The 56,162-nt window shown below is 72.6% G+C and carries 51 protein-coding genes and 1 tRNA gene (2 of these 52 cut by a window edge); 28 read left to right on the top strand and 24 right to left on the bottom strand.

All coding sequences use genetic code 11. The features are described from left to right. The 3 genes from OHA81_RS07585 to OHA81_RS07575 form a co-directional block, all read left to right on the top strand. A protein-coding gene (locus OHA81_RS07585) for a CitMHS family transporter (protein WP_329193977.1) crosses the window boundary here: on the top strand, window positions 1-1,220 show its 3' portion. 265 nt of this gene lie to the left of the window's left edge; only the last 1,220 of its 1,485 coding nucleotides appear in the window; its start codon lies off the left edge, out of view; the stop codon is at window positions 1,218-1,220. Window positions 1,221-1,320: 100 nt separating this feature from the next. Then, window positions 1,321-2,733, top strand: coding sequence for an aldehyde dehydrogenase family protein (locus tag OHA81_RS07580; RefSeq protein WP_329193976.1), 1,413 nt, complete (start codon window positions 1,321-1,323; stop codon window positions 2,731-2,733). 132 nt (window positions 2,734-2,865) lie between these two features. Beyond that, window positions 2,866-3,945, top strand: coding sequence for a Zn-dependent alcohol dehydrogenase (locus OHA81_RS07575; RefSeq protein WP_329193974.1), 1,080 nt, complete (start codon window positions 2,866-2,868; stop codon window positions 3,943-3,945). Between the two features lie 181 nt (window positions 3,946-4,126). On the opposite strand, the gene OHA81_RS07570 is transcribed toward OHA81_RS07575, so the two are convergent. After that, window positions 4,127-4,777, bottom strand: a complete 651-nt coding sequence (locus tag OHA81_RS07570; RefSeq protein ID WP_329193973.1) for a TetR/AcrR family transcriptional regulator — start codon at window positions 4,775-4,777, stop codon at window positions 4,127-4,129. A gap of 89 nt (window positions 4,778-4,866) precedes the next feature. On the opposite strand from OHA81_RS07570, the gene OHA81_RS07565 reads away from it, so the two are divergent. From OHA81_RS07565 to OHA81_RS07555, 3 genes are all read left to right on the top strand, one after another. Beyond that, window positions 4,867-6,018 (top strand): acyl-CoA dehydrogenase family protein, encoded by a 1,152-nt coding sequence (locus OHA81_RS07565; RefSeq protein ID WP_329193972.1) that lies wholly within the window; start codon window positions 4,867-4,869, stop codon window positions 6,016-6,018. Between the two features lie 92 nt (window positions 6,019-6,110). After that, window positions 6,111-6,422, top strand: a complete 312-nt coding sequence (locus tag OHA81_RS07560; RefSeq protein ID WP_329193971.1) for a YiaA/YiaB family inner membrane protein — start codon at window positions 6,111-6,113, stop codon at window positions 6,420-6,422. 161 nt (window positions 6,423-6,583) lie between these two features. Next, window positions 6,584-7,210: a TetR/AcrR family transcriptional regulator gene (locus OHA81_RS07555; protein WP_329193969.1), complete on the top strand. Its 627-nt coding sequence runs from the start codon at window positions 6,584-6,586 to the stop codon at window positions 7,208-7,210. Window positions 7,211-7,265: 55 nt separating this feature from the next. Here OHA81_RS07555 and OHA81_RS07550 read toward each other — a convergent pair whose 3' ends face one another. After that, on the bottom strand, window positions 7,266-7,727 hold the full coding sequence (locus tag OHA81_RS07550) for a MaoC family dehydratase (protein WP_329193967.1): 462 nt from the start codon (window positions 7,725-7,727) through the stop codon (window positions 7,266-7,268). Window positions 7,728-7,890: 163 nt separating this feature from the next. On the opposite strand from OHA81_RS07550, the gene soxR reads away from it, so the two are divergent. Further along, the gene (soxR, locus tag OHA81_RS07545; protein WP_329193965.1) at window positions 7,891-8,340 is read left to right on the top strand and encodes a redox-sensitive transcriptional activator SoxR; all 450 of its coding nucleotides are present in this window, start codon (window positions 7,891-7,893) and stop codon (window positions 8,338-8,340) included. On the opposite strand, the gene OHA81_RS07540 is transcribed toward soxR, so the two are convergent. From OHA81_RS07540 to OHA81_RS07525, 4 genes are all read right to left on the bottom strand, one after another. Further along, window positions 8,315-9,136: a 3-keto-5-aminohexanoate cleavage protein gene (locus OHA81_RS07540; protein WP_329193963.1), complete on the bottom strand. Its 822-nt coding sequence runs from the start codon at window positions 9,134-9,136 to the stop codon at window positions 8,315-8,317. The genes soxR and OHA81_RS07540 overlap by 26 nt on opposite strands. 11 nt (window positions 9,137-9,147) lie before the next feature. After that, window positions 9,148-9,735: a hypothetical protein gene (locus OHA81_RS07535; RefSeq protein ID WP_329193961.1), complete on the bottom strand. Its 588-nt coding sequence runs from the start codon at window positions 9,733-9,735 to the stop codon at window positions 9,148-9,150. A gap of 153 nt (window positions 9,736-9,888) precedes the next feature. Next, a complete protein-coding gene (locus OHA81_RS07530) occupies window positions 9,889-11,220 on the bottom strand; it encodes a serine-threonine protein kinase (protein WP_329193959.1) in 1,332 nt (443 codons plus the stop codon). 122 nt (window positions 11,221-11,342) lie between these two features. After that, window positions 11,343-12,587 carry an exo-beta-N-acetylmuramidase NamZ family protein gene (locus OHA81_RS07525; protein WP_329193957.1) on the bottom strand — a complete coding sequence of 415 codons (1,245 nt, stop codon included), beginning with the start codon at window positions 12,585-12,587 and terminating at the stop codon, window positions 11,343-11,345. Window positions 12,588-12,884: 297 nt separating this feature from the next. Here OHA81_RS07525 and OHA81_RS07520 point away from each other — a divergent pair, with 297 nt between their 5' ends. From OHA81_RS07520 to OHA81_RS07510, 3 genes are all read left to right on the top strand, one after another. Beyond that, entirely contained in the window at window positions 12,885-13,649 is a 765-nt protein-coding gene (locus OHA81_RS07520; RefSeq protein WP_443056465.1) for an SDR family oxidoreductase, read from the top strand. Further along, window positions 13,634-15,451 (top strand): class I adenylate-forming enzyme family protein, encoded by a 1,818-nt coding sequence (locus OHA81_RS07515; RefSeq protein ID WP_443056464.1) that lies wholly within the window; start codon window positions 13,634-13,636, stop codon window positions 15,449-15,451. The genes OHA81_RS07520 and OHA81_RS07515 overlap by 16 nt, the downstream gene beginning before the upstream one ends. A gap of 62 nt (window positions 15,452-15,513) precedes the next feature. Continuing rightward, window positions 15,514-16,125: a TetR/AcrR family transcriptional regulator gene (locus tag OHA81_RS07510; protein ID WP_329193954.1), complete on the top strand. Its 612-nt coding sequence runs from the start codon at window positions 15,514-15,516 to the stop codon at window positions 16,123-16,125. A 21-nt stretch (window positions 16,126-16,146) separates the two neighbouring features. Here OHA81_RS07510 and OHA81_RS07505 read toward each other — a convergent pair whose 3' ends face one another. Then, window positions 16,147-17,283, bottom strand: coding sequence for an oxidoreductase (locus OHA81_RS07505; RefSeq protein WP_329193953.1), 1,137 nt, complete (start codon window positions 17,281-17,283; stop codon window positions 16,147-16,149). Window positions 17,284-17,345: 62 nt separating this feature from the next. Here OHA81_RS07505 and OHA81_RS07500 point away from each other — a divergent pair, with 62 nt between their 5' ends. Then, window positions 17,346-17,753: a MerR family transcriptional regulator gene (locus tag OHA81_RS07500; protein WP_329193951.1), complete on the top strand. Its 408-nt coding sequence runs from the start codon at window positions 17,346-17,348 to the stop codon at window positions 17,751-17,753. A 234-nt stretch (window positions 17,754-17,987) separates the two neighbouring features. Here the strand turns inward: OHA81_RS07500 and OHA81_RS07495 are convergent, their stop codons facing one another. The 7 genes from OHA81_RS07495 to OHA81_RS07465 form a co-directional block, all read right to left on the bottom strand. Next, window positions 17,988-19,208, bottom strand: a complete 1,221-nt coding sequence (locus tag OHA81_RS07495) for an acyl-CoA dehydrogenase family protein (RefSeq protein ID WP_329193949.1) — start codon at window positions 19,206-19,208, stop codon at window positions 17,988-17,990. A gap of 7 nt (window positions 19,209-19,215) precedes the next feature. Then, window positions 19,216-20,259 carry a phosphotransferase family protein gene (locus OHA81_RS07490; RefSeq protein WP_329193948.1) on the bottom strand — a complete coding sequence of 348 codons (1,044 nt, stop codon included), beginning with the start codon at window positions 20,257-20,259 and terminating at the stop codon, window positions 19,216-19,218. Between the two features lie 159 nt (window positions 20,260-20,418). Next, window positions 20,419-21,330, bottom strand: coding sequence for an MBL fold metallo-hydrolase (locus OHA81_RS07485; protein WP_329193946.1), 912 nt, complete (start codon window positions 21,328-21,330; stop codon window positions 20,419-20,421). An 85-nt stretch (window positions 21,331-21,415) separates the two neighbouring features. After that, window positions 21,416-21,712, bottom strand: a complete 297-nt coding sequence (locus tag OHA81_RS07480; RefSeq protein WP_329193944.1) for a hypothetical protein — start codon at window positions 21,710-21,712, stop codon at window positions 21,416-21,418. Between the two features lie 83 nt (window positions 21,713-21,795). Further along, window positions 21,796-22,122 carry a DUF202 domain-containing protein gene (locus tag OHA81_RS07475; protein ID WP_329193942.1) on the bottom strand — a complete coding sequence of 109 codons (327 nt, stop codon included), beginning with the start codon at window positions 22,120-22,122 and terminating at the stop codon, window positions 21,796-21,798. Then, entirely contained in the window at window positions 22,119-22,517 is a 399-nt protein-coding gene (locus tag OHA81_RS07470; protein WP_329193940.1) for a YidH family protein, read from the bottom strand. The genes OHA81_RS07475 and OHA81_RS07470 overlap by 4 nt, the downstream gene beginning before the upstream one ends. Before the next feature lie 4 nt (window positions 22,518-22,521). After that, window positions 22,522-23,055, bottom strand: coding sequence for an NUDIX hydrolase (locus OHA81_RS07465; protein ID WP_329193938.1), 534 nt, complete (start codon window positions 23,053-23,055; stop codon window positions 22,522-22,524). A gap of 73 nt (window positions 23,056-23,128) precedes the next feature. Between OHA81_RS07465 and OHA81_RS07460 the strand changes: the two genes are divergently transcribed. The 4 genes from OHA81_RS07460 (at window position 23,129) to OHA81_RS07445 (ending at window position 29,639) form a co-directional block, all read left to right on the top strand. Beyond that, window positions 23,129-24,784, top strand: a complete 1,656-nt coding sequence (locus OHA81_RS07460) for an FAD-binding dehydrogenase (RefSeq protein WP_329193935.1) — start codon at window positions 23,129-23,131, stop codon at window positions 24,782-24,784. A gap of 627 nt (window positions 24,785-25,411) precedes the next feature. Continuing rightward, the gene (locus OHA81_RS07455) at window positions 25,412-26,359 is read left to right on the top strand and encodes a hypothetical protein (protein WP_329193933.1); all 948 of its coding nucleotides are present in this window, start codon (window positions 25,412-25,414) and stop codon (window positions 26,357-26,359) included. 75 nt (window positions 26,360-26,434) lie between these two features. Next, window positions 26,435-27,979: an APC family permease gene (locus OHA81_RS07450; protein ID WP_329193931.1), complete on the top strand. Its 1,545-nt coding sequence runs from the start codon at window positions 26,435-26,437 to the stop codon at window positions 27,977-27,979. Window positions 27,980-28,199: 220 nt separating this feature from the next. Further along, complete coding sequence (locus OHA81_RS07445) at window positions 28,200-29,639, top strand: amino acid permease (protein ID WP_329193929.1); 1,440 nt, start codon at window positions 28,200-28,202, stop codon at window positions 29,637-29,639. A gap of 133 nt (window positions 29,640-29,772) precedes the next feature. On the opposite strand, the gene OHA81_RS07440 is transcribed toward OHA81_RS07445, so the two are convergent. After that, window positions 29,773-29,860 (bottom strand) — tRNA-Leu (locus OHA81_RS07440). Between the two features lie 190 nt (window positions 29,861-30,050). Here OHA81_RS07440 and OHA81_RS07435 point away from each other — a divergent pair. The 3 genes from OHA81_RS07435 (at window position 30,051) to OHA81_RS07425 (ending at window position 32,724) form a co-directional block, all read left to right on the top strand. Further along, complete coding sequence (locus OHA81_RS07435) at window positions 30,051-31,376, top strand: M20/M25/M40 family metallo-hydrolase (RefSeq protein ID WP_329193927.1); 1,326 nt, start codon at window positions 30,051-30,053, stop codon at window positions 31,374-31,376. 137 nt (window positions 31,377-31,513) lie between these two features. After that, a complete protein-coding gene (gene chpH / locus OHA81_RS07430; RefSeq protein WP_136215000.1) occupies window positions 31,514-31,747 on the top strand; it encodes a chaplin ChpH in 234 nt (77 codons plus the stop codon). A gap of 152 nt (window positions 31,748-31,899) precedes the next feature. Then, window positions 31,900-32,724: a chaplin gene (locus tag OHA81_RS07425; RefSeq protein ID WP_329193924.1), complete on the top strand. Its 825-nt coding sequence runs from the start codon at window positions 31,900-31,902 to the stop codon at window positions 32,722-32,724. Window positions 32,725-32,783: 59 nt separating this feature from the next. Here OHA81_RS07425 and OHA81_RS07420 read toward each other — a convergent pair whose 3' ends face one another. Further along, on the bottom strand, window positions 32,784-32,972 hold the full coding sequence (locus tag OHA81_RS07420; protein ID WP_190185296.1) for a DUF5703 family protein: 189 nt from the start codon (window positions 32,970-32,972) through the stop codon (window positions 32,784-32,786). Window positions 32,973-33,019: 47 nt separating this feature from the next. Here OHA81_RS07420 and OHA81_RS07415 point away from each other — a divergent pair, with 47 nt between their 5' ends. Beyond that, window positions 33,020-33,682: a hypothetical protein gene (locus OHA81_RS07415; protein WP_329193921.1), complete on the top strand. Its 663-nt coding sequence runs from the start codon at window positions 33,020-33,022 to the stop codon at window positions 33,680-33,682. 67 nt (window positions 33,683-33,749) lie between these two features. Here the strand turns inward: OHA81_RS07415 and OHA81_RS07410 are convergent, their stop codons facing one another. Continuing rightward, entirely contained in the window at window positions 33,750-36,008 is a 2,259-nt protein-coding gene (locus tag OHA81_RS07410; protein ID WP_329193920.1) for a helix-hairpin-helix domain-containing protein, read from the bottom strand. Next, window positions 36,005-36,997, bottom strand: a complete 993-nt coding sequence (locus OHA81_RS07405; protein WP_329193918.1) for an aldo/keto reductase — start codon at window positions 36,995-36,997, stop codon at window positions 36,005-36,007. The genes OHA81_RS07410 and OHA81_RS07405 overlap by 4 nt, the downstream gene beginning before the upstream one ends. Window positions 36,998-37,097: 100 nt before the next feature. Between OHA81_RS07405 and OHA81_RS07400 the strand changes: the two genes are divergently transcribed. Together OHA81_RS07400 and OHA81_RS07395 are read left to right on the top strand one after the other, a co-directional pair. After that, the gene (locus OHA81_RS07400) at window positions 37,098-38,147 is read left to right on the top strand and encodes an LLM class F420-dependent oxidoreductase (RefSeq protein ID WP_329193916.1); all 1,050 of its coding nucleotides are present in this window, start codon (window positions 37,098-37,100) and stop codon (window positions 38,145-38,147) included. A 203-nt stretch (window positions 38,148-38,350) separates the two neighbouring features. Beyond that, window positions 38,351-39,139: a ferritin-like domain-containing protein gene (locus OHA81_RS07395; RefSeq protein WP_329193915.1), complete on the top strand. Its 789-nt coding sequence runs from the start codon at window positions 38,351-38,353 to the stop codon at window positions 39,137-39,139. 5 nt (window positions 39,140-39,144) lie between these two features. Here the strand turns inward: OHA81_RS07395 and corA are convergent, their stop codons facing one another. Continuing rightward, the gene (corA, locus tag OHA81_RS07390) at window positions 39,145-40,146 is read right to left on the bottom strand and encodes a magnesium/cobalt transporter CorA (protein WP_329193913.1); all 1,002 of its coding nucleotides are present in this window, start codon (window positions 40,144-40,146) and stop codon (window positions 39,145-39,147) included. A 55-nt stretch (window positions 40,147-40,201) separates the two neighbouring features. On the opposite strand from corA, the gene OHA81_RS07385 reads away from it, so the two are divergent. The 4 genes from OHA81_RS07385 to mshC all read left to right on the top strand — a co-directional run bounded on the left by OHA81_RS07385 (window position 40,202) and on the right by mshC (window position 43,716). After that, window positions 40,202-40,891 carry a histidine phosphatase family protein gene (locus OHA81_RS07385; protein ID WP_329193912.1) on the top strand — a complete coding sequence of 230 codons (690 nt, stop codon included), beginning with the start codon at window positions 40,202-40,204 and terminating at the stop codon, window positions 40,889-40,891. A gap of 83 nt (window positions 40,892-40,974) precedes the next feature. Next, complete coding sequence (locus OHA81_RS07380) at window positions 40,975-41,565, top strand: DUF3090 domain-containing protein (RefSeq protein ID WP_329193911.1); 591 nt, start codon at window positions 40,975-40,977, stop codon at window positions 41,563-41,565. Then, entirely contained in the window at window positions 41,529-42,365 is an 837-nt protein-coding gene (locus OHA81_RS07375; RefSeq protein ID WP_443056463.1) for an SCO1664 family protein, read from the top strand. The genes OHA81_RS07380 and OHA81_RS07375 overlap by 37 nt, the downstream gene beginning before the upstream one ends. A gap of 121 nt (window positions 42,366-42,486) precedes the next feature. Continuing rightward, the gene (gene mshC, locus OHA81_RS07370; RefSeq protein WP_329193910.1) at window positions 42,487-43,716 is read left to right on the top strand and encodes a cysteine--1-D-myo-inosityl 2-amino-2-deoxy-alpha-D-glucopyranoside ligase; all 1,230 of its coding nucleotides are present in this window, start codon (window positions 42,487-42,489) and stop codon (window positions 43,714-43,716) included. Window positions 43,717-43,873: 157 nt separating this feature from the next. Here the strand turns inward: mshC and OHA81_RS07365 are convergent, their stop codons facing one another. The 5 genes from OHA81_RS07365 to OHA81_RS07345 all read right to left on the bottom strand — a co-directional run bounded on the left by OHA81_RS07365 (window position 43,874) and on the right by OHA81_RS07345 (window position 50,098). Continuing rightward, window positions 43,874-44,857 (bottom strand): PAC2 family protein, encoded by a 984-nt coding sequence (locus OHA81_RS07365; RefSeq protein ID WP_329193908.1) that lies wholly within the window; start codon window positions 44,855-44,857, stop codon window positions 43,874-43,876. Between the two features lie 127 nt (window positions 44,858-44,984). Continuing rightward, window positions 44,985-46,592, bottom strand: a complete 1,608-nt coding sequence (locus OHA81_RS07360; protein WP_329193906.1) for a glycerol-3-phosphate dehydrogenase/oxidase — start codon at window positions 46,590-46,592, stop codon at window positions 44,985-44,987. 39 nt (window positions 46,593-46,631) lie between these two features. Further along, window positions 46,632-48,158 (bottom strand): glycerol kinase GlpK, encoded by a 1,527-nt coding sequence (glpK, locus tag OHA81_RS07355; protein ID WP_329193904.1) that lies wholly within the window; start codon window positions 48,156-48,158, stop codon window positions 46,632-46,634. 74 nt (window positions 48,159-48,232) lie between these two features. After that, complete coding sequence (locus OHA81_RS07350; protein WP_329193902.1) at window positions 48,233-49,015, bottom strand: MIP/aquaporin family protein; 783 nt, start codon at window positions 49,013-49,015, stop codon at window positions 48,233-48,235. A 315-nt stretch (window positions 49,016-49,330) separates the two neighbouring features. Further along, complete coding sequence (locus tag OHA81_RS07345) at window positions 49,331-50,098, bottom strand: IclR family transcriptional regulator (RefSeq protein WP_329193901.1); 768 nt, start codon at window positions 50,096-50,098, stop codon at window positions 49,331-49,333. A gap of 261 nt (window positions 50,099-50,359) precedes the next feature. Here OHA81_RS07345 and metH point away from each other — a divergent pair, with 261 nt between their 5' ends. The 3 genes from metH to OHA81_RS07330 form a co-directional block, all read left to right on the top strand. Next, window positions 50,360-53,872, top strand: a complete 3,513-nt coding sequence (gene metH / locus OHA81_RS07340; RefSeq protein ID WP_329193899.1) for a methionine synthase — start codon at window positions 50,360-50,362, stop codon at window positions 53,870-53,872. Between the two features lie 112 nt (window positions 53,873-53,984). Then, window positions 53,985-54,686 (top strand): HAD family hydrolase, encoded by a 702-nt coding sequence (locus OHA81_RS07335; RefSeq protein ID WP_329193898.1) that lies wholly within the window; start codon window positions 53,985-53,987, stop codon window positions 54,684-54,686. A gap of 481 nt (window positions 54,687-55,167) precedes the next feature. Continuing rightward, on the top strand, window positions 55,168-56,162 hold the 5' portion of the coding sequence (locus OHA81_RS07330) for an ABC transporter substrate-binding protein (RefSeq protein ID WP_329193897.1). The gene runs 610 nt beyond the window's last position; 995 of the gene's 1,605 nt are visible here — the first part of the coding sequence; the start codon lies at window positions 55,168-55,170; its stop codon lies off the right edge, out of view.

Raw genomic sequence — 56,162 nt, 5'->3', positions numbered from 1 at the left:
TCTGCAAGGCCGACCCGATGCGGGTCGTGGTCGGCACCGCGGTGCTCGCCGCGGTCGTCTCGCTCGACGGCGACGGCTCGACCACCTTCATGATCACCGTTTCGGCCATGTATCCGCTCTACAAGCGGCTCGGGCTGAGCCTGGTGGTCATGACCGGCGTCGCGGCCACCGCCAACGGCGTCATGAACACGCTGCCCTGGGGCGGCCCCACCGCCCGTGCGGCCACCGCGCTCAAGCTCGACGCCGCGGACATCTTCGTGCCCATGATCCCGGCCCTCGCCATGGGGCTGGTGTGCGTGCTCGTCCTCGCCTACGTGCTCGGCGTGAAGGAACGCCGCCGCGTCGGCACCCTCGCGCTTCCCGGCGAAGGGGCGCACGAGGCCGTGCTCGTGGCGGAGCCCGCCGAGGCGCAACCCGCCACGGTCGCAGCCGGAGCCGGAGCCGGAGCCGGAGCCGGAGCCGGAGCCGCAGCCGGGGTCGGCTCCACCCCGGCCGCTCGCACCGGCACGGGCGAGCTCGCGTCCCCCCGCCCCATGCCCGCCGCGGCCCCGCCCGGCGGGGAGGGGAACGCAGACGGGATGCAGGGCCTGGACCCGAACCGGCCGACCCTGCGCCCCCGCCTCTACTGGTTCAACGCCGCCCTGACCGTCGCCCTCCTCGCCGCGATGATCATGGAGCTGCTCCCGATCCCGGTGCTGTTCCTGCTCGGCGCCGCCCTCGCCCTTACCGTCAACTTCCCCCACATGCCCGACCAGAAGGCCCGCGTCGCCGCCCACGCCGACAACGTCCTGAACGTCGCCGGGATGGTCTTCGCGGCAGCCGTCTTCACGGGAGTCCTCACCGGCACCGGCATGGTCAAGCACATGGCCGACTGGCTGGTCGGCGCGATCCCCGACGGCATGGGCCCGCACATGGCCCTCGTCACCGGACTGCTCAGCCTGCCCCTGACGTACTTCATGTCGAACGACGGCTTCTACTTCGGCGTCCTGCCGGTGCTGGCCGAAGCCGGCGCCGCCCACGGCGTCTCACCGCTGGAGATCGCGCGCGCCTCGCTCGTCGGGCAGGCCCTGCACATGTCCAGCCCTCTGGTTCCGGCCGTCTACGTACTCGTCGGCATGGCCAAGGTCGAATTCGGCGACCACACCCGCTTCACCGTGAAATGGGCGGCCCTGACCTCTCTCGTCGTCCTCGCGGCAGGGATGGTTTTCGGCATCATCTGATCCCGGTGGACCCTGGCGCCGGTAAAACTACCGTTGCTAGTTTGTAGGCTGTCCGCGAGGTCAAGCGTCTACACGCTCGTGCGTGCTCGGGAGGAAAGCCATGAAGGCCCACGACGGGATGTACATCGGCGGCGCGTGGCGGCCGGCCGCGGGACGCGACCGGATCGAGGTCGTCAACCCGGCCGACGAGCAGGTCATCGGCGGGGTCCCGGCCGGTACCGCCGACGACGTGGACGCCGCCGTACGAGCGGCCCGCGCGGCCCTGCCCGGCTGGGCGTCGACGGCCCCGGCCGAACGGGCCGCCCTGATCGGCGCCCTGCGCGACGTACTGGCCGCCCGCAAGAGCGAGTTCGCCGAGACGATCACAGCCGAGCTCGGTACGACGCTCGGCTTCGCGGAGGCCGTCCACGTCGGCGCTCCGATCGGGGTCGCCGCCTCCTACGCCGAACTCGCCTCCTCCTACGCCTTCGAGGAGCGCCTGGGCAACTCCACGGTGCTGATGGAACCGGTCGGTGTGGTCGGGGCCATCACGCCTTGGAACTACCCGCTGCACCAGATCGTTGCAAAGGTGGCACCCGCTCTCGCCGCCGGCTGCACCCTCGTCCTCAAGCCGGCGGAGGACACCCCGCTGACCGCACAGCTCTTCGCCGAAGCCGTGCACGAGGCGGGTATCCCGGCCGGGGTCTTCAACCTGGTGACCGGTACCGGCCCGGTCGCCGGGCAGGCGCTGGCCGCGCACGAGGGAGTCGACCTCGTCTCCTTCACCGGCTCGACCGCCGTCGGCCGGCAGATCGGCGCCACCGCCGGCGCCGCGATCAAGCGCGTCGCCCTCGAACTGGGCGGCAAGTCGGCCAACGTCATCCTGCCCGGAGCCGACCTCGCCAAGGCCGTCTCCACCGGCGTGGCCGACGTCATGCGCAACACCGGCCAGAGCTGCAACGCCCTCACCCGCATGCTCGTCCACCGGGACCAGTACGAGGAGGCCGTCGCCCTCGCGGCGGCCGCCGTCGCCAAGTACGCCACGGGCGACCCCACCCAGCCCGGCACCAGGGTCGGCCCGGTCGTCAACGCCAAGCAGCGCGACCGCGTCCGCGCGTACATCGTCAAGGGCGTCGAGGAGGGCGCGCGCCTGGTCGCGGGCGGCCCCGAGGCGCCGCACGAGCACGGGTACTTCGTCGCCCCGACCGTGTTCGCCGACGTCACGCCGGAGATGACCATCGCCCAGGAGGAGATCTTCGGCCCCGTGCTGTCCATCCTGCGCTACGAGGACGAGGAGGACGCCCTCCGCATCGCCAACGGCACCGTGTACGGGCTCAGTGGAGCCGTCTGGGCCGCGGACGAGGAGACCGCGGTCGCCTTCGCCCGCCGGATGGACACCGGCCAGGTGGACATCAACGGCGGCCGCTTCAACGTGCTCGCCCCCTTCGGCGGCTACAAGCAGTCCGGGGTCGGCCGCGAGCTGGGCCCGCACGGTCTGGCCGAGTACCTCCAGACCAAGTCCCTGCAGTTCTGAGCCCCGCCGAACCCCGACCCGAACCCCCACCCGGCCCCCACTCGGGCTCCCACCCGAACCCCGGGGCCGGGCCCCGCCGCTCCGCCCGATACCCCGCCCCGCTCGACACCGCCCCGAGAGACGGAAACGACCATGGTCCGCGCCGCCATCCTGCCCGCCGTCGGAGCCCCGCTGGAGATCCGGGACATCGTGCTGCCCGAACCCGGCCCCGGCCAGGTCCGGGTGCGGCTCGCCGCCGCCGGTGTCTGCCACTCAGACCTCTCCCTCACCAACGGCACCATGCGGGTCCCCGTCCCCGCCGTCCTCGGCCACGAGGGCGCCGGGACCGTACTCGCGGTGGGGGAGGGGGTCACCCACGTCGCACCGGGAGACGGAGTGGTGCTCGACTGGGCGCCGTCCTGCGGTGAGTGCCACCACTGCCGGATCGGCGAGGTGTGGCTCTGCGCCAATGCCCTCACCGGAGTCGGGGCCGTGTACGCCCACGATGCCGACGGCACCGAGCTGCACCCCGGGCTCAATGTCGCCGCCTTCGCCGAGGAGACGGTGGTCGCGGCGAACTGCGTGCTGCCCGCGCCCGAGGGGATCCCGCTCACCGAAGCCGCCCTGCTCGGCTGCGCCGTCCTCACCGGCTACGGCGCCGTCCACCACAGCGCCCAGGTCCGGCCCGGAGAGTCGGTCGCCGTCTTCGGCGTCGGCGGGGTCGGGCTGGCCGCCGTCCAGGCCGCGAGGATCGCGCAGGCGGGCCCGATCGTCGCCGTCGACGTCTCCCCGGCCAAGGAGGAGCTGGCGCGGGCGGCCGGAGCCACCGACTTCGTGCTCGCGTCCGACACCACGGCCAAGCAGATCCGCGCCCTCACGAGCGGTCAGGGGGCGGACGTCGCCATCGAATGCGTCGGCCGGGCGGAGACCATCCGGGGTGCCTGGGAATCCACGCGTCGCGGGGGCCGCACCACCGTCGTCGGCATCGGCGGCAAGGACCAGCAGGTCGCCTTCCACGCCCTGGAGATCTTCCACTTCGCCCGCACCCTCACCGGCTGCGTCTACGGCAACAGCGACCCCGCCCGCGACCTGCCGGTGATCGCCGACCACATCAGGGCCGGCCGCCTCGTCCTCAAGGACCTCGTCACCGACCACATCACCCTCGACGGCATCCCGGGGGCCTTCGACGACATGCTGGCCGGCAAGGGCGGCCGCTCCCTGGTCGTCTTCTAGCGCCCGGCGCGCGCGTCCCGGCCCGCCGGCCGGGGCGCACGCCCGGGTCCGCCGCCCGGGTCCGCCGCCCGGAGCCGATCGCCCGGGGTCGGTCCCCCTCGCCCCGGTCATCCCCGGTCGCCCTCCTGGACCGGGCACCCGGCGGGCGTCAGGACGTCCGGGTGTCAGGACGTCCGGCGTGTCAGGACGACTGCCGCAGCGTCTCGTACTGGAGTGCCAGACCGTCCAGCAGGGCCGACAGGCCCGTCTCGAACGCGCCCTCGTCCACCTCCTGCTGCCGCTCCGCCAGCAGGTGGGCCTGGCCCAGGTGCGGATAGTCGCCCGGGTCGTATGCCGTCCGGTCGTCCACGAAACCCCGGGCGAAGGAAGCGACCGCCGAGCCCAGGATGAAGTACCGCATCAGCGCGCCGATCCTGGTCGCCTGGGCCGGCGGCCACCCGGCCTGCGTCATCGCGCCGAACACGGCGTCCGCGACCCGCAGCCCCGCCGGGCGACGGCCGGGACCCCGCGCCAGCACCGGCACGATGTTCGGATGGTCGGCCAGGGCGGCCCGGTAGGAGTGCGCCCAGTCGTGCAGGGCCTCCCGCCACTCACGGCCGCCGTCGAACATCGACAAGTCGACCCGGCCGCTCACCGAGTCGGCCACCGCCTCCAGGATCTCGTCCTTCGTGCGGAAGTGGTTGTACAGCGAAGGCCCGCTGACCCCGAGCGCCGCCGCCAGCCGCCGGGTGGACACCGCCTCCAGCCCCTCCGCGTCCACGAGCGCGCCCGCCGCCTCGACGATGAGGTCTCTGCTCAGGAGGGGCTTGCGCGGTCTGGCCATGCGGCACATAGTAAGACCCGGCGCGTTAAACTAGCAGTGCTAATTAACGCCCCGGCCGTCCGAGACCAACCCACCCCCACCACGTCCGGAGGTCCCCGGTGAATCTGGAGCTCAGCGAGGAACAGACCGCCGTACGCCGGCTCGCCCGCGAGTTCACCGAGCGGGAGATCACCCCGTACGCCGCCGAATGGGACCGTGCCGAGAGCGTCGACCGGTCCATCGTCAAGAAGCTCGGCGACCTCGGCTTCCTCGGCCTGACCGTCCCGGAGCAGTACGGCGGCTCGGGCGGTGACCACCTCGCCTACGCGCTCGTCACCGAGGAACTCGGCCGCGGGGACTCCGCCGTCCGCGGCATCGTCTCGGTCTCCCTCGGCCTCGTCGCCAAGACCATCACCGCCTGGGGCACCGAGGAGCAGAAGCGGGCCTGGCTGCCCCGCCTGTGCTCCGGCGACGCGCTCGGCTGCTTCGGCCTGACCGAGCCCGGCACCGGCTCCGACGCGGGCAACCTCACCACCCGCGCCACGCGCGAGGGGGACGCGTACGTCATCGACGGAAGCAAGATGTTCATCACCAACGGCACCTGGGCCGACGTGGTGCTCCTCTTCGCCCGCACCAACGACCAGCCGGGCCACCGCGGTGTCTCCGCCTTCCTCGTCCCGGCCGACAGCCCGGGCCTGACCCGCCGCGAGATCCACGGCAAGCTCGGCCTGCGCGGCCAGGCCACCGCCGAACTCGCCCTCGACGGCGTCCGCGTGCCCGCCTCCGCCATGCTCGGCCCCGAGGGCAAGGGCTTCTCCGTCGCCATGTCGGCGCTGGCCAAGGGCCGGATGTCCGTCGCCGCCGGCTGCGTCGGCATCGCCCAGGCGGCGCTCGACGCCGCCGTCGGGTACGCGGCCCAGCGCGAGCAGTTCGGCAAGCCCATCGCCCAGCACCAGCTGGTCCAGGAGCTCATCGCCGACATCTCCGTCGACGTGGACGCGGCCCGCCTGCTCACCTGGCGGGCCGCCGACCTGATCGACCGGGGGCAGCCCTTCGCCACCGAGGCCTCCACCGCCAAGCTCTTCGCCTCCGAGGCCGCCGTGCGCGCCGCGAGCAACGCCCTCCAAGTGCACGGCGGCTACGGGTACGTCGACGAGTACCCCGCCGGGAAACTGCTGCGCGACGCCCGCGTCATGACCCTGTACGAGGGCACCAGCCAGATCCAGAAGCTCCTCATCGGCCGTGCCCGCACGGGGGTTTCCGCCTTCTAGCAGGCGGCGAGAGCGTCGGCGCGCCCGTCTGAGTACGTACGTGAGTACGCGCGCGGATGCGTGGCCGGCCGCCCCGCCGCGAAGCTGGAGCCATGAACGAGACACCGGTCAAGCAGCAGAACACGGGGGCGTACTACGGCCAGGCCGTCGCCTCCTTCGCCACCGCCCTCGCCGCTGTCGGGCTGGGCATCTACAACATGGACGCCGACGGCTGGGTCCGCGCCTTCCTGGGCATCGCGGTCCTCTACCTCACCACCTCCGCCTTCACCCTCGCCAAGGTCATCCGCGACCGCCAGGAGGTCACGCAGATCGTCAGCCGGGTCGACCAGGCCCGGATGGAGAAGATCATGACGGAGTACGATCCCTTCTCCCCGAAGCAGCCCCCGGGACGCCCGGCCGCCTAGCGGCCGCAGCGCCCGACCGCCGCAGCGCCCCGTAGCCGCTCTGTCCGGCCGCCGCACGCACCCCGACGCTCCGCGCCGAGCGCCGGCGCGCAAAGCCCTAAGCGCTTGCTCACCCTCCGGTAAGGTGTTGGTTCCTACAAGCCGAAGAGGGTGAGCGAGCGATGGACAGTGCCGGCGCGGTCGAGACCGGCGGCTACCAGCCGTGGTCGGAGGTCACCCCCGACGCCGCCCGGCGGCTGCTGGTCGCCGCCGTCGAGACGTTCGCGGCGCGCGGCTACCACGCCACCACCACCCGCGACATCGCCGCCCGCGCCGGGATGAGCCCGGCCGCGCTCTACATCCACTACAAGACCAAGGAGGAGCTCCTCCACCGGATCAGCCGCATCGGCCACGACAAGGCGCTGGAGATCCTGGAAACGGCCGCCGACGGTCCGGGCACCCCGGCCGAGCGGCTCGACGAGGCCGTGCGTTCCTTCGTACGGTGGCACGCCGCGCACCACACCACGGCGCGGGTGGTCCAGTACGAACTCGACGCCCTCGCCCCGGAGCACCGCTCCGACATCGTGGCGCTGCGCCGGCAGAGCGACGCCGCCGTGCGCCGCATCCTCGCCGACGGCGTGCGGTCGGGGGAGTTCGACGTCCCCGACGTCCCGGGCACCACGCTCGCCGTGCTGTCCCTGTGCATCGACGTGGCCCGCTGGTTCAACGTCGCCGGACAGCGCACGCCCGACGAGGTCGGCGCGCTCTACGCCGACCTCGTGCTGCGCATGGTGGCGGCGCAGCCCTGACCATGAGGGCTGCCCTGGCCGTGAGGGCTGCCCTGACCATGAGGGCCGCCGCGCCTCAGAAGTAGTACCGGGACACCGACTCCGCCACGCACACCGGCTTGTCGCCGCCCTCCCGCTCCACGGTCACGGTCGCGGTGACCTGCACGCCGCCGCCCGCCTCCGTGACGTCGGTGATCACCGCGGTGGCGTGCAGCCGGGACCCGACCGGCACCGGAGCCGGGAACCGCACCTTGTTCGTCCCGTAGTTGATGCCCATCCGCATGCCTTCGACGCGCATGATCTGCGGCACCAGGCTCGGCAGCAGCGACAGCGTGAGGTAGCCGTGCGCGATGGTGGAGCCGAAGGGTCCGGCGGTCGCCCGCTCCGGGTCCACGTGGATCCACTGGTGGTCGCCCGTGGCGTCGGCGAAGAGGTCGATCCGCTTCTGGTCCACCTCCAGCCACCCGCTCGGGCCCAGCTGTTCGCCGATCCCGGCGCGCAGTTCCTCGGCGGACGTGAAGATCCTCGGTTCGGCCATGCCTGCCCCTGCCTCTCGCTGATCAAGCTAATAAGCGCTTGCTCAGCATGCGTGGACCGCCCGCCCCTGTCAACGCACCCCCGCCGCCCCTGTCCCCGCACACCCGTCCCCGTCAACGCACCCCCACCCCGGTTCCCCGCCCGGGCCGACTACCCTCGGTCAGGTGCCGCAGATTCCCGGAAAAGTCCACGAACTCACGGTCGGCCAGCTGTCCGCGCGCAGCGGCGCGGCCGTCTCCGCGCTCCATTTCTACGAGGCCAAGGGCCTGATCAGCAGCCGCCGCACCTCCGGCAACCAGCGCCGCTTCACCCGTGACGCGCTGCGCCGGGTGGCCTTCGTGCGCGCCGCGCAGCGGGTCGGCATCCCGCTCGCCAGCATCCGCGAGGCACTGGCCCGGCTCCCCGAGGAACGCACGCCCACCCGCGAGGACTGGGCGGCCCTGTCCGAAGCCTGGCGCAGCGAACTGGACGAGCGGATCAAGCAACTGACCCGGTTGCGCGAGAACCTCTCCGACTGCATCGGCTGCGGCTGCCTCTCGCTCAAGACCTGCGCGCTGTCCAATCCGGACGACGTCTTCGGTGAACGCCTCACCGGCTCCCGGCTGTCGCTGTAGCGGCGCGCGCCCACTCCCGGACGGCGGCCGCCACCAACTCGGCGTTCGAACGCGCAGGCCGCCCGTCCGGCAGCGACAGCACCTCTCCCACGCCGATGCGCGCGCCCGCACCGCACCGCGCGGCCAGACGCAGCGCGGGCCAGGCGGCGGCCTCCCGCCCGAACAGCACCCAGGGCACCGACGCCGGCCCGCCCGGCCCCGACACCAGCCCCAACCCCAGCCCCACCAGTCGCTCCGACACCAGCCCGGACGCCAGCGCGGACACCAGCCCCGACGCCAGCGCCGGATCCGCCTCCGCCAGCTCACCGACCAGCCGAACCCGCCCCGCCCGCCCCGCCACCCAGGCCCCCACACCCTCGGCCCGCCCCGCAGCGCCCAGCGGCACCACCACATCCACCGCCACCCCGCGCGCCAGCAGCGCCGACGCCGTCGCCCGCGCCCCCGGCTCCGCCCAGCGCACCACCGCCCGCTCCGGCAGCACCACCCAAGACCGCACCCGCTCCAGCCGCCCCGCCGGATCCGGCTCGGCCGCCGCGCCCACCGGCACGCCCAGCGGTACGGAGACCCCCGCGCCCCGCAACGCCTCCAGCACCGGCCCCACTACCCGGGGCGAAAGGCTCTCGCGCCCGCACGGGGTCCTCGGGTGGACCAGTACCTCCCGGGCCCCCGCGGCGACCGCCCCCAGCGCGGACTCCGCCAGCGCCTGCGGGGACATCGGCACGGCGGCCCCCTCCGCCGCACCCCGCGCGCCGTTCAGCGCGACCTGGATCCACGCCCCCGGGGCCTTCGGCCCCACCCGCCCACCGCTCACGCCGCCGACGGATACGTCAGCGCGTCCGCCAACGCAGGTCTGGGCACCACGATCCCGCAGCCCCCGCACACCGGCCCGTCCCACGCCCACGCCCCGGCCCACGCCCCGTGACCCGCGCCCACCGGAGGCCAGCGCAGCTCCTGCTCCCCGCAGACCGGGCACGACGTCCCCGGCTCCGACTCCAGCGCCCGCACCAGCCGCCGCAGCACCTCGCCCAGCGTCCCGTCCGGCCGCACCCCCGGGTCCGCGCACCGCACCACCGCGTCCCCGCTGCCGCCCCACGCCCACTCGGGCCGGCGCAGCCCATGGTGCTTCTCGCGCCTTCTGCGCTCCGCGAACTGGCGCTCGTACTCCAGCCAGACCGCCCGCGCCTCCTCCAACTCCTCCAACGCCGCGACCAACCGCCGCGGATCGGCCGCCCGGTCCTCCGGGGCGATCCCGTGCCGGTCGCACAGGTGCCACCACGTCGCACGGTGCCCGTACGGGGCGAACCGCTCCAGACAGCGGCGCAGCGAATGGCGCCGCAACGCCCGGTCGTTGCGCCCGTCCCGCACCTGGTAGGCCAGACTCCGGAATCCCGCCATGACACCCTCACCTCCGCCGCGCCCACGCCCACACCGACGTCGAGACGCCGTACGAGGTGAACGTCGTCCTACGTTCCGACGTGCCCAACATGCCCGGAGGTGCGTGGGCGCATGCGGGGCGGTCGAGGCGTGCGGGTGGCACATGGCCGGAAGTCAGCGCCCCATGCGCCCCGCAGCCACCACGATCCGGGCCAGTTCCTCGTGGCAGATGTCGCTGTGCGCCCCCGTCGGGGCCCCGCCCCTGCGGACCACGGCGCCCGCGTCCACGCTGACGCAACCGGCCGTCGGCAGCCCGTCGCGCAGCGCCGCGGCCAGTGTCATCCGGGGGGCGCCCGCCACCGCCTGCACGCCGTCGTGTCCCAGCGCGCCCCACCGTTCGTCCAGTCCCAGCACACCGGCCGAATCCCCTGCCATCCGCGAGGCCAGCGGGTAGAACACCTTGAGGGCGGTGTCGTAAGGGGAGTGGCAGGCGACCACCGGGCCGTCCACGGCGCGCTGGAGCCCGTGCAGGGTGCCGCCGCGGCTCTTGTCGTGCGGCAGGCGGTCGGTGAAGGCGTAGTGGGAGAAGGCCCCTTGGAGCAGGGTCAGCGATTTCACGTACCGGGCGCCCGCGGGTACCGCGCGCAGGGAGAAGGACACCACCCGGCCGCCGAAGCTGTGCCCGATCAGGTGGATGCGCAGGGCCGGCCTGTGGGCGGCCAGCCGGGCCAGTAGCGGTCCCAGCCCCCGCTCGCCGATCACTCCGGCACGTTTCTTCATCTCGTAGTACGTGGCCTGGCGCAGCACTTCCTTGGCGCCGCTCCACAAGGCGCGCAGCCCGCCGCCGATCGACAGCTCCGCCCCGCCCGTCGGGGGCTCCGCCCCGCCCACGTGCCCACCCGCGTGCCCGCCCGCTTCGACGACGGCCTCGGTGAAGCGGCGGCACACCTCCAGGACGTCCTCGGTGAACATCGCCGGCACGTCCTCGCCGGTGGCGCCGGGTACCGCCGCCACCCCGGCCAGCTCCCGCACCAGCGCCCCGAACTCCACGAACGCGGCCTGCGACGGCGGCCGTTCCTCCAGCAGCTCGGCGACCCGGTCGAGCTCCGCCTCCCGCCCCGGCCAGAACTCCCCGAGCGCCCGTCTGGTGTCCGGGTCCAGCGCCGTCCCGAACCCCGGCTCGGCGAGCGCGCCCGCGAGGCCCCGGGGGTCGAAGTCGGGTATCGGCTCGTCCGCGAAGCGGATCGACGGCCACAGGACCCCCGCGTACCCCAGTCGCACCGCCGGCCCCACCAGGTCCGGGAACGGCTCGAAGAACCGGTCGTAGAGCAGCGTCGAGGTGTGCGGTTCGCTGTTCCAGCCGTGGGCGAAGACCAGCAGGTCGGTGGCGTCCATCCCGTCGAGCGCGGTCCCGGTGCCCGGGGCCGGATCCCCGTCGGCGTCGAAGACCAGCTCCGCGTACGGAGCCACCCCGACGCCCGTTCCCCACGCCGCCCCACCCGACATGACGCCCCCCTCCGGGTCCTGTCACCGCCGCGTCCAGCATCCTGCGGCCGGCGCCGCCCGGCCAGCCCCTCGACGGCTCCCGCTCCGCGAAGACCCCGCCCGGCATCGGATCCAGTACCGCATCACCGGTACAGCAGGTACCCCTCCCGCACCGCCGCGAACCCGGCGAGCCCCGCCGCCCAGTCGCCGGCGATCTCCTCCACCCCCGCCCCCGCGTCCACCATGGTCCGCACCCGGTCGGAACCGGTCAGCCGGTCGATCCAGTGGTCGGGCCGCCAGGCGAACCCGCTCCACGTGCGGCGGGCGGTGACCAGCAGCCCGATCCCCGCCAGCACCGGGTCGAAGGCCGCGCGGTCGTGCACGAGCAGCCTGACCCCGCCGCACACCTTCCCGGCGTGCTTGGAGAAGACCGGCGTGAAATAGGCCTCCCGGAACCACACCCCGGGCAGGCCGAGGGCGTTCGCGGCCTCCGCCCACCGCCGGTCGACGCCCTCGGCGCCCACCACCTCGAACGGCGTCGTCGTACCCCGCCCCTCGGACAGGTTGGTCCCCTCGAACAGGCACGTCCCCGGGTAGACCAGGGCCGTGTCCGGGGTCGGCATGTTCGGGCTCGGCGGCACCCAGGGGAGCCCCGTCTCGCCGAAGAACGCACCCCGGCGCCACCGGGACATCCGTACGGTGCTCAGCGCGAGGGGGCGTTCGGCCGGGAACTCCCCTTGGAACAGCAGTGCCAGTTCGGCCACCGTCATGCCGTGCGCGAGCGCGATCGGCTCGCGTCCCACGCCGCTGGCGTACGGCCGCCGCAGCACCGGCCCGGCCGCCCGCAGGCCGCCGATCGGGTTGGGGCGGTCCAGCACGACCACCGCCTTGCCGGCCAGTGCGGCCGCCCGCATGCAGTCGTACAGGGTCCAGATGTAGGTGTAGAAGCGGGCGCCCACGTCCTGGACGTCGAAGACGACCGTGTCGACTCCGGCCGCCGTGAAGACGTCCGCGAGCTGCCGGCCGCTCTTGCCGTACGTGTCGTACACCGGCAGTGCGGTGGCCGGGTCCCGGGCCGAGCCTTCGGAGCCGCCCGCCTGGGCCGTCCCGCGGAAGCCGTGCTCGGGTCCGAACACCGCGACCAGGTCGACGCGTTCGTCGGCGTGCAGGACGTCCACCAGGTGACGGGCGTCCGCGGTGAGGCCCGTCGGGTTGGTGACCACCCCGATCCGCTGTCCGGCGAGCAGCCCGTACCCGTCCGCGGCGAGCCGCTCGAACCCGGTGCGCACCCTTCCCGGCGCGGCGGCCGCGCCCCCCGGGGCCGCCACGGCCCCCGCCGCCCCCACGGCCCCCGCCAGTCCCAGCACCCCGCGTCGCGACAGCGTCATCCGCACACGCTAGGCCGTCCCTTCCGGATCCTGCCCGACCCGCGCCGTCCGACACCGCACCTCTCCCCCAGCTACCGCTGGGAGGTGCCCCCACGGTCGTCGGGGCGCCGGAGTACGTCCGGTACGCCGGCGCCCCTCCGCCTTGCGAGGCACGGCGCCGGACGACGCGGGCTCGACCGGCAGGCTCCGAAAGAGGCGCCCAGGCGGCCGCCCCCTTCCGATGTGACATACCGACTGGTTAGTCTGCCCCCGGATACCGCCTTCCGGATCCGTCCGTCAGCGTCGAAAGGCATCCCTGTGAGCGCGTACCAGGACCAGCGAGTCGTCGTCACCGGCGCGGGCGGCGGCATCGGCGCGGCCCTCGCCCGCCGCTTCGCCGCCGAGGGGGCCACCGTCGTGGTCAACGACCTCGACCCGGTCAAGGCCGCCTCCGTGGCGGACGGGATCGGCGCCCGGGCCCTCGCGGTGCCCGGAGACGCATCGGCCGTCATCGAGCAGGCCCGCGAGGCCCTCGGCGGGAGCGTCGACGTGTACTGCGCCAACGCCGGACTCGCCTCGGGCGGCGACGCCTTCGCCGACGAGGGCATCTGGGAGGCCGCCTGGGATGTCAACGTCATGGCGCACGTCCGCGCCGCCCGCGCCCTGCTGCCGCACTGGCTGGAGCGCGGGAGCGGCCGCTTCGTGTCCACCGTCTCCGCCGCCGGGCTGCTGACCATGATCGGGGCGGCCCCGTACAGTGTCACCAAGCACGGCGCCCTCGCCTTCGCGGAATGGCTCTCGCTGACCTACCGCCACCGTGGCGTCGAGGTCCACGCGATCTGCCCGCAGGGGGTGCGCACGGACATGCTGACCGCCTCGGGAACGGCGGGCGAGCTCGTCCTCGCGCCGACCGCGATCGAGCCGGAAGCGGTCGCGGACGCCCTGTTCGACGGCATGGAGAAGGGCCGGTTCTTGATCCTCCCGCACCCGGAGGTGGCCGACTACTACGCGGCCCGCGCCACCGGACCCGACCGCTGGCTGACCGGCATGAACCACCTCCAGCAGAAATGGGAGGCACGGTGACCCCGAATCCCCGCTACGCCGACCGGCCCTGGCTGGGCCGTCTCACCGCCGCCCAGCGGGCCCCCGTCACGCCCCCGCCCAGCGTGCTGCACGCCTTCCGGGCGGCCGTCGCCCGCGCCCCACGCCACCCGGCGATCGCCTACTTCGACGGCCGGCTCTCCTACGCCGAGACCGACGCCCTCTCCGACGCGGTCGCCGGACACCTGGCCGCGCGGGGAGTCCGCCGCGGGGACCGCGTCGCGGTCATGCTCCAGAACACCCCGCACTTCGTGCTCGCCGTGCTGGCCGCCTGGAAGGCCGGGGCGGTCGTCGTCCCCCTCAACCCCATGTACAAGTCGGGGGAGGTCGGGCACATCCTGCGCGACTCCGGGGCCAGCGCTCTGGTCTGCGACGCCCGCGCCTGGCCGGCGTACCTGCGCGGGGCCGCCCGGGACAGCGCCGTACACACCGTCCTGACCGCGCACGACACCGACTTCCAGACCCGCGACGACGTACGGGTCCTCACGCCCGGCCGGGACCCGCGGCCGGCCGCCGAGGCGGCGGGCCCGTCCGCCGCCCTCCCCGCGATCCCGCGCCAGAGCCACCCGGACCGCCCCGACCGGGCCGGCGCCGCCCACGGACCCGGCGCCGCCCACGGACCCGGGGCCACCGCGCCCGACGCCGCCGACGACCCCGCCACCGTCGCCGACCTCGTCACCGTCGCCCGCCAGGGCCACCCCGCGCCGCCGGACCCCGGCCCCGCCGCCGCCGACACCGCCCTCATCAGCTACACCTCCGGGACCTCCGGCACCCCCAAGGGCGCCATGAACCCGCACGGCGCCCTCAGCTACAACGCCGTCCGCCAGGTCACCGGCCACCCCGTCCCCGAAGGCGCCGTCTACTTCGCGCTGGCCCCGCTCTTCCACATCACCGGCCTCGTCTGCGAGCTCGCCGCCTGCTTCACCAACGCCGGCACCCTCGCCCTCGCCCACCGCTTCGACGCGGGCGCCGTCCTCGACGCCTTCCTCGAACACCGCCCCGCCTACACCGTCGGCCCGGCCACCGCCTTCATGGCCCTCGCCGCCCACCCCGACGCCACCCCGGACCACTTCGCGTCCTTCCGGGTGATCTCCTCCGGCGGCGCCCCGCTCCCGCCCGCCCTCGTCGAACGCCTGCGCGCCGACTTCGGTTTCTACCTGCGCAACGGCTACGGGCTCACCGAGTGCACCGCCCCCTGCGCCTCCGTACCGCCCCACCTCGAAGCCCCCGTCGACCCCGTCTCCGGCACCCTGTCGGTCGGCGTCCCCGGCGCCGACACGGTGGTCCGCATCCTCGACGAGCACGGGGCCGAAGTCCCCTTCGGCGAGAGCGGCGAGATAGCCGTCCGCGGCCCCCAGGTCGTGCCCGGCTACTGGGGGCTGCCCGACGACACCGCCAAGGCGTTCCCGGACGGCGAACTGCGCACCGGCGACGTCGGCTTCATGGACCGTGACGGCTGGCTCTACGTGGTCGACCGCAAGAAGGACATGATCAACGCCTCCGGCTTCAAGGTCTGGCCGCGCGAGGTCGAGGACGTGCTCTACACCCACCCCGCCGTCCGCGAGGCGGCCGTGGTCGGGGTACCCGACCCCTACCGCGGGGAGAGCGTCAAGGCGTACGTCAGCCTGCGTCCCGGCACCTCGGCCGAGCCCGGGGAACTGTCCGCGTACTGCGCCGAACGCATCGCCGCGTACAAGTACCCGCGCCAGGTGGAGATCCTGCCTGTCCTTCCGAAGACGACCAGTGGCAAGATCCTGCGACGGGAACTGCGCGAGCGCGGCTGAAAACAGTCGGACGGTCGTACGACGCCCTGACAGGCGAGGGAACAGAGAGGAAGGCGAGCGCCATGGCCGCCAGAACCACCACGGAGCCGGAGGGCGGCGCCCGGGAGACCCCCGTGCCGCAGCGGCTGCTGGCCGTCGCCACCCGGCTGTTCGCCGAACGCGGCTACGACCGCACCTCCGTCCAGGAGATCGTGGAGGCGGCCGGGGTCACCAAGGGCGCGCTCTACCACTACTTCGGCTCCAAGGACGACCTGCTGCACGAGGTGTACGCGCGGATGCTGCGCCTCCAGCAACAGCGCCTCGACGCGATCGCCGATTCCGGCGCGCCGGTCGAGGAGCGGCTGCGGGCCGCGGCCGCCGACGTGGTCGTCACCACCATCGAGAACCTCGACGACGCGGCCATCTTCTTCCGCTCGATGCACCAGCTCAGCCGGGAGAAGTCCAAGCAGGTCCGCGCCGAGCGCCGGCGCTACCACGAGCGCTTCCGCGCGCTGGTCGAAGAGGGCCAGCGCACGGGCGTGTTCTCCGGCGCCACGCCCGCCGACCTGGTGGTGGACTACCACTTCGGGTCCGTGCACCACCTGTCCACCTGGTACCGCGCCGACGGCCCGCTCACGCCGCAGCAGGTCGCCGACCACCTGGCGGACCTGCTGCTGCGCGCGCTGCGCCCGTAGCGGCCCGCCCGTGGCGGCCGGTCACACCGACGCGGTGGCGAGCGCCGGGTAGTCGTTGTACCCCTCCGCCCCCTGTACGTGCATCAGGAACTCGGGGCGGAGCTCGTTGAGCGGGGCGTCCACCCGCAGGCGTTCCACGAAGTCGGGGTTGGCGAGGAAGCCCCGGCCCAGCGACACCAGGTCGGCGCCCTCGGCCAGCAGCCCCTCGGCCACCCTCTTGCCGCCGTCGGCCTCGAACTGCTCACGGGAGAGGAGCTGGTTGGCGATCAGCGCGCCCGGCCACGCCTTGCGGTGCGCCGGGAGCCGGTGCCGCTCCTCGGCGGTGTAGAGGACGTGCAGGTAGACCGGGCCGATCTCCGCCAGGGCCGCCAGCAGCGCCGGATAGATCTCCCTGGTGTCGCCCTCCTCGATGCCGTTGACGTTCACTCCGGGCGAGATCCGTATGCCGACCCGCTCCCGGCCGATGGCCTCGGCGGCGGCCCGGACCGCCTCGACGGCGAACCGGATCCGGTTCTCCACCGGGCCGCCCCACTCGTCGGTCCGCAGGTTGGTGCCCTGCGCCAGGAACTGGTGGGGCAGGAACCCGTTGGCGGCGTGCACCTCCACCCCCGCGAAACCGGCCTCGACCGCATTGCGGGCGGCGGCCGCGAAGCCGACGAGGGTGGAACGGACGTCCTCGCCCGTCATCGCGCGGGGAGTCACGGAGTCCCGCACCCCGCTGGGGGTGTGCAGCTGCTCGGGGAGCCGTACGGCGGACGGCGCGAGCGGGACGTGCCCGCTGGTCTCGGGGTGGCCGACCCGGCCGCCGTGTTCGAGCTGGAGGAACATCGCCGCGCCGCCGCCCCGGCCGTCGGCGCCCGCGCGCACCGCGTCGGTGACCCTCCGCCAGCCGGCGATCTGCTCCGCGGTGTGGATGCCCGGAATGTGCGGGTACGCCTGCCCCACGGCGCTCGGCGCGGTGCCCTCGGCGATGATCAGACCGGCCGTGGCGCGCTGCGCGTAGTGGACGGCCATCGGCTCCCCGGGCACCCCGTCGGCGCCGGCCCGGTGGCGGGTGAGGGGCGCCATCACCAGGCGGTTGGGGAGTTCCAGGGCGCCGAGGGCGGCGGACTCGAAGAGGCGGGAAACGGTGGGAAGGACCTGCTGCGTGTGCGTCATGCCCGTAACCTAAAAGCTGACACCGGTGTCAGATTCAAGTCCGGAGACGGCGGGGGCGGGGCATGCGGATCGGTGAACTGGCGGCGCGCACCGGGGTCAGTGAGCGCTCGCTGCGCTACTACGAGAAGCAGGGGCTGCTGGTCTGCGACCGGACGCCCGGCGGCCACCGCGACTACGCGGAGCGGGCGGTCGACCGGGTCATCCGCATCCAGGAACTCTACGCGGCGGGCCTGCACAGCGTGAAGATCGCGCAGATCCTGCCGTGCATGCGCGATACGGACGGCGGGCCGAACGTACGGGCCACCCCCGCGCTCGTCGCCGAGCTGAGGACGGAACGGGACCGGATCGACCGGTTGATCGCCGATCTGGTCCGGTCCCGCGAGGTGCTGGACGAGGTCATCGACGTGGCGTCGGGCAGCCCGGCCGGGGTGGTGGCCGAGGCCGCAGCCACGGCCGCGGAGAGGGGGTAGCCGAGCGGCAGGACGTCCCGGTCACGGGGGGCGCGGCCGCGGTCCCGGGACTCAGCCCCGGGCGCGTCCTCCAGCTCGGTCTTGCCCTGGCCTCGGCCCTGGCCCTGGCCTCGGCCTCGGCCCTGGCCCTGGCCCTGGCCCTGGCCCTGGCCTCGGCCCTGGCCCTGGCCCTGACCGCGGCCCTGGCCCCGGCCCCGGGGGCTCGGCTCGCCGTTCTCCGCGTTCCGCCGGGGGCTACATGTACTGCTTCAGCTCGCGCCGGGCCAGGGACCGCTGGTGCACCTCGTCCGGGCCGTCCGCGAGCCGCAGGGTCCGCGCCGCCGCCCACAGTTCGGCCAGCGGGAAGTCCTGGCTCACCCCGCCCGCGCCGTGCAGCTGCACCGCGTCGTCCAGGATGCGCACCACCGCGCGCGGGGTCGCGATCTTGATGGCCTGGATCTCGGTGTGCGCCCCCCGGTTGCCGACCGTGTCCATCAGCCAGGCCGTCTTGAGGACCAGCAGGCGCAGCTGCTCGACGGTGACCCGGGCGTCCGCGATCCAGTTCTGCACCACGCCCTGCGCGGCCAGCTCCTTGCCGAAGGCGGTGCGGCCGAGCGCACGCCGGCACATCAGCTCGATGGCCCGCTCGGCCATGCCGATCAGCCGCATGCAGTGGTGGATCCGGCCCGGCCCGAGCCGGGCCTGGGCGATGGCGAAGCCGGAACCCTCCTCGCCGATCAGGTTCGCCGCCGGGACTCGGGCCCCGTCGAAGACCACCTCGGCGTGACCTCCGTGGTCGTGGTCCTCGTACCCGTACACCCGCATCGCGCGCCGGACCTCCACGCCCGGAGCGTCCCGCGGCACCAGGATCATCGACTGCTGGCGACGGGGGTCCGCGGCGTCCGGGTCGGTCTTGCCCATGACGATGAAGACCTTGCAGTCGGGGTTCATGGCGCCCGAGATGTACCACTTGCGGCCGGTGACCACATACTCGTCACCCTGTGCGGAGCGCTCGATGCGGGTCTCCACGTTGGTGGCGTCCGAGGAGGCCACCTCGGGCTCGGTCATCGCGAAGGCCGACCGGATCTCCCCGGCCAGCAGCGGTTCCAGCCACTGCTTCTTCTGTTCCTCGCTCGCGAACTGTGCGAGCAGCTCCATGTTCCCGGTGTCCGGGGCGGCGCAGTTGGTCGCCATCGGCGCCAGGTGCGGACTGCGGCCGGTGATCTCCGCCAGGGGGGCGTACTGGAGGTTGGTCAGCCCGGCGCCGTGCTCACTGTCGGGAAGGAAGAGGTTCCACAGGCCCTGACGGCGCGCCTCGGCCTTCAGTTCACCGAAGACGGCCGGGGTGTCCCAGGGCGAGGCCAGCCGTGCGCGCTGCTCGGCGGCGACGGGTTCCGCCGGGTAGACGTACTCCTCCATGAACGTCGTGAGCCGTTCGCGGAGTTCCTCGGTACGGGCGTCGAATGCGAAGTCCATGGGTGGCTCAGCCTTCCTGGAGGGTGTTCAGGCCGTGTTCGATGAAGACCGGGACCAGTTCGCCGATCCGGTCGAAGCCCGCGCCGACGGTCTGGCCGAGCGTGAAGCGGTAGTGGATGCCTTCGAGGATCACCGCGAGCTTGAACCAGGCGAACGCCGTGTACCAGGCGATCGCCCCGGTGTCCCGGCCCGAGCGGGCGGCGTAGCGCTCGATCAGTTCGGCCGGCGAGGGGTGGCCGGGCGCGCCGCTCGTCGTGCTGACGGGGGAGTCGGCCATGCCGAGGTCGGCGCTGTACATGACGAGCAGCCCGAGGTCGGTCAGCGGATCTCCGAGCGTGGACATCTCCCAGTCCAGCACCGCCCGGATGGTGTCGTCCGGGCCGCCGATGAGCACGTTGTCGAGCCGGAAGTCCCCGTGGACCACGGTGGGGGCCGGGGAGTCGGGCAGGGCCCGGCCGAGCGCGCCGTGCAGTGCGTCGATGCCGGGGAGGTCCCGGCCCCGGGAGGCCGCGAGCTGCTTGCCCCAGCGGCGCAACTGCCGGTCGAGGAAGCCCTCGGGACGGCCGAAGTCGCCCAGGCCGACCGCCGCCGGGTCCACCGCGTGCAGGTCGACCAGGGTGTCCACCAGGCCGAGGACGGCCCGCCGGGTGCGGTCGGGGCCGAGGACGGCGAGCTGGTCGGCCGTCCGGTACGGGACCCCCTCCACGAACTCCATGACGTAGAACGGCGCTCCGAGCACCGACTCGTCCTCGCAGAGCAACAGCGGCTCGGGCACCGGTACGGCCGTCCCGTGCAGGGCCTGGATCACCCGGTGCTCGCGCCGCATGTCGTGCGCGGTGGCCAGTACGTGGCCCAGGGGCGGACGCCGCACGACCCAGCGGGTGGACCCGTCGGTGATCACGTACGTGAGGTTCGACCGGCCGCCCTCGATCAGCCGGCCGCTCAGCTCCCCGGCCACGAGCCCGGGCCGGGCCGCGTCGAGGTGGCCGCGCAGCCGGTCCAGGTCCAGGCCCTTCGGGCCGGACTGCGGCGAGGCTGGTGCTGGGGTCATGCGGCGCACCTCCATGCGGAGCGGACTCCGTCCGGAGCGGACTTCATCCGGAGTGGACGGGGTATGGCGAACGGAAGCCATCATGCCGACCAGTCGGTATGCCGTCCAGTGCCCCGGGCCGGGAAATCCTCCGGGGGAGGCCCCCCCGGCCCGGCCGACTCAGGCGTGGCAGAGTATCGGCGTCCCGCCGTTCATCACCGTCATGTCCTTGAGTACGGCCATGATGTCCAGCGGCGCCCCTTCGGGCTCCCCGGCCAGCTCCGCGTAGGCCCGGTGCAGGTTCGCCACCAGCCGCTCGCTCTCCCGCCAGGCCGCGAATTCGCCCAGGTCGGCCCCGCGCGCGACCTCCAGCGGCGTCAGACCCTTCGCCACGCCCTCCCGGGCGAGTTCGGCGACGTGGCGCAGATACCGCTCGGTGGCGTCGTACGCCGACGGGTCGGTCAGCGGCCCGTGGCCCGGTACGACGGTCTCCGCGCCGAGCGAGCGCAGCAGCTCCAGCGCCCGAAGCGACCCGGCGAGGGAGCCCATCGCCAGGAACGGCGTGCCCTCGGCGAAGACGAGGTCCCCCGTGAAAACGACCCGCCGGCGGGGCAGCCAGACGACGGAGTCCCCGGTGGTGTGCGCGACGCCCGGGTGGATGACCTGGACCTCGGTCTCCCCGACGTGCAGGGTCATCCGGTCGCTGTAGGTGAGGGAGGGCGCGGTGATCTCTATGGTGCCGAAGTCGGTCGCGGGCCAGATCATCTCCAGCTGGTGCCCGGCGGCGAGCTGCTCGGAGCGCGCGTTGTCGTGGCCGAGGACCAGCGCCTCGGGGACGAACACGCCGTTGCCGTAGGTGTGGTCGCCGTGGTGGTGGGTGTTCACCACCGTGCGGGGCAGCGGCACCCCGGCCGCCACGACCGCGTCCCGCAGGGCCAGCGCCCGGCGCTCGGTGGCGGCGGTGTCGATGAGCAGCGTCCGGCCGCCGTCGCTGACGAAGCCGGCGTTGTTCAGGCACCACCCGCCGTCGGGCTGGACGTAGGCGTACACCCCGGTCGCGGGCTGGACGAGGTACGGCTCGTCGATGGTCATCGGCGCTCTCCCCGGGTCGCTTGACAGGCGGTCAGCATCCTGCCAGTCGTGACGGCGCCGGGGGAGGGCGGGGTCTGCCGGGGCGTCAGTGGTCGTCGTAGTGCCCGTCGTGCTCGGCGTGCCGGTGGCCGTCGTGCAGGTAGTCCACGTGGTCGCCGTGCGGGACGGCCTCGTGACCGCAGGCCGGTCCGTGCGCATGGTCGTGGTCCTCGTGCGCCGCGTGTCCCTGCGTCTCGCACTCGTCCCAGTGCCCCGCGTGCTCCCGGTGCAGGTGGCCGTCGTGCGCGTAGTCGACGTGGTCGCCGTGGGGCACCTGCGGGTGGCCGCAGCCGGGGGCGTGGGCGTGCTCGTGCAGGAGGTGTTCCTGGTGGAGGGTCGTCATGGCGCCGAGGCTAGCCCCGATCATCCCTGTATGGCCGTTATGCCCTCTGTGGCGCGGAGAAGGCGGATCATCCGGCCGTCCGATCATGTGATCACCGTCATGGCGAACACCGCCAGCGCCACCGTGCACAGCACCGCCCCCAGCGCCACCCGCGGCGCCAGCACCGGCGGACGATAGGCCTCCAGCTCCCGGATCCGCCGGTGCGCCACGCCCAGGAACACCAGCCAGACCAGCGCGATCAGAGCCGCCCCACCCACCTCCAGCACCGACCCCGACCCGCGCAGCGCCTGGCGCAGCGCGAGGACCGCCGTCACCGCACAGGCCAGCGTCGTACGCCGCCACGCCAGCCGGGTCCGCTCCGGCTGGAGCCCCGCGTCACGCCCCTCGTCCGGCCCCGGCACCGCCCTCACCGCGGGTTCGTCAGGCCCAGCAGGACGACCACCACCATCGCCCCCGCGACCAGCCCCACCCCCAGGCCCAGCACCACCGGGAACCGGGACACCGGCAGGTCCGCACCCCGCCGCATCGCCCGCTCGCACCGCACCCAGTGGTTCACCGCCCGCAGCGCACAGGCCGCCCCCACCGCGAGCAGCGCGAGGGCCATCCCGACGCGCACCCCCCACCGCAGGTCCGTCAGGAACTGGTCGACCGCGAACCCGCCGCCCACCAGCGCCAGCGCGGTCCGGACCCAGGCCAGGAACGTCCGCTCGTTGGCCAGCGAGAACCGGTAGTCCGGTGTCTGGCCCTCCTCCTTCAAGCGCTGGGGGGAGAACCACAGGCGCACGTCCTTGACCAAATCGATCACCCGGTCAATCTACTGGCCACCCCTCGTGCGCGCGCAGCCGCCGGTAGGCCTCAAGCCCGTCCGGCACCCACGCCCAGGCGCCCTCCGCCACCCGCTGCGCCAGTTCCTCCTCGGAGAGCCACGCGTGCCAGGCCACCTCCGACTCCTGCGGACGCACCGGCAGCCCGCACCGCACCTCGTGCACGTACGACCACCAGGAGCCGCCCGGCCCCTCGTAGAGGAACTTGAACAACGGCCGCGGCTGCTCCAGCCCGTGCACCCCCAGCTCCTCCTCGGCCTCCCGCAGCGCCGCCCGCGCGTAGTCCTCCCCGGTGCCCAGCACCCCGCCCACGAACATGTCGTAGTGCGAGGGGAACACCAGCTTCGAGGCGGTCCTGCGGTGTACGAAGACGCGCCCCTGCGCGTCCGTCACCCGTACGAACACGCACCGGTGGATCAGCCCGCGGGCGTACACCTCCCCGCGCGGCGCCCGCCCCGTCACCCGGTCGTCCCGGTCCACCACGTCCAGTACCTCGTCTGCAGCGCCCACACGATTCATCCAACACCCCTGTTGACGGGTTACCGATCCGTAGCAAAGGATCTGCCCCACCACCGACGGAGGACGGCAGCGCATGACGTACGACGCAGACGTGATCGTGATCGGAGCCGGGCTCGCGGGTCTCGTGGCCACCGCCGAGCTCGTCGACGCGGGCCGCAAGGTCATCCTGCTCGACCAGGAACCCGAGCAGTCGATCGGCGGTCAGGCGCACTGGTCCTTCGGTGGCCTCTTCTTCGTCGACTCGCCCGAACAGCGCCGGATGCGGATCAAGGACAGCCGCGACCTCGCCCTCCAGGACTGGCTCGGCACCGCCGGCTTCGACGGCACGCAGGACGCCTGGCCGCGCCGCTGGGCCGAGGCCTACGTCGACTTCGCGGCCGGGGAGAAACGCCCCTGGCTGCACGCCCGGGGCGTCCGCTTCTTCCCCGTCGTCGGCTGGGCCGAACGCGGCGGCTACGACGCGGGCGGGCACGGCAACTCCGTGCCCCGCTTCCACATCACCTGGGGCACCGGCCCCGGCCTGGTGGCCCCGTTCGAACGCCGGGTGCGCGCCGGAGCGGCCCGCGGCCTGGTCGAGCTGCGGTTCCGCCACCGTGTCACCGGCCTCTCCCGTACGGCCGGCACGGTGGACACCGTCAGCGGCGAGGTCCTGGAACCCTCCGACGTGCCGCGGGGCCGCGCGAGCGGCCGCGAGAGCACCGGCACCTTCTCCCTGCGGGCCCAGGCGGTGATCGTCACCAGCGGGGGCATCGGCGGCAACCACGACCTCGTCCGCGCCCAGTGGCCGGCCCGGCTCGGCACCCCGCCCGAGCGGATGCTGTCCGGGGTCCCCGCCCACGTCGACGGCCTCATGCTCGGCATCGCCGAGGAAGCGGGCGCCAGCCACATCAACAAGGACCGGATGTGGCACTACACCGAAGGCATCGAGAACTGGGACCCGATCTGGGCCCGGCACGGGATCCGCATCCTGCCCGGCCCGTCCTCGCTCTGGCTCGACGCCACCGGCAAGCGGCTGCCCGTGCCGCTCTTCCCCGGCTTCGACACGCTCGGCACCCTCGACCACATCATGGGGACCGGCCACGACCACACCTGGTTCGTGCTCAACCAGCGCATCATCGGCAAGGAGTTCGGCCTCTCCGGCTCGGAGCAGAACCCCGACCTGACGGGCAAGTCGGTGCGCGACGTCATCGACCGCGCCCGCCGGGCCGTACCGGGGCCGGTCAAGGCCTTCATGGACCGCGGTGCGGACTTCGTCGTCGAACGTGACCTAGCCGCCCTGGTACGCGGCATGAACGCCGTCACCAAGGAGAACCTGCTCGACGAGGCGACCGTCCGCGAGGCGGTCGTGGCCCGGGACCGGGAGATGGCGAACCCGTTCTCCAAGGACGCCCAGGTCACGGCGATCCACGGAGCGCGCAGGTACTTGGGCGACCGGCTGATCCGTACCGCCGCGCCGCACCGCATCCTGGACCCGAAGGCCGGCCCGCTGATCGCCGTCCGGCTGTCCGTCCTGACCCGCAAGTCCCTCGGCGGCCTGGAGACGGACCTCTCCTCCCGCGTACTGACCGGCGACGGCGAGCCGCTTCCCGGCGTGTACGCGGCCGGCGAGGCGGCCGGCTTCGGCGGCGGCGGCGTGCACGGGTACCGCGCCCTCGAAGGCACTTTCCTCGGCGGCTGCGTCTTCTCGGGCCGCGCGGCGGGCCGTGCCGCGGCCGAGGCGGTGGGCTGAGCGGAGCGGCGGGCCGGTAGCGCCATTCGGCCACTGACGCCCGGCTCCCGCATCCGCCCCCCGCGTGTGCCGGTCCCTGGCCCCTCGGCACCGGTCCTTCCGCGCCCGTCACCTCTCGGACAGCCCGTGGACAGCCGCAGGAGCCCCCTCCCGGCGTCGGCGGCCCCGCGACGGGCGCTGCGCGTTCCTCGGAGCGGTACGCACACCGCGCCCGCGCCGTGGCGCTGTCCGCGCAGGTCGGCGCGGCTGCCGGGGCCCTTCTGCGGTGCGGTTCCGGGAGGCCGGACCGGTCCGGGGAAGGCCGTCGCCGCTCGTCACGCGGACACCCGTCGACGGCTCCCCATGGCCGCCGCCGTGGTGCGGTCAAACCGGCACAACAGCCTCAACCCAGGCCTTCGCCGGAGCAGTTGAAACCCGCCACGCGCCGGGCTGGACCTTGACGCGGAGCTGTGCTCACCGGTTTGCTGTGCGTGATCATCCGGTCCCGGACCGGCGTGATCCGGCCGCAGTGCCCGCCCCACCGGTGCCACCGGCACCGCAATGCACCACCCGCACCACCCGCACCGTCCCCGCGCGTGCTGCCCGCACGCCGTCCACCCGCGTCCGTGTCCAGGAGGGAAACCGCGGATGTCCCCGCCTCCGCCGCCCCTCGGCCGCGCCCGCAAGCGGGACGCCCAGCTCTTCGACCCCGCCCTCTGTGACGCGGAACTCGTCGACGTCCGCGCCCAGTTCACCCAAGGCCGGTGGTCCAAGGCCCGCTCCCTCCTCGTCGGCACCGGCGACGACTGGGACCGCCGCGGCCACCGCGTCGTCGTCCTCGCCCAGACCCCGGCCGCCAACGCCTGGGCCCGGGAATGGCTGCTCGCCGAACCCGAGAGCGCCGACGCCGCCACGCTCCTCGCCTGCGCCGCCGTGTTCACCGCACTGCGCCGCAAGGGCACGCCCGAGGCCGCCGACGAGGCCTGCCGCCGGGCCGCCGCACTGCTCCCCGCCGACCCCACCCCCTGGCTCGGCCTGCTCATGCTCTCGCGCGCCTTCGGCACCGAAGAGGAGTTCAGCCGCCACTTCGACCAGGTGCGGGCCCGCCACCGGGAGCACCACCACGCCCACCACCTCATGGTCGCCAAGCTCGCCGAGCGCAACCCCGCCGTCGGGTACGACCCGCTCCACGAGGTCTACGACTTCGCCGCCTGGGCCGCCGAGGAATCCCCGGCCGACTCACCGCTCGCCGTGCTCCCCGTCATCGCCCACGCCGAGCGCTACCGCGTCCTCGCCGCCGTCCACGGCCGCAGCCCCGGCGCGGCCGCCGCGCACTGGTCCGGCCGCCGCGCCCGCCAAGTGCTCCGCTCGGCCTTCGACTGGTGGCTCGAATGGGAGCGCGAGGACCACCCCCGCAACCGGGTCGACCTCAACTTCCTGGCCCACGCCAAGCTCTGCGAAGGCCGCCCCGCCGAGGCCGCCGCCCTCTTCCACCGCATCGGCAGCCACGCCACCCGCGCCCCCTGGTCCTACCCCGACCTCGACCCGCACAAGGCCTTCCTCGCCGCGCGCAGCGCCGCACTCGGCACTGCTTGACGCACCCCGTTCCAGGCACGCCGCCCCACCGCACCGCCCCGCGCCCCCGCCCTTCCCCCGAAAGGACACCCCGCCATGCCGACGGGCAGATCCACCACGCTCACCGACCCGGCCGAGATACGGACCTACAAGGGCCAGGACCGGGCCCTGCGCGCCGACCGGCTCGGCACCGCCGGTCTGCTGCTCTCCGTACTCGCCGCCAGCGCGCCCCTGATGGTCGTGGCCGGCGTCATGCCGACGATCTTCGGCGTCATGGGCATCGTCGGCCAGCCCCTGCTGTACGTCGTCCTCGGCGCCGTCCTCGCCCTGTTCAGCGTCGGCTACTCCGAGATGAGCCGCCACGTCCACAACGCCGGCGCCTTCTACGCCTACATCGCCCGCGGCCTCGGCCCCACCGCCGGCTCGGCGGCCTCCTTCGTCGCCCTCGTCGCCTACAGCGCCATGCAGGTCGGCGTCTACGGCATCCTCGGCTTCGAGATCTCCGGCCTCTTCGCCACCTACCTCGACGTCGAGCTCGCCTGGTGGATCCCGGCCCTGATCGCGGTCGCGGCGACCGGCGCACTCGGCTGGCTCAAGATCGACCTCAACGCCAAGGTGCTCGGCGTCCTGCTCCTGATCGAATGCGCCCTCGTCGTCGTCTTCGACCTCGCCGCCCTCGGCAAGCCCGGCGCCGAAGGCCTCTCGCTGCACGCCTTCGACCCTTCGACGCTCAGCGGGGCCGGTCTCGGCACCGCCCTGTGCTTCTGCATCGCCGCCTTCGTCGGCTTCGAGCAGTCGCCGGTCTACGCCGAGGAGACCAGCAAGCCGCACATCGTCGTCTCCCGCGTCATGTTCCTCGCCGTCGGCTTCGTCGCCCTCTTCTTCGCCCTCAGCGCCTGGGCCCTCACCGTCGCCACCGGTCCCGGCCAGGTGGTCAAGGCCGCCGCCGACGCCGGTCCCGGCCTGCTCTTCCAGCTCACCGAGAGCCGCCTGGGCACCGCCTTCACCGACGTCCTGCACGTCCTGTTCGTCACCGGCATGTTCGCGGCCATGCTCAGCTTCCACAACGTGGTCGCCCGCTACGCCTTCGCCATGGGCCGAGAGGGTCTCCTCCCGGCCCCCTTCGGCCGCACCAACCCCGGTACCGGCGCCCCCGCCACCGGCTCGCTCCTCCAGACCGGCATCGCCGCCGTCGTCGTCATCGCCTTCGCCCTGACCGACGACATGCCGGCCGGCGACCCCACCGCGCCCGTCCTGCACCTGTTCACCTGGATGGGCAGCGTCGGCGCCCTCGGCGTGACCCTTCTCATGGCCACCGCCTCCTTCGCCGTGATCGCCTTCTTCGTCCGCCGGGGCACCGCGGCCGCCCAGGTGTGGCGGCTCGTCGCGGCCGGCGCCGCGGGCCTCGCGCTGCTGTTCATCGCCGTCTACACCGTCAAGGACTTCGCCGTCCTGGTCGGCGCCGAGGAGGGCTCCGCGCTCAGCTGGGCCCTGCCCGCCCTCATCGCCGTCGCCGCGCTCGCCGGCCTCGTGCACGGCCTGGTGCTCCGCTCCCGCCGCCCCGAGGCGCACGCCCGGATCGGCTTGGGCAACGAGGCCTTCCGTCTCGACCAGGCGGCGGAATCAACCCCCCGCGGCTGACCCCCTCACCCTGCTTTCAAGCCCCTACGAGGCCCCTGGCGCCCCTTTCCATGGTCGCCGGGGGCTTCCGTGCTCATGAACGCGTTTTTGGCGGGCAGCGGAGCCTCATGGTCTCCTGGGGCCACCAACCCTCCGGACCGCGGCACAGGTGAGACCACCCAGCTCCCCTGCGTGGCGGCCGGGGACCTGCCTGTCCCACCCACGAAGGCGAAGTCATCACATGAGTGACAGCACCTTGGCCAAGGCCCCCAGCCCGCCGTCTTCCCCGCACGTCGACGCCGGCGACGAGGGCTACAGCAAGGACCTCAAGTCCCGCCACATCAACATGATCGCCATCGGCGGGGCGATAGGCACCGGCCTGTTCCTCGGCGCCGGGGGCCGCCTGGCCGGCGCCGGGCCCTCCCTCGCGATCGCCTACGCGGTGTGCGGGATCTTCGCGTTCTTCGTGGTGCGGGCCCTCGGCGAGCTCGTCCTCTACCGCCCGTCCTCCGGCGCCTTCGTCAGCTACGCGCGCGAGTTCATGGGGGAGAAGGGCGCCTACGCGGCCGGCTGGCTGTACTTCCTGAACTGGTCGACCACCACCGTCGCCGACATCACCGCCGCCGCGACCTACGCCCACTTCTGGGCGATGTTCACCGACGTCCCCCAGTGGGTCCTCGCCTTCATCGCCCTCGCCGTCGTCCTCACCGCGAACCTGATCTCGGTGAAGTACTTCGGCGAGATGGAGTTCTGGTTCTCCCTGGTCAAGGTCGCCGCCCTGGTCGTCTTCCTGGCCGTCGGCATCTACCTCGTCGCCACCAGCCACCCCATCGACGGCCACACCCCGGGCCTCTCCTCGATCACCGACAACGGCGGGATCTTCCCCGTTGGCATGGTCCCGATGCTCCTGGTCATCCAGGGCGTCGTCTTCGCGTACGCCTCCGTCGAACTGTGCGGAGTCGCCGCCGGCGAGACCGAGAACCCCGAGAAGATCATGCCGAAGGCGATCAACTCGATCATGTGGCGCGTGGGCCTGTTCTACGTCGGCTCCGTCGTCCTGCTCGCGCTGCTGCTCCCGTACACCTCGTACTCGGCAGATCAGAGCCCCTTCGTCACCGTCTTCGACAAGCTGGGCGTCCCCGGCGCCGCCGGCGTCATGAACCTGGTCGTGCTGACCGCGGCCCTCTCCAGCCTGAACTCCGGCCTCTACTCCACCGGCCGCATCCTGCGCTCGATGGCCATGTCCGGCTCCGCCCCCAAATTCACCGGCGTGATGAACAAGGGCAAGGTCCCCTACGGCGGCGTCCTGTTCACGGCGGCCTTCGGTGTCGCCGGCGTCGCCCTGAACGCCTACATGCCCAAGGACGCCTTCGAGATCGTCCTGAACTTCGCCTCCCTCGGCATCCTCGGCACCTGGGCGATGGTCATGCTCTGCTCGCTGCACTTCTGGCGCCGGGCGAAGCAGGGCCGCGTGGAACGCCCGTCCTACCGGCTGCCCTGGGCCCCGTACACGCAGCTCGTCACGCTGGCGTTCCTGCTGACCGTGCTGGTCCTGATGTGGTGCGACGGCGGAGTGGGCCGCACCACGGTCCTCTTCGTCCCGGCCATCGCCGCGGCCCTGGTCGGCGGCTGGTTCCTGGTCCGCGGCCGCGTCGCCGCCCTCGCCGCCGCCCGCGACTGACCCCCCCCGGCCCGGTACGGAGAAGGACCCCGCCTCGGCGGGGTCCTTCTCCGTACCGGCGTCACGATGAAGCCACGCCCGCGCCAACCGGCCGCAAACGCAGAGAACCCCACACGAAGTGGGGTTCTCTCAGTGGTGTCCGAGGGGGGACTTGAACCCCCACGCCCGATAAAGGGCACTAGCACCTCAAGCTAGCGCGTCTGCCATTCCGCCACCCGGACAAGGTGTCTGTCTCGCGTCCCTCGCGGGCCGTTCCGACGTGGAAAACATTACCAAACATTCCGGGGTGCCCGATCACACCCCCCGGTCACCCGTGAGGCTCCCACCGGGTGACCGGGCTCCGCCCTTGGGGAGAGCGCCCCGGAGCGGGAGGATGGGACGGCAGCCGGTACTGATCAGTGGGAGGAACACGTGAGCGAGTCGAGCGCGGGCAGGACCGTCTCCGGTGAGGACGAGGTCGTGGACCTCTGCCGGGACCTCATCCGGATCGACACCAGCAACTACGGGGACCACTCGGGCCCCGGCGAGCGCAAGGCGGCCGAGTGGGTCGCGGAGAAGCTGGCCGAGGTCGGGCTGGAACCTCAGATCATCGAGTCGCACAAGGGGCGGGCCTCGACGGTCGCGCGCATCGAGGGCGAGGACCCTTCGCGCCCGGCGCTGCTGATCCACGGGCACACCGACGTGGTCCCCGCCAACGCGGCCGACTGGACGTACGACCCCTTCGCCGGCGAGATCGCCGACGGGTGCCTGTGGGGGCGCGGCGCCGTCGACATGAAGGACATGGACGCGATGACGCTGGCCGTCGTACGCGACCGCATGCGCAGCGGCCGCAAGCCCCCGCGGGACATCGTCCTCGCCTTCCTCGCCGACGAGGAGGCCGGCGGTGTCTACGGTGCCCGGCACCTCGTGGACAAGCACCCCGGCCTCTTCGAGGGCGTCACCGAGGCGATCGGCGAGGTCGGCGGCTTTTCGTTCACCGTCAACGAGAACCTGCGCCTCTACCTGGTGGAGACCGCCCAGAAGGGCATGCACTGGATGCGGCTCACCGTGGACGGCACGGCCGGCCACGGTTCCATGACCAACAACGACAACGCGATCACCGAGCTGTGCGAGGCCGTGGGACGGCTCGGACGCCACCAGTGGCCGGTGCGCGTGACCAAGACCGTGCGGTCGTTCCTCGACGAACTCTCGGACGCCCTCGGAACCCCGCTCGACCCCGACAACATGGACGCCACGCTCGCCAAGCTCGGCGGTATCGCCAAGATGGTCGGCGCAACGCTGCGCAATTCGGCGGCCCCGACGATGCTGGGCGCCGGCTACAAGGTCAACGTGATCCCCGGCCAGGCCACCGCGCACGTCGACGGCCGTTTCCTGCCGGGCTACGAGGACGAGTTCTTCGCCGACCTCGACCGGATCCTCGGCCCGCGCGTGAAGCGGGAGGACGTACATGCCGACAAGGCGCTGGAGACGGACTTCGACGGGAAGCTCGTCGACGCCATGCAGGGCGCCCTCAAGGCGGAGGACCCGATCGCCCGGGCGGTCCCGTACATGCTCTCGGGCGGCACGGACGCCAAGTCCTTCGACGACCTGGGCATCCGCTGCTTCGGCTTCGCCCCGCTCCAGCTGCCGCCCGAGCTGGACTTCGCCGGAATGTTCCACGGAGTGGACGAGCGGGTCCCGCTGGACGGGCTGAGGTTCGGCGTTCGCGTACTGGACCGATTCATCGACAACGCCTAACGCCCGGGAATCGGGAAGGTGTGCGGATTCCACTGAGAAGAGTGAATGCGCTCATACGCTCGTAGCCCTGGTGATCCCTCCTCGTTACAGGTGGTGCGGTCCGCGGCTGGGACCGCACTTGCCTACTAGGAGGAACAATGCTCAAGAAGGTTGTCGCCGCTGCGGCTGCCACCGGTGGTCTGGTTCTCGCGGGTGCGGGCATGGCTGCCGCCGACGCGGGCGCCCAGGGTGCGGCCATCGGCTCCCCCGGCGTCCTGTCGGGCAACGTCGTCCAGGTCCCGATCCACATCCCGGTCAACGTCTGCGGCAACACCGTCAACGTGATCGGTCTGCTGAACCCGGCCTTCGGCAACACCTGCGTCAACGCCTGACGCGTCTGCAGTCCTTGGCCCCGGAGCGCATTCCAGCGCTCCGGGGCTGCCGGGCTTTCGGGCCCGCATCTCTTTCTATTCGGCGTCGCAGGCGGGGGAGCGTGTACGGCCTGTACGCCGACCGAACGTACACAGCATGGGGACGAGTACAGATGCGACGACCCGTAGTACAGGTCACCAGGAAGACCCTGATCACCATGGCGGCCGCCGGCGGTGCGCTGGCGCTCGGCGGTGGTTACGCGCATGCGGACGCCGGGGCGGTCGGACACACGGTGAACTCGCCGGGCGTACTGTCCGGCAACAACGTGCAGGCGCCGGTGAACGTGCCGGTGAACGCCTGCGGCAACACGGTCACCGTGATCGGAGGCCTGAACCCGGCCTTCGGCAACCGCTGCGCCAACGGCGGCGGCCCCGCGAAGCCGGACCACCCGGGCCACCCCGGCAACCCGGGGACCCCCGGCCACCCGGGTCATCCGGGCAATCCCGGGACCCCCGGCCACCCGGGCAACCCCGGCCACCCGGACGAGCCGTGCGACGACCACCCGGGCAACCCGGGCAACCCCGGGACTCCGGGCAACCCCGGCAACCCGGGCACGCCCGGCAATCCGGGTAACCCCGGAACTCCCGGCAACCCCGGGACTCCGGGTAACCCGGGCACGCCCGGCAACCCCGGCAACCCCGGGACTCCGGGCAACCCCGGGACTCCGGGCCACCCCGGCAACCCGGGTACTCCGGGCAACCCGGGCACGCCCGGTAACCCCGGGACTCCGGGCACGCCCGGAACTCCCGCCAACCCTGGTAACCCGGGAACCCCGGGCACGCCCGTTAACCCCGGCACCCCAGGGACGCCCGGCCAGGGCCACGGCAACCTGGCCGCCACCGGCTCGGGCGACGTGCTGACGGCCGGACTGCCGCTCGCGGGCGGGCTGCTGCTCGCCGGCAGCGTGCTCTACCGCCGCGCCCGCAACGCCGCCTGACGGCTACGCGAACGGGCACACGGGTACTCCGGACGCGGGCCCCCTCCCGGGGGCCCGCGTCACCAAGTGGCGCGGACCTGACGGATGATCCGGCGGCGCAACCGCACGCGGCGACTGCCGTCCCGGAGCAGCGTCAGCCGGTCGAGCTCCCAGTGCCCGTACTCGGCGTGGTCGGTCAACATGCGGGTCGTCTCCTGGCGCGGCACCCCACGGGGCACGTACAGGTCGACAAATTCGTATTCCGGCATCGCATCTATTGTGCGGGCAGAGGCCTCCTACGGATAGCGTCTGCACTATGTCTGATGCCGCTCTGCCCACTGTTGCCGAGGTACGCGCCGCCGCCGAGGCGGTCAAGGCCGCGCTCGACCGCCACCTCGCCGCGGTCGAGAGCAGGATCGGGGACGACGACCCGGCCGTCTACGCCGCGTTCAACGAGCTCGCCGCCGCCGCCGATGAGTACGACGAACTGCTCTACGACCGCTACGACGAGGTCACCCCCTTCGAGATCCCCACCCCCGAGGACGGTGTCCCGTACACCGGCCCCGCCGAGCCCGCCGCGTTCAGCGTGCTCATCCGCCGCGACTACGCCGTGGTCGAACCACAGCGCCTGATCGCCCAGGCCGACCGCGTCGCCGCGCACGACCCGGACGCCGAGTCGGTCGAGGACGGTGGCACCGCCGGGGCGCTGGGCGTCCTCTTCGGGGAGTACGAGCCCGACGAGATCCACTCCCGCTACCGCGAGTTCGGCCTGGAGGAGGGCGACTCCACGTTGTGGATCGCCGCCGCGGAGGAGGCGACGGAACCGGGCGAGTGGCTCGACTCGCCCTTCGAGCACGCCGACGCGCAGAACGTGCTGCACCGGTTCGACGTGAGTTCCGTCTTCGACGAGGAGCCGGACGACTTCGAGGACGACGACGTGCCGGACGGGGCCACCGAGCCGGGCCTCACCCCCGCCTGACCCCCGCGTGACGGCGTGGGCCCCCGCCCGGCACCGGACGGGGGCCCACGCCTCTGCGAGGCCGTCGTTACTCGGGCTGTTCCCGGGCGGCCGCCGCGAGGGCCCGCAACAGGTCCGCCAGCCGGGTCGTGCGCGGCTTGGGCGGTACGTCGGCCACCGCGCGCGCCAGGGCCTGGTCGACGCCGTGCACCACGGAAAGGTGCCGCCCGGCGCGCCCGAAGGCCGTGTACACCCAGTCCCGGGACAGCGCGTCCGCCGCGTCCCCGGGAAGCACCACGACCACCGCGGGCCAGCGAGCCCCCACGGCCTGGTGCCCGGTCACGGCCCAGCCGTGCCGCACCTGCGACTCCACCCGTTCCTTGGCCACGACGGTCCGCGCGCCCGCCGCCTCCAGGTGCAGCCCCTGCGCGTCGGCCGACACCACCCGGGCCGGAAGGGCCCGCCCGGGCGCGGGTACGTACACCACCTTGTCGCCGGGGTCGAAGCCGCCGAACCGGCCGGGGCCGGGGTTCAGCCGCTCCTTGAGGGCCGCGTTCAGCGCCCGGGTCCCGGCCGAACCGCCGTGGCCCGGGGTGATCACCTGCACGTCGTCGGCCGGGATCCCGAAGGCGCGCGGTACCGACTCGGCCACCAGCTGGACCGTGCGGTGGACGGCCTCGCCCGCGTCCCGCACCGGGACGATGACGACCTCCTTGCCGGGGGCGTCGACCTGGTTCAGCTCCCCGATGCCGATGCCCGACACCAGCTCGCCCAGCGGTCCCGGATCCGGGACCCGGGAGACGACCTGGGGGCAGGTCCGGGCCGCCAGCACATCGGCGAACACCCGCCCGGGCCCCGCGGAACCCAGCACGGCGGGGTCACCGGACAGCACCAGGCGGGCCCCGTCGGGCACCGACTCGACCAACGCGGCCGCGCTCTCCACGTCCAACTGGGGCGCGTCCAGGACGATGAGCAGGTCCAGCGCGAAGTGCCCCTCGGCGTCCCGCCCCGGCCCCTCCGTCCCGTCGAGCAGGCCCGCCACGGTGACGGCGCCCTCCGCCGGGGCGTGCGCGGCCAGAGCGGCCCGCAGGCCGAGCCGGCGCGCGGCCGCCAGCAGGGCCGCCGGTTCGGCGCGGGCGGCCTCGCCGCCGGTGTGGGTGACCAGGCCGTGGCCGGAGACGGCCCGGATCAGCTCGGCGCCCGGACCGCCGCCGGCGGCCTCCTCCCAGTCCGCGGGACCCGCGAAGGTGCTGGCCACCCGGGCCAGGCCGTCGGCGAGGCTCTCCTCGGCCAGGGCGTAACCCTCCAGCCCCACCAGGACCGTGCCGGGCCGCTCGTCCTGCTGGTCTTCCGGGGAACCTGCGGATTCCGCGGACTCCGGGGACTGCGCGTCGGGCGACGGCTCGTGGAACACCAGTACCGCGCCTTCGCCGATGGCCTGTTCCAGGGCCGCGGCCGGGTCCGGTACGCCGTACTGCGCCAGCGCCTTCTCCAGGACCGGCGCCTCCAGGGCGGTGTGCCCCTTGAGCGCGGCCTGGGCCAGCAGCCAGCCCACCAGCGCGCCGCCCCGGCGCTCGTCCCCGGGCCCCGCCTCGTCGCCCAGCAGGGCGCGGGCGAACCCGTCGGCCTGGGTGGGGCGCACCCCGGCCACCGCCAGGAGCCGCCACGGGTTCTCGCCGAGCTGCCCGGCGGCGCCTTCGCCGAGCGCGGTGGCGGCCGCCTCCGCGAGCGCCTCGGGGGCTCCGCCCCGGGCCAGCACGGCCCGTACGCCCTCGATGTCCCCGGCCGCCGCGACGGGCGCGGTGGGGCGGGGCGTCGGGGGAGTGGGAGCGGCGGCCCTGCGCGGCGCGGCCGGAGCGTCGTCGAAGTAGGCGGTCGGGGGCTTGGCCCCGCTCTCCACCGCCCGTACGGCCGCCAGCAGATCGGCGGCCGTGCCGCTGAGCTTGGCGCCCGCCTCGACCGGTGCCTGCCGCTCCGCCTTGCGCCGGGCGATCCGCTCCCGCTCGATCTTCTGCGCGGCCAGCTCCGCCTGCGCCTCGCTGAGCCCGGGCTCGGCGCCCTCGGCCGCCTCCCCGCCCGCGGAAGCCTCCTCGCCCTCCGAAGCCTCCTCGCCCTCCGAAGCCTCCTCGCCCTCCGAAGCCTCCTCGCCCTCAGACGCCTCCCCGGCCGTGGCCTCCGCCGCCTCCCCGTTGTCCTCCGGGGCTTCCTGCCCGCCCGTGCCCGGTTCGCCCCGGGCGGCGTCGGCTGCCCCGGAGGACTCCGGGGCACGCGCGTCCTCGACCGCCCCGGCCTCCGGGCCGGTGGCGTCCGGTTCGTCCGCGGCGGTGGCGGCGGGGTCGGTACTCACAGCGTGCTCCAGTCCTGATCGGGGTAGCGGTGCACGGGCGCCGACACGTCGTCCAGCGCCCGGCAGATCTCCTCCGGAAGACTAAGGGCCTCCACTGACAGCGCCGCCCCGAGCTGCGCCGGCGTACGCGCGCCGACGATCGGCGCGACCACTCCCGGCCGGTCCCGCACCCACGCCAGCGCGACCTGGAGCGGGGTCACCGCCAGTCCGTGCGCGGCCGTCGCCACCGCATCCACGATCCGGCCCGACGCCTCGTCCAGGTACGGGTCCACGAAGGCGGCCAGGCTCTGCGACGCGCCCCGCGAGTCCGTCGGCGTACCGGCCCGGTACTTCCCCGTCAGCACGCCCCGGCCCAGCGGGGAGGACGGCAGCAGGCCCACGCCGAGGTCCAGCGCGGCCGGTAGCACCTCCCGCTCCACGCCCCGCTGGAGCAGCGAGTACTCCATCTGCGTGGAGGCGAGCCGGGTCCGCGCGCCGGGGGCGGCGAGCTGCCAGGTGGCCGCTTTCGCCAGTTGCCAGCCGCTGAACCCCGCCACCCCGGCGTACCTGGCCCGGCCGCTGCTGACGGCGAGGTCCAGCGCCTGGAGGGTCTCCTCCAGCGGGGTGTTCGGATCGAAGGCGTGCACCTGCCACAGGTCCACGTAATCGGTCTCCAGCCGGGCCAGGGAGTCGTCCAACGCCGCCAGGAGGTGCCCGCGCGAGCCGTCGCACCGCCGGTCCGGGTCCCGCACGGAGCCCGCCTTGGTGGCGATCACCAGCTCCCGGCGCGGCACCAGCTTCCCCACGAGCTGCCCGAGGAGGTACTCCGCCTCCCCGCCCCCGTACACGTCGGCGGTGTCGACGAGGGTGCCGCCCGCCTCCCAGAAGGTCTTCAACTGTTCTGCGGCGCCCGCCTCGTCCGGTCCCTCCGCGGACCGGCCCCAGGTCAGGGTGCCGAGGCCGATCCGGGACACGCGCAGGCCGGTGCGGCCGAGATGCCTCTGCTCCATGAGCGCTGAGACTACTGGGGCACTGCCGCGGGCGACCGGGGCGCGCTACAGTCCCCGCAGACCTACGTTACTGATCGGTAAACCGGTAAGGGGACGACTCATGCGGCTCGGCATCAATCTCGGTTACTGGGGTGCGGGCATGGACGGCGACAACCTCGCCGTCGCCCAGGAGGCCGACCGCCTCGGCTACGACGTCTGCTGGGCCGCCGAGGCCTACGGCTCCGACGCCGCCACGGTCCTGGCCTGGGTCGCGGCCCAGACCGAGCGGATCGACGTCGGCTCGGCGATCTTCCAGATCCCGGCGCGCCAGCCCGCGATGACGGCCATGACCGCCGCCACCCTCGACTCCCTCACCAAGGGCCGCTTCCGGCTCGGCCTCGGCGTCTCCGGACCGCAGGTCTCCGAGGGCTGGTACGGCGTGAAGTTCGACAAGCCGCTCGCCCGGACCCGCGAGTACGTGGAGATCGTCCGCAAGGCCATGAGCCGCGAGCGCCTCTCCTACGACGGGCAGCACTGGACCCTCCCGCTGCCCGGCGGCCCCGGCAAGCCGATCAAGCTGACCGTGCACCCCGAGCGCGAACACATCCCGCTCTACATCGCCGCCATCGGACCGAAGAACCTGGAGCAGACCGGCGAGATCGCCGACGGGGCCCTGCTGATCTTCCCCGCCGCCGAGCACCTGGAGGAGACCGCGCTGCGCCACATCCGCGCGGGCCGTGAGAAGGCCGGGCTGACGATGGACGGCTTCGACGTCTGCCCCACCGTGCCCCTCGCCGTGGGCGACGACGTGAACGCCCTCGCCGACACGTTCCGCCCGTACACCGCCCTGTACGTCGGCGGTATGGGCAGCCCGAAGCAGAACTTCTACAACCAGCTCGCGCAGCGCATGGGCTACGAGAAGGAAGCCGCCGAGATCCAGGACAAGTACCTGGGCGGCGACAAGGCGGGAGCCGCCGCGGCGGTCCCGCACTCGCTGATCGACTCGACCACCCTGCTCGGCTCGGTGGAGCGGATCGCGGACGGGATGCGCGCCTACGCCGACGCCGGGGTCACCACCCTCACGCTCGCCCCGGCCGGGTTCACCCTGGACGAGCGGATCACCGCCCTACGGGCCGGCGTACAGGCCCTGGAACACGCAGGCCTGGCCTGAGGGTCGTCCCGTAGGCCGGCCGGCGAACGCCCTGCGGCCGTGGTGGGGGCTCGGGGGTCTTCCCCGCCACGGCCGACACAGCCAACAACGCGCGGGGCGGCCCCGGGGTTACGCCCCGGCACCCCCGCCTCGGCTTCGTTCATTCGGCCGAGTCCCGCCACGCATCGGTTGCCCGCCCGCCGTATCCGCCTTTGACTCGGAGCATGCTCTCTGCCCGCAGCCTGTTCCAGGAGATCATCGAGAACGACGACTCCTTCCAGCTGTTCTGTTCCATCGCCGCCAGCGGGGAGTCCCAGGGCGGCTGGGAGAACGGCCGCATCTGCGCGTTGGTCCCCGACGGATTGCGCCACCTCGCGCCCAAGATCGCCCGGCACGGCGCGGACGAGGACAAGCACGGCCGGATCTTCCAGGCCCTGCTGCGCAGGCGCGGCCTGCCCGCCGTCCCGGTGCCGCCCGAGACGGACTACACGATGCTGCTGGAACGGCGGGGGATCGGCCTCGCGCACGAGAAGCTGAACCGCGAGGAGCCGCTGACCGAGGAGGACGTCGTCGTCTACCTCGCACACAGCCGCGTCACCGAACAGCGCGCCGCCGACCAGATGGACATGCTGGTCAAGCACTTCGGGGACCACCCGGAGGTCGGCAGGGCCCTCCGCATGATCAGCAACGACGAGGACAACCACCTCGCCTACTGCCACGAGGAACTCCTGGCCCTGGTCCGCGCCGGCCACGGCCGGACCATCCAGCGGGTGCTGCGCGAGAGCGCCCTCGCCGAGATCGCCGTCTACCGGGACGTGAGCCTGGCCGTCATGGCGCACATGGGCAGGCTGCTGAGGTGGCCCGCACCCAAGGCGGCCGCCCTCGCCGCCGGGATCCGCGGGACGTACGCCTACGAGCGGTTCAGCGGCTGGCACCGCATGGTCGGCCTGAGCATGCCCCAGCGCCGCGACGCACTCGGCGGCGTACCGTCCGGCGCGCCGGGATACGCCTGACGGTCCTACAGCCAGCCGCGGCTCTTGAACAGCCGGTGCAGGCCGATGCAGGCGGCCGCCATGACCACCAGGACCGCCGGGTAGCCCCAGCTCTGCCTGAGCTCCGGCATGTGGTCGAAGTTCATCCCGTAGATCCCCGCCACCATCGTGGGGACGGCCGCCATCGCCGCCCAGGCGGAGATCTTGCGCATGTCGTCGTTCTGCCGGACGCCCATCTGCGCCAGGTGCGCCGACAGCGCGTCCGACAGCAGCCGGTCCAGCCCCTCGATGTACTCGTTCGCCTTGGTCAGGTGGTCGGCGACGTCGCGGAAGAAGGGCTGGGAGCGCTCGTGCACGAACGGCACGTCCCCGAAGGCCAGCCGGTCCATCGGCTGGAGCAGCGGGCTCGTGGCCCGGCGGAACTCCAGCACCTGCCGCTTGAAACCGTAGATCCGGGCGGCCGTGCTCTTCGTGTTCCGGCTGTCCGTGGCGTTCGGGGCGAACACCTCGGCCTCCAGCTCCTCCAAGTCCACCTGCAGCTCCGCCGCGACCTCGATGTAGTGGTCCACCACCGCGTCCGACACCGCGTAGAGCACTGCCGTCGGCCCGTGCCGCAGCACCTCCGGGTCCTGCTCCAGGCGCCGGCGTACGGCGGCCAGCGCGGCGCCCTCGCCGTGCCGGACGGTGACCACGAAGGAGTCGCCGATGAAGACCATCAGCTCGCCCGTCGTCACCGTGTCGGTGTCGTCGTCGTACACGACCGGCTTGAGGACGACGAACAGCGAATCGTCGTAGACCTCCAGCTTGGGGCGCTGGTGCGCGGTCAGCGCGTCCTCCACCGCCAGTCTGTGCAGCCCGAACTCCTGGCTGACGTGCTCGAATTCCTCCTCCGTGGGCTCGTACATCCCGATCCACAAGAAGGCGTCACCCGTCGCCCGCGCCTCGGCGAGGGCATCCGAGAAATCCTCGGGGGCCTCGGAGCGGCGGCCGTCCCGGTACATCGCGCAGTCGACTATCACGCGGGGCATTCTCCCTCCATCCGCCCCCCACCCGCGCACCGCCACGACCGCTTAAGGTGGCCCCATGGCCACGCTGATCCTCGTACGGCACGGGCGGTCCACCGCCAACACCGCGGGCTTGCTCGCCGGATGGACCCCGGGGGTGAGCCTTGACGAACGCGGCGCCGAACAGGCCGCCGCACTGCCCGGACGCCTCGACGGGGTACCGCTCGCCGCCGCCGTCAGCAGCCCGCTGCAACGCTGCCAGGAGACCCTCGCCCCGCTGCTGGCGGCCCGCCCCGGGCTGAACCTGCACACCGACGAGCGGATCGGCGAATGCCACTACGGCGACTGGTCCGGCCGCAAACTCTCCGAACTCGCCGACGAACCCCTGATGAAGATCGTCCAGCAGCACCCCTCCGCCGCGGCCTTCCCCGGCGGCGAGACCATGCGCGCCATGCAGGCCCGCGCCGTGGACGCCGTACGGGAGTGGAACGCGCGGATCGACGAGGAGCACGGCGCCGACGCCGTCTACCTCATGTGCTCGCACGGCGACATCATCAAGTCCCTTGTCGCGGACGCCCTCGGCATGCACCTCGACCTCTTCCAGCGGATCCATGTCGACCCCTGTTCCGTCACCGCCATCCGCTACACGCAGACCCGCCCGTTCCTGTTCCGCCTCGGCGACACCGGGGACTTCGCGGGCCTCGTGCCGCGCAAATCGCCCGAAGACGGCGGGGACGCCGTCGTGGGCGGTGGTGCGGGCGCGGCCTGATCGAACGGCGCAGTAGGGTGGATGGGCCAACACAGGCAGCCCGCCCACGCCCCGCCCCTGCCATCGACACTTGGAGACTGGACGTGCCCCGTCAGGTGTTCCTTTACGACCCGCCGGACCGCTTCGTGGCCGGCACGGTCGGTCTGCCTGGACGCCGTACGTTCTTCCTCCAGGCCTCCTCCGGGACCCGCGTCACCAGCGTCTCCCTGGAGAAGACGCAGGTCGCCGCGCTCGCCGAGCGGATGGACGAACTGCTGGACGAGGTCGTACGGCGCACCGGCGGCAACGCCCCCGTCCCGGCCGTCGCCTCCACCGAGGCCGCCGACACCGCCCCTCTCGACGTACCCGTCGAGGAGGAGTTCCGCGTCGGCACGATGGCCCTGGCCTGGGACGGCGAGGAACAGCGGATGATCGTCGAGGCGCAGGCGCTCGTCGAACTCGACGCCGACTCCGACGAGGACCTCGCGGAAGCGGAGGAGCGCCTCCTGCAGGACGAGGAGAACGGCCCGCCGATGCTGCGCGTGCGCCTCTCCGGCGCCCAGGCCCGCGCCTTCGCCAAACGCGCCCTCGACGTGGTCAACGCCGGCCGGCCGCCGTGCCCGCTGTGCAGCCTGCCGCTCGACCCCGAAGGCCACGTGTGTCCCCGCCAGAACGGCTACCGGCGCCAGGCGTGAGCGCAGTGAACCCCACCGAGGAACTTCTCGCCAGAGGTGAGCTGACCGTCCGGGGCCGCATCGCCGAGGCCTCCAACGCCGTCCTGCTGTGCACGGTGACGTACGAGGGCGTCAGCGCCGAATGCGTCTACAAGCCCGTCAAGGGCGAGCGGCCGCTGTGGGACTTCCCCGACGGCAGCCTCGCGCAACGCGAGCGCGCCGCCTACCTGGTCTCCGAGGCCACCGGCTGGGGCCTCGTACCGGAGACGGTGCTGCGCGAAGGCCCGTACGGCGAGGGGATGGTCCAGCGGTGGATCGACGCCGGTGACGCGCCCGAGCCGGAGCTGCTGGCGCTCGTCGAGGGCGAGGAGGCCGGGGAAGGCTGGAAGCCGGTCGCCCTTGCCGAAGTGGGGCAGGGACGCACCGCGCTGCTCGTGCACGCCGACGACCCGAGGCTGCGCCGCCTCGCCGTCCTGGACGCCGTCATCAACAACGCCGACCGCAAGGGCGGCCACCTGCTGCCCGCCCCCGACGGCCGGCTCTACGGCATCGACCACGGCGTGACCTTCCACGCCGAGGACAAGCTGCGCACCCTGCTGTGGGGCTGGGCGGGCGAGCCCCTGACGGACGAGGCCCGCACCGTCTTGACCACCCTCGCCTCCCAGCTGGCCGGCGGGGGGCCCCTCGCCACCCGGCTGGCGGATCTGATCACCGCCGCCGAGCTGGCGGCCGTACGGGCCCGCGTGGCCCTCCTGCTGCGCGAAGGAACGCATCCCCGGCCCTCGGGGCAGTGGCCCGCCATCCCCTGGCCACCGGTCTGAGCCGCCCGGGCCCGGCCGGCCCGCACCACGCACATGCCCGGCCGGACCGCAAGAGTGGTGATCAGGCCAACAGTGCTGGTCCGGTTCGATGACGGAACATCCGTCCGGTTAGGCTCGAAGCATGCATGCCTGGCCCGCTTCTGAGGTCCCCGCCCTGCCCGGCAAGGGCCGCGACCTCCAGATCCACGACACCGCGACCCAAGGGACGATCACCCTCGCCCCCGGTCCCGTCGCCCGTATCTACGTCTGCGGCATCACGCCGTACGACGCCACCCACATCGGTCACGCGGCCACCTACAACGCGTTCGACCTGGTGCAGCGCGTGTGGCTCGACACCAAGCGGCAGGTTCACTACGTCCAGAACGTCACGGACGTCGACGATCCGCTGCTGGAGCGGGCGCAGCGCGACGGCCACGACTGGACCGAGCTCGCCGAACGCGAGACGGCCCTCTTCCGCGAGGACATGACCGCCCTGCGGATCCTGCCGCCGCGGCAGTACATCGGGGCCGTCGAGGCCATACCCGGCATCGTGCCGCTCGTCGAGCGGCTGAGGGACGCGGGCGCCGCCTACGAGCTCGAAGGCGACGTCTACTTCTCGGTGGAGTCCGACCCGCACTTCGGCGGCGTCTCCCGCCTCGACGCCGAGGCCATGCGGCTGCTCTCCGCGGAGCGCGGCGGCGACCCCGAGCGCCCGGGGAAGAAGAACCCGCTCGACCCGATGCTGTGGATGGCCGCGCGGCCGGGCGAGCCGAGCTGGGACGGCGGCTCCCTGGGCCGAGGCCGGCCGGGCTGGCACATCGAGTGCGTGGCCATCGCCCTGGACCACCTGGGCATGGGCTTCGACATCCAGGGCGGCGGCTCCGACCTGGCCTTCCCGCACCACGAGATGGGCGCCTCGCACGCCCAGGTGCTGACGGGCGAGTTCCCGATGGCCAAGGCCTACGTCCACGCGGGCATGGTCGCGCTGAACGGCCAGAAGATGTCGAAGTCCAAGGGCAACCTGGTCTTCGTCTCCGCGCTGCGCCGGGCGGGCGTCGACCCGGCCGCGATCCGGCTCGCGCTGCTGTCCCACCACTACCGCGCCGACTGGGAGTGGACGGACGCGGTCCTGGAGGAGGCGGTGGCCCGGCTGGAGCGCTGGCGCGCCGCCGTGTCCCGCCCGGACGGCATCCCGGCGGACGCCCTGGTCGAGGAGGTCCGCGAGGCCCTGGCCAACGACCTGGACGCCCCCGCCGCGCTGGCGGCCGTGGACCGCTGGGCCGACGCCCAGAACGCCTCGGACGGCTCCGACGAGTCGGCCCCGGGCCTGGTCTCGCGCACGGTGGACGCCCTGCTGGGCGTGGCGCTGTAACCCGCGCCGCCGCCGTCGCCCGGGCCGTGCCCCGGACGTCGTCGGCGGGCCGAACGGACGACGCCGGACCGGCCGCGTGAGCGGCCGGTCCGGCGTTCTTCTCGGTTCCGCCGGGGGGCCGACCGGTTGCGCGGGGACGGGGGTGGGGGCCGGTTCGTCAGGCCTCCGGGGGAGCGTCCTCGCCCGGCGCCGCCGCCGGCGGTTCCTCCGGCGGCTCCGGGTCGGGCCTCAGCCGCGGCTTCGTACGGCCGCTGGAGGTGTCCCGCAGGTACGACCCGTCACCCGGTTCCGCGGCCGCGGAAGGGTCCCGCCGCCGCAGGTACCGCTCGAACTCGCGGGCGATCGCGTCCCCCGACGCCTCGGGGAGGTCGGCGGTGTCCCGCGCCTCCTCCAGCGTCTGGACGTACTCCGCCACCTCGCTGTCCTCGGCGGCCAGTTGGTCCACCCCCAGCTGCCACGCCCGCGCGTCCTCCGGCAGTTCGCCGAGCGGGATGCGGATGTCGAGCAGGTCTTCCAGCCGGTTCAGCAGCGCCAGCGTCGCCTTCGGGTTCGGCGGCTGCGACACGTAGTGCGGCACCGCCGCCCACAGCGACACCGCCGGGACGCCCGCGTGCGTGCAGGCCTCCTGGAGGACCCCCACGATCCCCGTCGGGCCCTCGTACTTCGTCTCCTCCAGGTCCATCGTCCGAGCCAGGTCGGCGTCCGACGTCACCCCGCTGACCGGGACCGGCCGGGTGTGCGGGGTGTCGCCCAGCAGCGCGCCCAGGATGACCACCATCTCCACGCCCAGCTCGTGCGCGAAGGCGAGGATCTCGTTGCAGAACGAACGCCAGCGCATCGAGGGTTCGATCCCGCGCACCAGCACCAGGTCACGCGGCTTCGCACCGCCGATCCGGACCACCGAGAGCCGGGTCGTCGGCCAGGTGATCTTGCGAACCCCGTTCTCCAGCCACACCGTCGGCCGGTTGACCTGGAAGTCGTAGTAGTCCTCGGCGTCCAGAGCCGCGAAGACCTCGCCCTTCCACTCCCGGTCCAGGTGCGTGACAGCACCGGAGGCGGCGTCACCCGCGTCGTTCCAGCCCTCGAACGCGGCCACCATGACCGGGTCGATCAGCTCGGGCACGCCCTCAAGCTCGATCACCCAGGTCTCCTTCCGAAGTTCCCCTTGTGTACGTGGGCCAGCCTAAGCCTTGAGGGGACACCAGCCACAGCCCACGACGGAGGGGCGGTTCCCCTCGGAACCGCCCCTCTTCCCCCTGCCGTGACGGCTACGCCTTGCCGCCCAGCATCTCCTCGACCCGGCGCCGTACCTCGGCGCTGTCCAGACCGCGCACGGTCACCGTCGTACGGCGGCGCAGCACGTCGTCGACCGTCTGGGCCCACTCGTTGTCACGGGCGTACGCGACCTGCGCCCAGATCTCCGGCCCGTCGGGGTGGATCCGCTCGGCCAGCGCCGGGTCCTCGTTCGCCAGGCGGGCGATGTCGAAGGCCAGCGAACCGTAGTGCGAGGCCAGGTGCCGGGCGGTGAGCGGGTCCATGCGCGAGCCGGGCTCCCGGTCCACCAGCAGCCGGTGCGCCACCGCGTTCGGGTTGGCGACACCGGGCAGCGGGACGCGGCGCACCAGCGACTTCACCGGCTCCATGTCCTCGGTCAGCGGGCTGCCGGGCAGCTTCGCCAGCTTGTCCATGACCACGCGGCCGATGTGGCGGTACGTGGTCCACTTGCCGCCGGCCACCGACAGCATGCCGCCGGCGCCCTCGGAGACGACCGTCTCGCGCTTGGCCTTCTCCACGCCGCCGGGGCCGCCGGGCAGCACCCGCAGGCCCGCGAAGGCGTACGTCATCAGCGAGCGGTCCAGGTCGGCGTCCTTCACCGAGAAGGCGGCCTCGTCCAGGATCTGCTGGATGTCGGCCTCGGTGGCGCGCACGTCCGCGGGGTCGCCCTCGTAGACCTCGTCGGTCGTGCCGAGCAGGAGCTGGTCCTCCCACGGCAGGGCGAAGGTGATGCGGTACTTGTCGATCGGGGTGGCCATGGCGGCCTTCCACGGCGACTTGCGCTTCATCACGATGTGCGCGCCCTTGGACAGGCGGATCGACGGCATCGCGTGCTTGTCTTCCATGCGCCGCAGGTGGTCCACCCACGGGCCGGTGGCGTTGAGCACGACGCGCGCGTCGACCCCGAACTCGGTGCCGTCCAGGCGGTCCTTGAGCTCGGCGCCGCTGACCCGGCCGCGCGTCATGCGCAGGCCGGTGACCTCGGCGTGGTTCAGGACGACCGCGCCCGACTCGACGGCCGCGCGGACCGTCATCACGGCGACGCGGGAGTCGTTCATCTGGTGGTCGTAGTAGACCGCGACGGCCTTGAGGTTGTCGGTCTTGAGACCGGGGTTGTCGGCGACGGCGCGGGCCGGGGATATGACCTTGCCGATGCCGTCACCGAAGGCCGACAGGGCCGAGTACGCGAACACGCCCGCGCCCAGCTTCGCGGCGCCGACCGGGCCGCCCTTGTAGACCGGCAGGTAGAAGGTGAGGGGGTTGACCAGGTGCGGGGCCACGTCCTTGGCCAGCACCCGGCGCTCGTGGTGGTTCTCCGCGACCAGCTTGACCGCGCCGGTCTGCAGGTAGCGCAGGCCCCCGTGGACCAGCTTGGAGGAGGCCGAGGAGGTGGCGCCGGCGAAGTCGCCGGCGTCCACCATGGCAACCCGCAGACCCGACTGCGCGGCGTGCCAGGCCACGGACGTGCCCAGGATTCCACCGCCGATGACCAGCAGGTCGTACGTGGCCTTCGCCAGCTGCTCACGGGTCTCGGCGCGGCTCGCGTTGGAGCCGGCGGTCGGGTGCGAACCCAGTGCGGGAACGCTCTGCAGGGTGCTCATATCTCTTAGCTCCTCGTCGATTGACTCAGCTGAGGGGGGTCAGCTGGCGTCTTCGTCGTCGATCCAGCCCATGGACCGCTCGACGGCCTTGAGCCAGTTCTTGTACTCGCGGTCCCGCTGTTCGGCGGGCATCCGCGGGGTCCACTCCGCCGCGCGGCGCCAGTTGGCGCGCAGGGCGTCGGTGTCGGGCCAGAAGCCGACGGCCAGGCCGGCGGCGTAGGCGGCGCCGAGGCAGGTGGTCTCGGCGACCATCGGGCGCACCACGGGGGCGTCCAGGAAGTCCGAGAGCGTCTGCATCAGCAGGTTGTTGGAGGTCATGCCGCCGTCGACCTTGAGGGCGGCGAGCTCGACGCCCGAGTCCTTGGTCATGGCGTCGGTGATCTCGCGGGTCTGCCAGGCGGTGGCCTCCAGCACGGCACGGGCGATGTGAGCCTTGGTGACGTACCGGGTCAGGCCGGCGATCACACCGCGGGCGTCGGAGCGCCAGTACGGGGCGAACAGGCCGGAGAAGGCGGGCACGAAGTAGGCGCCGCCGTTGTCCTCGACGGAGGAGGCCAGCGTCTCGATCTCGGCGGCCGACTTGATCAGGCCCATCTGGTCGCGCATCCACTGGACGAGCGAGCCGGTGACGGCGATGGAGCCTTCGAGGGCGTAGACCGGCTTCTCCTCGCCGATCTGGTAGCCGACCGTGGTGAGCAGGCCGCTGTAGGAGTTGATGATCTTGTCGCCGGTGTTCATCAGCATGAACGTGCCGGTGCCGTACGTGGACTTCGCCTCGCCCTCGGAGAAGCAGGTCTGGCCGAAGAGGGCGGCCTGCTGGTCACCGAGCGCCGAGGCGACCGGGACACCGGCGAGCACGCCTTCCTTGACGTGGCCGTAGACCTCGGCGGAGGAGCGGATCTCGGGGAGGACGTTGAGGGGGACCTCCATGGACTCGGCGATGCGCTCGTCCCACTCCAGCGTGTGGAGGTTCATCAGCATGGTGCGCGAGGCGTTCGTGACGTCGGTGACGTGCACGCCGCCCTGGGCGCCGCCGGTCAGGTTCCAGATGACCCAGGAGTCCATGGTGCCGAAGAGGATGTCGCCGGCCTCGGCGCGCTCGCGCAGGCCCTCGACGTTGTCGAGCAGCCAGCGGACCTTGGGACCGGCGAAGTACGAGGCGAGCGGCAGGCCCGTCTCGCGGCGGAAGCGGTCCTGGCCGACGTTGCGGCCGAGCTCCTTGCACAGGACGTCCGTGCGGGTGTCCTGCCAGACCAGCGCGTTGTGCACCGGCTCGCCGGTGTTCTTGTCCCACAGGAGCGTGGTCTCGCGCTGGTTGGTGATGCCGACGGCCTTGACGTCGGCCGCGGTGATCTCGGCCTTGGCGATGGCCCCGGCGACGACCTCCTGGACGTTGGTCCAGATCTCGGCGGCGTCGTGCTCGACCCAGCCCGGCTTCGGGAAGATCTGCTCGTGCTCCTTCTGGTCGACGGCGACGATGCGGCCGTCGCGGTCGAAGACGATGCAGCGGGAGGAGGTGGTGCCCTGGTCGATCGCGGCGATGAAGGGGCCGGTGCTACTGGTCATGGTGGCTGCTCCTGGCGGCTCTGGTGGGCGGAATCAGGGGGCGGTGCGGATCTTGCGATACGTGCCGATGCTGATCAGACGAACGCGATGTTGTACAGACCACCGGCGAGGGCGGCACCGACGAGCGGGCCGACGACCGGGATCCAGGAGTATCCCCAGTCCGAGCCGCCCTTGTGGGGCAGCGGCAGCAGGGCGTGGACGATGCGGGGGCCGAGGTCGCGCACCGGGTTGATGGCGTAGCCGGTCGGGCCGCCGAGGGAGAGGCCGATGCCGACGACCACGAAGGAGGTGATCAGGACGCCGATGACGCCGAGGCCCTTGCCGTCGTCCTGGAGGCCCTGGGTCAAGATCGCCAGGACCAGGACGGCGGTGCCGATGATCTCGGTGGCCAGGTTCTGGACGACGTTGCGGATCTCGGGGCCGGTGGAGAAGATCCCGAGCACCGGGCCGGCCACGTCGTGCGGGTGCGGGTCCTCCGGGCCGAGCTTGGCGTCACGGATGTGCTCCGGGTCCGCCAGGTGCGCCCGGAACTGCCCGTAGTACGTGGCCCACATCAGGACCGCGCCGATCATGGCGCCGAGCAGCTGGCCCGCGAGGTAGACCGGCACGTCGCCCCACTCGCCGGTCTTGACGGCTATGCCGACGGTCACCGCGGGGTTGAGGTGCGCGCCGGACAGGGGTGCGGACACGTACGCGGCGATCAGGACGGCGAAACCCCAGCCGAAGGTGATCGCGAGCCATCCCGCGTTGCGGGCCTTGGAGCTCTTGAGCGTGACGGCGGCGCAGACGCCACCGCCGAGCAGGGTGAGCAGGGCGGTACCGATGGTCTCGCCGATGAAGATGTCGGAGCTGGACACCCGCGACTCCTTTGTCTTACGTCCAGGGGTGGGTGGACACCGGGTCCCTCCGGTGGTCCACCGCACTCGGTGAGTGCTGCACCGGTCCTTGGCCTCGCCATACCCTAACGCGTATTGCCGGTAGGTGTTCGACAATGCCGACCGATGAACGGCAGTTTTCCGCCCGGGTGAAGATTGCGTCAAGGGTCCGGCAGGTCACGGATCAGGATCGTTACCGGTCGGTGCGATCGACCAAATCCGGCCAATTGGGGGCTGGAAAACGACAGAAGCCCCCAGATGACGGCCGAAGCGGTCCTGGGGGCACTCAAAGCAAGGTCAGAAGCGGCCCGCGCCGAGGTCGCGCGAAACCGAGCGGGCGCAGTCCCGTACCGAGGCCACCAGGCTCGCCCGGGGTTCCCCGGACTCCCCGCAGACCCGCTCCACGGCGCCCGCCACCGCCACGGCACCGACCGGCATCTTGCGCCGGTCGTGGATGGGGGCGGCCACCGAGGCGACGCCCTCCCAGGTCTCCTCGACGTCGCAGGCCCACCCGCGCGCCCGGGTCAGGTCCAGGACCTCCTCGAAACCGGCCGCGTCCGTGACCGTGCGCGGCGTGAACGCCTCGCGCTCCACCTCGACCGCCTCCGTGTGCGCCACCGGGTCGTACGCGGACAGCACCTTGCCCAGGGCCGTGGAGTGCAGCGGCTGCATCGCGCCCACTTCCAGCACCTGGCGGCTGTCGTCCGGGCGGAACACGTGGTGCATGATCAGCACCCCGCTCTTGTGGAGCACCCCCACGTACACGCTCTCGCCGCTCGCCCGTGCCAGGTCGTCCGTCCACACCAGCGCCCGGGCCCGCAGCTCGTGCACGTCCAGGTAGCTGTTGCCCAGGCGCAGCAGCTCCGCGCCGAGCTGGTAGCGGCCCGAGGCCGGATCCTGCTCGACGAAACCCTCGGCCTGGAGCGTGCGCAGGATGCCGTGCGCGGTCCCCTTGGCCAGCCCCAGCGCACCGGCCACGTCCGACAGGCCCAGCCGGCGTTCGCCGCCCGCCAGGAGCCGCAGCATCGCAGCGGCTCGTTCGAGCGACTGGATGTTCCGTGCCATCGTGCAGCCTCCTGCTGACGTAGTTCGACAATGCTGAACACTATCGGCCGATGTCGACCTTGTGCATGCCCGGGGAACGCTTGATGACACCCGCATGCCGGACAGCCCACTGGAGCCGCACTGGAGTCGGGCCAAAGAATGCAGTCCGCCACGTGGGACACACCCACCGGGTCCCGGTGCGCACGGTTACCCTGACCGCGTGCGCCCTTGACACAGCGAGGGCGCAAAGCCGACAGCCGTCGCATCCCAGGGAGCTTGACCATGGCCTCGTTGCCGAACCCGCCCGCAGACACCCAGACACGGGCCGATGCCCTCCGAGAGGCGCTCGCGACCCGCGTGGTCGTCGCCGACGGAGCCATGGGGACCATGCTCCAGGCGCAGGACCCGTCGATGGAGGACTTCCAGCAGCTGGAAGGCTGCAACGAGGTCCTGAACGTGACGCGCCCCGACATCGTGCGCTCCGTCCACGAGGCGTACTTCTCCGTCGGCGTGGACTGCGTGGAGACCAACACGTTCGGCGCGAACTTCGCGGCGCTGGCCGAGTACGACATCCCCGGCCGCAACTTCGAGCTGTCGGAATCCGGCGCCCGCATCGCCCGCGAGGTGGCCGACGAGTACACGGCCGCGACCGGGCAGCAGCGCTGGGTGCTGGGCTCCATGGGGCCGGGCACCAAGCTGCCCACGCTGGGCCACATCGACTACGCGACGATCCGCGACGCCTACCAGGTCAACGCCGAGGGCCTGCTCACCGGAGGCGCGGACGCCCTGCTGGTGGAGACCACGCAGGACCTCCTGCAGACCAAGTCCTCCGTCATCGGCGCGCGGCGCGCGATGGAGGCGCTCGGCGTGTCCGTGCCGTTGATCTGCTCCGTCACCGTAGAGACGACCGGCACGATGCTGCTCGGTTCGGAGATCGGTGCGGCGCTGACGGCGCTGGAGCCGCTCGGCATCGACATGATCGGCCTGAACTGCGCGACGGGCCCCGCCGAGATGAGCGAGCACCTGCGCTACCTGGCCCGCAACGCCCGGATCCCGCTGTCCTGCATGCCCAACGCAGGCCTGCCGGTGCTGGGCAAGAACGGCGCGCACTACCCCCTGTCGGCCCCCGAGCTCGCCGACGCGCAGGAGACCTTCGTCCGCGAGTACGGCCTGTCCCTGGTCGGCGGCTGCTGCGGCACCACCCCCGAGCACCTGCGCCAGGTCGTGGAGCGGGTCCGCGGTCTGGCCCCGGCCGAGCGGCGGCCCCAGCCCGAGCCGGGCGCGTCGTCGCTGTACCAGACCGTGCCGTTCCGCCAGGACACCTCGTACATGGCGATCGGCGAGCGGACCAACGCCAACGGGTCGAAGAAGTTCCGCGAGGCGATGCTGGAGGCCCGCTGGGACGACTGCGTGGAGATGGCCCGCGACCAGATCCGCGAGGGCGCGCACATGCTCGACCTGTGCGTCGACTACGTGGGCCGCGACGGCGTCGCCGACATGCAGGAGCTGGCCGGCCGCTTCGCGACGGCTTCGACGCTGCCGATCGTGCTGGACTCCACCGAGGTTCCCGTGATCCAGGCGGGTCTGGAGAAGCTGGGCGGCCGCGCGGTCATCAACTCGGTGAACTACGAGGACGGCGACGGCCCCGAGTCCCGTTTCGCGAAGGTGACCGCCCTGGCGCGCGAGCACGGCGCGGCGCTGATCGCGCTGACCATCGACGAGGAGGGCCAGGCCCGCACCGTCGAGCACAAGGTGGCGATCGCCGAGCGGCTGATCGAGGACCTGACCGGCAACTGGGGCATCCACGAGTCGGACATCCTCATCGACACCCTCACCTTCACCATCTGTACGGGTCAGGAGGAGTCCCGCAAGGACGGCATCGCCACCATCGAGGCGATCCGCGAACTCAAGCGGCGCCACCCCGACGTGCAGACCACGCTGGGGCTGTCCAACATCTCCTTCGGCCTGAACCCGGCCGCCCGCGTCCTGCTGAACTCCGTCTTCCTCGACGAGTGCGTCAAGGCGGGCCTGGATTCGGCGATCGTCCACGCCTCGAAGATCCTGCCGATCGCCCGCTTCGACGACGAGCAGGTCCGCACGGCCCTGGACCTCATCTACGACCGGCGCGCCGAGGACTACGACCCGCTGCAGAAGCTGATGGCGCTGTTCGAGGGCGTCAACACCAAGTCGATGAAGGACGGCCGCGCCGAGGAGCTCCTCGCGCTGCCCCTGGACGAGCGGCTCCAGCGCCGCATCATCGACGGGGAGAAGAACGGCCTGGAGGACGACCTCGCCGAGGCCCTGCAGACCCGTCCCGCCCTGGACATCGTCAACGACACCCTGCTGGAGGGCATGAAGGTCGTCGGCGAGCTGTTCGGCTCCGGCCAGATGCAGCTGCCGTTCGTCCTGCAGTCGGCCGAGGTGATGAAGACGGCCGTCGCCTACCTCGAACCGCACATGGAGAAGACCGACGACGACGGCAAGGGCACCATCGTGCTCGCCACCGTCCGCGGCGACGTCCACGACATCGGCAAGAACCTCGTCGACATCATCTTGACCAACAACGGCTACAACGTCGTCAACATCGGCATCAAGCAGCCCGTCTCCGCGATCCTGGAAGCCGCGCAGGAACACAAGGCCGACGTGATCGGCATGTCCGGCCTGCTCGTCAAGTCCACCGTGATCATGAAGGAGAACCTGGAGGAGCTCAACCAGCGCAAGCTGGCGGCCGACTACCCGGTCATCCTCGGCGGCGCGGCCCTGACCCGCGCCTACGTGGAACAGGACCTCCACGAGATCTACGAGGGCGAAGTCCGCTACGCCCGCGACGCCTTCGAGGGCCTGCGCCTCATGGACGCCCTCATCGCCGTCAAGCGCGGCGTCCCGGGCGCCGAACTGCCCCCGCTCAAGCAGCGCCGCGTCCCCAAGCGGGACACCCCGTCGATCCAGGTGGAGGAGCCCGAGGAGCCGGGCGGCCGCTCGGACGTGGCCGTCGACAACCCGGTCCCCACCCCGCCGTTCTGGGGCACCCGCGTCGTCAAGGGCATCCCGCTCAAGGACTACGCCTCCTGGCTGGACGAGGGCGCGCTGTTCAAGGGCCAGTGGGGCCTCAAGCAGGCCCGCGCCGGCGGAGCGACGTACGAGGAGCTCGTCGAGTCCGAGGGCCGGCCGCGGCTGCGCGGCCTCCTGGAGAAGCTGCACACCGAGAACCTGCTCGAAGCGGCCGTCGTCTACGGCTACTTCCCCTGCGTGTCCAAGGGCGACGACCTGATCATCCTGGACGAGCAGGGCAACGAGCGGACCCGCTTCACCTTCCCGCGCCAGCGCCGCGGGCGGCGCCTGTGCCTGGCCGACTTCTTCCGCCCGGAGGAGTCGGGGGAGACGGACGTCGTGGGCCTCCAGGTGGTCACCGTGGGCTCGAAGATCGGCGAGGCCACCGCCAAACTGTTCGAGTCCGACTCCTACCGCGAATACCTGGAACTGCACGGCCTGTCCGTCCAGCTCGCCGAGGCCCTCGCCGAGTACTGGCACGCCCGCGTCCGGGCCGAACTCGGGTTCGGCGGCGAGGACCCCGCCCAGGTCGAGGACATGTTCGACCTCAAGTACCGCGGCGCCCGCTTCTCGCTGGGCTACGGCGCCTGCCCCGACCTGGAGGACCGGGCCAAGATCGCCGACATGCTCCAGCCGGAGCGCATCGGGGTCCACCTCTCGGAGGAGTTCCAGCTCCACCCGGAGCAGTCCACGGACGCCATCGTCATCCACCACCCCGAAGCGAAGTATTTCAACGCACGCTGACGCAGACCGGCGTACACTGGTCGGTCCCATACAGGCCGGTCACCTGTTCTCCCGGGCATGCCCCCGGGGAGCGAGGTGACCGGCCTTCTCGTCCCTTGTGAGAGGTGTGCGCATGACCAGCACCGTTCCAGCCGCCGTCACCCGTACGACCGACGGTTCGGCCCTGCAGGCGGTACTGCTGGACATGGACGGCACCCTCGTCGACACCGAGGGGTTCTGGTGGGAGATCGAGGAGGAGATCTTCCGCGAGCTGGGCCACCGGCTGGAGGAGACCTGGCGCGACATCGTCGTCGGCGGCCCCATGAGCCGCAGCGCCGCCTTCCTGATCGAGTCCACCGGAGCCGCCATCGGCCTCGCCGAGCTCAGCGTGCTCCTCAACGAACGCTTCGAGGCGCGCATCGCCGACCAGGTCCCCCTGATGCCCGGCGCCGAGCGGCTGCTGGCCGAGCTCGCCCGGCACAACGTACCCACCGCGCTCGTCTCCGCCTCCCACCGCCGCGTCATCGACCAGGTCCTGCTCACCCTCGGCCGCGACCGCTTCACCATGACGGTCGCCGGGGACGAGGTGCCCCGGACCAAGCCGCACCCCGACCCCTACCTCCTCGCCGCCCAGGCCCTCGGCGCCCACCCCTCGCGCTGCGCCGTGATCGAGGACACCGCCACCGGGGTCGCCGCCGCCGAGGCCGCCGGCTGCCGGGTCGTCGCCGTGCCCTCGGTGGGCCTGATCCCCGCCGCCCCCGGCCGCACCATCGTGCGCTCCCTGGAAGAAGTGGACCTGGCGTTCCTGCGCTCGCTCATCACTCCGATGAACTGAGCGCGCACGCTGCGTACCGAACAGAACCGGGTGCTACCGGGGGAGCGGCGAGAGGATCTTCCGCCCGGCGCAGCGGAGGCCGAAATTCCATCCCCACGCAGGCAGTTGCCGCGGGGTGAGCTTGGTCACCCGGCGGAACCGCCGCGGGCCCTTCGGCGCGCCCTGAACCGTTCCCTTGTGTCCGGATTGATCAGCTCCTGACCCCCTCTGCGCCCACTCTGGGATGAACGGTCAGTCCGCGCCCATAACCGTCCGGTTACGCCCCAACTCCTGCCAGTTCCAGCCATCCCGTCCCAGGCCACTAATGTCGACGCCGGGCACTGCGCCGCACCTCAGCAGTACCGGAGACACACCCCTGTGCCGGTACCGCGTGGACCGATCGTCACACACCGGCCCGATCGTTCCGCCCTGAACGGGCGACCGTCGCGAAGTGCCCTCAACGCCGCTTTGAGCAAGTGCCGGGTGAGGGAGTACTTCCAGCATGAACCGCAAGACCATGGTGCTGACGGCCGCGATAGGCCTGCTCACCCCCGCGCTGTCCGCCTGCGGCAGCGCGAGCGGAGGAGGAGCGGGAACCGGGGCCATCGTCGTCGGCACCACCGACCGGTTCGAAGCCGCCGACTACGCCCCCGCCCCCTTCGACCCCGCCTACGCCTACGACGCCGGCGCCTGGAACGTCCTGCGCCAGACCGTCCAGACGCTGATGCACACCCCCCGCGGCGGCGGCCAGCCCGTCCCCGAAGCAGCCTCCGACTGCCGCTTCACCGACACCGGCAACGAGAGCTACCGCTGCACCCTGCGCCCCGGACTCACCTTCGCGAACGGTGACCCGCTGACGGCCAAGGACGTCAAGTTCTCCATCGACCGCGTCCTCGCGATCAAGGCGGAGAACGGCCCCTCCTCGCTGCTCTCCACCATCGACACCGTCGAGGCCAAGAGCGCCGACACCGTCGTCTTCCACCTCAAGACCGCCGACGCGACGTTCCCCTACAAGCTGTCCACCCCGGCCGCCGGCATCGTCAGCGCCAAGGACTACGACGCGAAGAAGCTCCGCGCCGGCTTCGCCGTCGACGGCTCCGGCCCCTACACGATGAAGGCCGAAACCAAGGGCAACCAGCTCGTGCGCGCCGTCTTCACCAAGAACCCGCACTACAAGGGCGACATCAAGCTCCAGAACGACAAGGTCGAACTGCGCTCCTTCGCCGACTCCGAGGGCATGGGCAAGGCCCTGCGCGACGGCTCCATCCACGTCGTCTCCCGCACCCTGTCGCCCGCCCAGATCGCCGAGCTGTCCGCGAAGCCCCCCAAGGCCGTCAAGCTGGTCCCGCTGCCCGGCCTCGAGATCCGCTACCTCGGCTTCAACACCGACGCCCCCGTCGTCAAGGACAAGGCCGTCCGCCAGGCCCTCGCCGCGGCCGTCGACCGCGACGCCCTGATCTCCAAGGTCTACGGCAAGGCCGCACAGCCCCTGTACTC

The sequence above is a fragment of the Streptomyces sp. NBC_00667 genome, from assembly GCF_036226825.1.
Taxonomy (GTDB): Bacteria; Actinomycetota; Actinomycetes; order Streptomycetales; family Streptomycetaceae; genus Streptomyces.
This window is presented reverse-complemented; position numbering and strand designations above follow the sequence as displayed.

Coding starts and splice junctions, on each gene's coding strand:
- OHA81_RS07560 (WP_329193971.1), top strand. CDS start 6,111: ATGAACGAGACACCGGTCAAGCAGCAGAACACGGGGGCGTACTACGGC.
- chpH (WP_136215000.1), top strand. CDS start 31,514: ATGCTCAAGAAGGTTGTCGCCGCTGCGGCTGCCACCGGTGGTCTGGTT.
- OHA81_RS07515 (WP_443056464.1), top strand. CDS start 13,634: ATGGGAGGCACGGTGACCCCGAATCCCCGCTACGCCGACCGGCCCTGG.
- OHA81_RS07480 (WP_329193944.1), bottom strand. CDS start 21,712: ATGACGACCCTCCACCAGGAACACCTCCTGCACGAGCACGCCCACGCC.
- OHA81_RS07400 (WP_329193916.1), top strand. CDS start 37,098: ATGCGGCTCGGCATCAATCTCGGTTACTGGGGTGCGGGCATGGACGGC.
- OHA81_RS07575 (WP_329193974.1), top strand. CDS start 2,866: ATGGTCCGCGCCGCCATCCTGCCCGCCGTCGGAGCCCCGCTGGAGATC.
- OHA81_RS07345 (WP_329193901.1), bottom strand. CDS start 50,098: ATGGCACGGAACATCCAGTCGCTCGAACGAGCCGCTGCGATGCTGCGG.
- OHA81_RS07525 (WP_329193957.1), bottom strand. CDS start 12,587: ATGACGCTGTCGCGACGCGGGGTGCTGGGACTGGCGGGGGCCGTGGGG.
- OHA81_RS07335 (WP_329193898.1), top strand. CDS start 53,985: ATGACCAGCACCGTTCCAGCCGCCGTCACCCGTACGACCGACGGTTCG.
- OHA81_RS07535 (WP_329193961.1), bottom strand. CDS start 9,735: ATGGCGGGATTCCGGAGTCTGGCCTACCAGGTGCGGGACGGGCGCAAC.
- OHA81_RS07510 (WP_329193954.1), top strand. CDS start 15,514: ATGGCCGCCAGAACCACCACGGAGCCGGAGGGCGGCGCCCGGGAGACC.
- OHA81_RS07505 (WP_329193953.1), bottom strand. CDS start 17,283: ATGACGCACACGCAGCAGGTCCTTCCCACCGTTTCCCGCCTCTTCGAG.
- OHA81_RS07360 (WP_329193906.1), bottom strand. CDS start 46,592: ATGAGCACCCTGCAGAGCGTTCCCGCACTGGGTTCGCACCCGACCGCC.
- OHA81_RS07465 (WP_329193938.1), bottom strand. CDS start 23,055: ATGAATCGTGTGGGCGCTGCAGACGAGGTACTGGACGTGGTGGACCGG.
- OHA81_RS07570 (WP_329193973.1), bottom strand. CDS start 4,777: ATGTGCCGCATGGCCAGACCGCGCAAGCCCCTCCTGAGCAGAGACCTC.
- mshC (WP_329193910.1), top strand. CDS start 42,487: ATGCATGCCTGGCCCGCTTCTGAGGTCCCCGCCCTGCCCGGCAAGGGC.
- OHA81_RS07580 (WP_329193976.1), top strand. CDS start 1,321: ATGAAGGCCCACGACGGGATGTACATCGGCGGCGCGTGGCGGCCGGCC.
- OHA81_RS07500 (WP_329193951.1), top strand. CDS start 17,346: ATGCGGATCGGTGAACTGGCGGCGCGCACCGGGGTCAGTGAGCGCTCG.
- OHA81_RS07420 (WP_190185296.1), bottom strand. CDS start 32,972: ATGCCGGAATACGAATTTGTCGACCTGTACGTGCCCCGTGGGGTGCCG.
- OHA81_RS07460 (WP_329193935.1), top strand. CDS start 23,129: ATGACGTACGACGCAGACGTGATCGTGATCGGAGCCGGGCTCGCGGGT.
- OHA81_RS07530 (WP_329193959.1), bottom strand. CDS start 11,220: ATGTCGGGTGGGGCGGCGTGGGGAACGGGCGTCGGGGTGGCTCCGTAC.
- OHA81_RS07385 (WP_329193912.1), top strand. CDS start 40,202: ATGGCCACGCTGATCCTCGTACGGCACGGGCGGTCCACCGCCAACACC.
- OHA81_RS07405 (WP_329193918.1), bottom strand. CDS start 36,997: ATGGAGCAGAGGCATCTCGGCCGCACCGGCCTGCGCGTGTCCCGGATC.
- OHA81_RS07555 (WP_329193969.1), top strand. CDS start 6,584: ATGGACAGTGCCGGCGCGGTCGAGACCGGCGGCTACCAGCCGTGGTCG.
- glpK (WP_329193904.1), bottom strand. CDS start 48,158: ATGACCAGTAGCACCGGCCCCTTCATCGCCGCGATCGACCAGGGCACC.
- corA (WP_329193913.1), bottom strand. CDS start 40,146: ATGCCCCGCGTGATAGTCGACTGCGCGATGTACCGGGACGGCCGCCGC.
- OHA81_RS07450 (WP_329193931.1), top strand. CDS start 26,435: ATGCCGACGGGCAGATCCACCACGCTCACCGACCCGGCCGAGATACGG.
- OHA81_RS07550 (WP_329193967.1), bottom strand. CDS start 7,727: ATGGCCGAACCGAGGATCTTCACGTCCGCCGAGGAACTGCGCGCCGGG.
- OHA81_RS07485 (WP_329193946.1), bottom strand. CDS start 21,330: ATGACCATCGACGAGCCGTACCTCGTCCAGCCCGCGACCGGGGTGTAC.
- OHA81_RS07415 (WP_329193921.1), top strand. CDS start 33,020: ATGTCTGATGCCGCTCTGCCCACTGTTGCCGAGGTACGCGCCGCCGCC.
- OHA81_RS07395 (WP_329193915.1), top strand. CDS start 38,351: ATGCTCTCTGCCCGCAGCCTGTTCCAGGAGATCATCGAGAACGACGAC.
- OHA81_RS07495 (WP_329193949.1), bottom strand. CDS start 19,208: ATGGACTTCGCATTCGACGCCCGTACCGAGGAACTCCGCGAACGGCTC.
- OHA81_RS07425 (WP_329193924.1), top strand. CDS start 31,900: ATGCGACGACCCGTAGTACAGGTCACCAGGAAGACCCTGATCACCATG.
- metH (WP_329193899.1), top strand. CDS start 50,360: ATGGCCTCGTTGCCGAACCCGCCCGCAGACACCCAGACACGGGCCGAT.
- OHA81_RS07445 (WP_329193929.1), top strand. CDS start 28,200: ATGAGTGACAGCACCTTGGCCAAGGCCCCCAGCCCGCCGTCTTCCCCG.
- OHA81_RS07455 (WP_329193933.1), top strand. CDS start 25,412: ATGTCCCCGCCTCCGCCGCCCCTCGGCCGCGCCCGCAAGCGGGACGCC.
- OHA81_RS07490 (WP_329193948.1), bottom strand. CDS start 20,259: ATGACCCCAGCACCAGCCTCGCCGCAGTCCGGCCCGAAGGGCCTGGAC.